The sequence below is a fragment of the Nesterenkonia sp. genome (assembly GCF_029265375.1).
GTDB lineage: Bacteria > Actinomycetota > Actinomycetes > Actinomycetales > Micrococcaceae > Nesterenkonia.
On the sequence record NZ_JAJUJJ010000002.1, the window covers coordinates 56750 to 112394 of the forward strand.

The following is a 55645-nucleotide window of genomic DNA, read 5'->3' on the forward strand; positions in this document are numbered from 1 at the left end:
CTTCGATGCCTGGGAGGCTGAACTCCTTGGTATCGACCACACCCAGCTTAGACGTGTACTTCTGGCCGAACGTGACGACGCGCTCCCCCAAAGGACGGCTGCTGTCCTCTGCCAAGAGGGCGATAAGGGGAGTCTCCTCAAGGATCATCTCGAAAGGCCCGTGGAAGAAGTCCCCTCCGTTGATCGCTGCGGAGTTCATCCACTGCATCTCCTGGAAATAACACCAGGCCATCATCTTGGCCATACCGTAGGCCGGCCCCGCGCCGACGACATAGGAAAGCGGCGAGTCCTCCAGAACGTCGGCGATGCGCTCTCCAGCGATAGCCACCTCATCCTTGACGAGACGCAGAGCTTTAGGAAGGGCCGGCAGTGCAGCGCGCAGCGTAGCCGCCCGGTCCTCTGCGCCGAACGCCTCGAGCAGCGCCAGTGCGATCTGCTCGTTATGCACCAGCTTGGGCTCGGTAATGGAGATGGTGTCCGGATAATCCAGGTGAACGTCCCCCACGCGAGACAACCCGCTGTCGCCTTCGCGGGCGATCACCGCGACAGTAGCACCTCGTTCCTTGGCGAACTCTGCCGCGGCAACGGTTTCCGGAGTGTTGCCGGAGTGGGAAGCAGGCACGACCAGGGCTGTCTCGTCAATTCCCTGGGGATCTCGGGAGGTAAATTCGGCGCTGGTCAGGCGTTGTACTGACAACCCACGCGCATAACGGTCAAGGAGATCAAAAGCCGGGTAGGTTCCAAAGTGCGAGCCGCCGCATCCGACGAGGAACACCTTGTCCACACCCTTCTCCACCGCCTGAGCCACAATGGCCCGGGCCTTGTCGTTTTGGTCCAGGGCGTGCTGAACACACGCCTCAAAGTCGTCAGGGACGGGAATGATTTCGCTCATGAGCGCTATGAATCCTTTGAAACAGGGAAAGATGAACAGTTGGGAGCGTTCCCAACGCATATAGCCTTACCTACTTTGGGAACGGTGTCAACTGTTGGAACGAGCTGATTGAGCAAGTTCTTGCACCCCCTTGGGACAACCGAAGATTCGCCTTACGAACGTCAAGAAGGCACTTCTCCAGCGGACTGGACCGCGGGGTGAGCGACTCGCGACCGCACGGCGCGCAGGGAAAGACCCCATGGTCCACATCAAAGGCATGGACAATAAAGGGCGAGAATTGAGACCGTTACCAGGGTGAAGCCTGCCCGGACACAGTCAAGATAGTGCCCCAAATGTAATGGCGCCACATCATAGTGCGGGACCCCTCCGCCTGCGCGATTCCTTATGCAACCGCAGCGGAACGCCGTGCACGCTGCACCACCGGGTCGGGAACCGGCGCCGCATCGATCAGCTTCTGGGTATAAGTCTCCGTGGGAGTACGGAGAACATCTGCAGTCCTGCCACTCTCCACCAGCTGCCCCTTCTGGAGCACCCCCACATGGTCCGCCAGGAGTTCAACTACAGCGAGATCGTGGCTGATGAATAAGCAGGAAAATCCGAGCCTTTCCTGCAGTTCCTGGAAGATCTCCAAAACTGCTGCTTGGACTGATACGTCAAGCGCTGATGTCGGCTCGTCAGCGATGAGCACGGAAGGTTCCAGCGCCAGAGCACGGGCGATACCGATTCGCTGGCGTTGTCCCCCTGAAAGCTCGTGAGGGAAGCGCGACGCCCATTCCGCTGGAAGCTTGACCATCCGCAGCAGCTCGGCCACTCGGTCCCGGCGTTCCCCAGCGCTCATGCCTTTCCTCTGGACCACCATGGGCTCGGCGATCGATTCCCCGATACTCACCCGTGGATTGAGAGAGGAAGCTGGGTCCTGGAACACCATGCCGTATTGGCTTCGCAACTCCTGAGCTTTGCCCCTGGCCCCGACGGCGATGCCGTTGATCCTAATCGAGCCGGACTCCACGGGAGCCAATCCCACCACTGCTTTGCCAATAGTGCTCTTGCCCGACCCAGACTCACCTACCAACCCTAGGATCTGGCCTTGCGGGATGGTCAGGCTAACGTCCTTGACCGCCTGGAACCCGGGACGACCCCAGCGTCCGGGATAGCGCACATGCAGGGCTTGGATGTCGAGGGCCGCGGTGGTCCCGGCATCCTCCTGGTGAGGCACGGGAGTCGGTTCGGGGTCGATGATGGACTCAATGCGCGGGACCGCTGCAAGCAGGGCACGGGTGTATTCATGCTCCGGCGAAGCGAAGAGACTACGCACCTCGGCGCGCTCGACGATTTCGCCATGTCGCATGACTATGACGTCATCGGCCATATCGGCGACGACTCCCATGTCATGCGTGATCAGCACGATGGCCATATCCATCTCAGTCTGGAGACGACGAAGCAGAGCAAGAATCTCTGCCTGCACTGTGACATCGAGCGCCGTAGTAGGTTCATCTGCAATGAGCACCGACGGGTTCTTGGAGATCGCTATGGCAATCATTGCCCTCTGCCGCTGCCCACCGGAAAGCTGATGGGGGAAGCTCTTGATCCGACGCTCCGGTTCCGGGATTCCTACCAGTTTCAAGAGCTCCACGGCCCGCGCTCTCGCCTGCGCGGAGGGGACTTTCTCGTGAGCCTGCAGTGCATCGACGATCTGCCGCCCAATGGTGAAGACCGGATTCAGCGCCGTCATCGGTTCCTGAAAAATCATCGCAACGTCGTTGCCCCGGACTGCTCGCAGGCGCTCCTTGGAGGCACTGACGAGGTCCTCCCCACGCAACAACGCTTCGCCTTCGCGCACCGCGTTGGAGGGCAGCAGGTCTAACACCGCCATAGAGGTGACTGACTTGCCAGAGCCAGACTCTCCCACAATCGCCAAGGTCTTCCCGGGCTCGACAGCAAAGGACACTTCACGAGTAACCCAGGTGGTGTCGTCATCCTTGTTGAATCCGACACTAAGGTTGCGCACTTCGAGAACCGGTGGAACTGTCTGGGTCTGCATTTTCACTTATCCTCCTCAAGAAATCCCGCCTCGCGGGCCGCTCGGCGCAAGTTCTCGGTGCCATAGACACAGACATCTTGACTGCTAGCGAGGGAGCGCCATGTGTGTGTTCTGGTTGCCATAGTTGGCAAGGTCACAGGGAAGTGTTCGTATACCAGCAATCCTGAGTAATCGATGTCCCGAAGAGCGGCGAAGACTGAACGCCAGGGCACCTGGCCGGTTCCAGGGACCCCTCGATTACTCTCCACCACGTGTACGTGCTTAAGTCGCTCTCCCACCAGGCGAATAGCCTCGGCGGGGTCTGTCTCTTCGATGTTCATATGAAAGGTGTCCAACTGGACTGCAATATGGGTCGAGCCCACCGCATCAGACAGCTGGACGGCGTCCTCGGCAGAGTTGAGGAAATACCCTGAGTAGCGGCTCACCGGCTCGAGGGTAAGGGTGATGCCGTACTCCTCAGCCAAGGGGGCCACCTGCTGGAGTGCCTGCACAGATCTCTCCCACTCTTCGGTGGTTCGCCCCCGACCGGCAAAGACTCCGTTAGCGGAGTGGATTCCTCCGGCGATAGTCGAAGCCCCGAGTCTCGATGCAAGACGAATGCACCTTTCGAGATGCGCTATCCCGCGACTTCTGATTTCAGGGTCGTCGCTGATGGTCGAAGCGTCAGCCGCCAGGGCAGTGCCAAGGACCACCTGCAGGCCAGTCCGATCTGCGGCCTCAAGCACCTCTTGCTCCGGAAAGTTTCCGGGGTCGGCCACATGAACTTCCACAGCATGGAGACCGCACCGGGCCACCTCATCGAACACCAACCCAGGATCCTCTGCGATGTCATGGACGAACATCTGGCTGTGCGCTCCGAGCCTTATCCCGTTCATTCCTGTCATCCCTAGGCCACCGTAGCCTTGGGAGCCTGTCGGACAGCCCCTCGCTTGCGTGAACGCCGTGGGTCCAAAGACTTCTCCAGTGCATCGGCCAGGACAGAGAAACACAGGACGGTGGCAACGACGGCCGCACTGCTGAAGAAGAGCAGACCAGGGGATGTCATCATGATGGCCTGGCCCTCGGCGATCATTCCGCCCCATGACGGGGTAGGGGGCACCACGCCCAGTCCTAGGTAACTCAGTCCCGAGGACAGGAGCATGGAGGTTGCCACCGTCATGGAAAGTTGGACCAGGACAGGCGGCAAGGCTCCAGGCAGGATGACCAGGAAGAGCACACGCAGTGAGGAACTGCCCATCACCCGGCTGGCCTGCACGTACTCCAAGTTGCTGATGGTCAGCACCTCGCCGTAAACGACGCGGGCGAACTGCGGCGCGAACAGAATGCCCATTGTCAGGATGAGAGTCAGCGATCCCGGCCCGAACAGCGTGACCACCAGTAGAGCAAAGACGATCGGAGGGAAGGCCAGGATCACTTCGATACCACGCATTGCGAGCATTCGGGGAAACCCCTTGGTCGTCCCGCCGATGAGCCCGATGACGACACCGAGCACGGCCGCCAGAGCAGCAGCGCCGAAGGATACGAGCAGGTCCACCCGAGCTCCAGTGATCAGACGGGAGAATATGTCCCGTCCAAACTGATCGGTACCGAGCAGATGGTCTGCTTCAGGAGAGATGAGACGCTCATTGCCGTGTGCAACGGGGCTGTGCGGAGCCAACCACGGGGCCAGCAAGGCACCAGCGACGAGAAGCGCTAAGAAGAGCGCTGCAAGGAAATTACCGGGAGACTTCAGCTCGCGGAGGAAAGCGGCCAGTCGGTTCATCAGTCCCTCCCCCTCGGGTCTATGAAGCCGTAGAGAATGTCTACGACAATGTTGAGAAGCACAAACAACGCGGCAATCACTAGAACGGTGCCCTGGACCACTGGATAGTCCCGGGTAGTCACACCATTGATCAGGAGCTCAGAGAGACCCGGCCAGCTGAACACGCGTTCGACGATCACGGTTCCTCCCAGGAGTGCGCCCATCTGCAGACCGGAGACGGTGACTACCGAGGTAAGGGAGTTCCGCAGGACATGCCGGGAGAAGACCCGCGACTCCTTCAGGCCCACGGAACGCCCGGTGCGCACCCAGTCTTGTTCACCGACTGAAAGAACCGCGGTACGCGTCATACGGGCCACGACAGCGGTGAAGGCCAAAGAGAGCGAGATGGTGGGCATGATGAGGGTCTGGATATGGCCCACCGGATCGTCGCTGAAAGGAACGTAACCGCCGGAGGGCAACCACTGCATTTGAACACCGACGAAGTACACCAGCACCACGGCTGCCACATAAGCAGGGATCGCCACGCTAAAGGAGGTCACGACCATCAGCACCCGGTCGATCCAACCGCCCCGCCGTCCCGCTAGGGCTCCAAAGAGCACTCCAAAAAGCACCGAGACTAGAGTGGTAGCGAATACCAACTGCAACGTGCGAGGTAGCCGTTGACCGACTAGTTCTGTAACCGGCGTCCCGCTGCGCAGCGACTCCCCCAAAGAACCGGTGAGAAGTTGTCCCAAGAAACGGGTGTACTGCTCCCAGAGAGGCAGGTGGAGGCCCAACTGCTCGCGCAAGTTTTGGATGGCTTCCTCGGTAGGCGTGGCACCGGTCCCAGTGAGGATGATCCGGGCGGGGTCGCCGGGCACCATGTGCAGCGCCAAAAACACCACTGTGGCGACGACCCAGAGCAGGACCAACCCCACTGCGAGACGCTTGCCGATCATGGCGAGCATGTGAGCTCCTTACTCGTCAGTACGTGTCTGTGGGGCCAGCACACTGTGCCGGCCCCACAGGAATGGACTCTCTGGCTGCTCACTCCTCGGTGAAGTGAGCCTGATCCAGGGTGTACCCAGAGGTGAAGGTCAGGAAGCCGGGGATGTGGGCGAAGCCTTCAAGCTCGGTCGAGTAACCGTAAGCCTGGGAACGCCAGGCCAGGCCGATCACCGGCGCCTCTTCTAGGATGTACTCGCCCAGCTCGTTATAGACCTCTTGCCTCTCCGCAAGGTCACTAGCCCGGCGACCCTTGTCGAGCAGATCGTTGACGGTCTCGTCGTCATAACCATAGGGCGCGTTCTGAGCTCCTGCCGGCGTCAGCATCTGATCCATCCATGCCGGGTCGTTGGTGGTACCCACGGTGCCGTACACGGCGATGTCATATTCACCTTCCGCGCCCAGGTCAAGCCGAGTGGGCCAGTCGGGCAAGTTCATCTCGAGCTCGATCCCGATCTGCTCAAGGTCGTTCTGCACGGAAAGCGCAGTGTTCTGGTGGAAGTCATACTGGGATGAGGAGAGCATTCGGGCCGTGAAGCCATCCGGGTAGCCGGCTTCCGCTAGAAGCTCGCGAGCTCGGTCCAAATCCTGCTCGTACCACTTGTCCAGGTCCGGGTTGTAGAACTCGCTGTCCTCTGGCACGGGCATCCCGTACATTGGTGCACCTTCACCACCTAACGCCGATTCAACTACAGCCTCACGGTCCACCGCGTAAGCCACGGCCTGACGAACCCGAGGGTCGCTGAAGGGACTGTCCGACTCGACGTTGAACTGCAGGTACATGAAGGGACCCATAGTCTCGTCGAGGACCAGCCCATCGTTGGCTTCCACCTGGGCGTAGTTCGTCCAGCCAACGAACGAGATCATGTCGGCGCTGCCCGTCAATAGGGCATTGTCACGGGCAGCCTGGTCTGGGAGCACCTGAAACTCGATCTCATCGAAGTGAGGTTGTTCGTCCTCGTAGTAGTCCTCGAACCGCTGGACAACGAACGCGGATCCCTCCTCATAGCTGACGTATTGGAAGGGCCCCGCCCCCACGTAAGTGGGCCCGTCGTTCCCGATGGTTTCGCTGGGCAGAATCGCCCCTGAAACGTCAGCCAGGTAGGAGAGGAACGCCGCGTCGGGTTCCTCCAGGTGAACAATGACTGTGCGCTCGTCGGGAGTTTCGATAGATTCGATGCCTTGGGCGACCGGATAGAGCTTGGCCACTGTGTCCGGGTCCGCAAGGTGCTCCAAGGTGGCCTTGACGTCCTCACTGGTGAGGTCGGTGCCGTCGTGGAAAGTCAGGCCTTCTCGAAGGTGGAAAGTGTAGGTCTGAAAGTCCTCGTCCTCAAACTCTTCAGCCAGGGCAGGGACAATTTCGCCACTCTCGTCATACATGACGAGCCCCCGGTGGAGGACGCTGTTGAGCATCATCGAGGCGCTGCCCTGGTTCTGAGGGGTAACGAGACTAGGCACGTCGCTATCAAGACCGAAGGTCAAGGTACCGCCACCCTGACCGTCCCCGTCACCACCCTCTGCATTACTACCGCACGCGCTGAGCACGAGTGTCGCTGACAGAGCCAGCACCCCGTAACGCAGGCTGGCCCCATTGCCAGTGGTGGAGTGATTCTGCATAATTCGTCTCCTCATCAACGGTGCAGCATCCAGACATCGCCTCTACGGTTCGTCGACTGGATGCCACGGGATGCCCAGACTTTCTGGGAACGCTCCCAAACCTCGGGTACGAACAGTGTTGCGCATTGTTGGGAACGGTGTCAACAGATTTTTGTGTCGCAACACACATGTAACCCTTTCGTAACGCTGGCATAACACAACCCATCCGCCCCGCTCGCCTCCATGAGGGGCGCGTCTACAATGAGCTATGCCGAAGGGCATGACATCCACAGGAGGGGCTTACACGTGGCGCCACGCAGTCAGTCAGTCACCATAAACGACGTCGCGCGTGAAGCCGGAGTCTCCAAGTCCAGTGCGGCCAGGGTGCTTGCCGGACGTGGGTCCAGCAGCCCCAAGACACAAAAGGCTGTCCATGAAGCGGCTAAACGCCTCGGGTATCGGCCGAATGCGCTTGCCAAAGCAATGGTCTCAGGCTCCAGCAAAACCATCGCCGCAGTCCTCCCAGATGTCGCCAATCCATTCTTCTCGGCTGCGCTCCGGGGACTTACGGACGCGGCCCGTTCCGCTGGCTTCGAGGTGCTGGTCGCTAACACAGACAACGACCCAGACGTCGAGACCCGAAGCATCGAACTGCTCACCGAGAAACGGGTGGATGGGTTTGTCATCGCTCCGGTCTTCCAAGACGAGCCCGACGCAATCTCCCGACTCGTGAACGATGAAATCCCCGTAGTCCTCTTGGACCGCCGCATGCCCACTCTGGCGGACGTCCCGCTGGTCTCACTGGATCACGTAGGCGCCTCCGAACTGGCCACCGAATCGCTCATCGAGCTGGGGCACAAACGTATCGCCATCGTCACCGAAGCAGTCTACGACTCTCAAGGCGTCAGCGGGTTTCCACCAGGGATTGACACCGGGGCACTCCGGCCATCTGCACAACGCCTCCTGGGCTACCGCAACGCGCTGGGCAAACACGGTCTCCCTCTAGAACATGACCTTGTGGTTCACGCCGAATACACGTGGCGATCCGCGCAAAAGGCCGTTCGTCGACTCATTGAGTCCGGCCAAGACTTCTCCGCCCTGTTCTGCACCGATGCGGTATTGACCGCCGGCGCTTACAAGGCCATCGTTGAGGCGGGGGTTCCCATTCCGGAGACCTTTTCCTTCATCGGCTTCGACGACCAAGAGTGGACCACCCTGGTCAGCCCTGCAATCAGTGTGCTGGACCAGCCTCGCCATGCGCTGGGGGCCACCACCGCTACTCGCCTCCTGGCCCAAATTCGCCACATTACAGCGAACCAGCAGGACGTCCGCCTGCCGGCGAACCTCATCCCGCGTGGCACGACGGCACCCCCACGCTAGGACGTATTCCGTGAGGTGGCACGTATTTGGAGTCTGCCAGCCGGCCTCCTACGCGGGCTGAAACTGGCGCTGCCGCACTGCAGGACAACCCCTATGTAAGCGGGAGCCTGACCATCCGGCCACCGCGCCGCCCCAAGCGGCTCAGCCGGCTTCGATAGGCTGGACGCACTATGAGGCCTTCCAAACGCGATGAGATCCTCGCCGCGGCCAAACGTGTGGTCCAGCGCGAGGGCGTCACCACGCTGACCTATGAATCCGTGGCGGCCGAGGCTGGGCTCACCAAGGGCGGGCTGCTCTATCACTTCCCCTCCCGCGAGGACCTGCTACTGGCCCTGCACACCCATGTGGCCGCCGAATGGGAGCAGGCCATGGAAGCCGAGGCCGGGGCCCCTGCGGAGGAGATCACCGAGGACCAGCGCTTTGCCGCCTACACCCGGCTCTCGCAGAACCCCGAGCGGGCCGAGCTGATCCTGCAGCTGGAGGCCAGTGAGAACCCAGAAGCCAATGAGGTCTGGGAGCGGGTCTACCGCGCATGGGCGCCGGAACCGCCTTCGGCTGAGGACCTCTCCGACGGCGCGCAGCTCCAGGCCTTCATCGCGCGTCTGGCTGCCGACGGCCTGTGGTTTTACGAGGCACTGAGTTCCCAGCCGCTGGACCCCGCGGTGCGCGAGCAGACCATCGAAGCCATCATTCGCCTCGCCTCCCCTGCTGAAGGCGCTCCCGAGACGCCCGACGACGGCGCCTGAACTGCCCGCTTCACGTTCGGCCTCACGCGGCGCTGCCCGCGGGAGCTACTTGATCCGTGACCGAATGAAGGCGTTGACCACGTAGCGCTGTAGGAAGATGTAGATGGCTAAGACCGGCAAACAGGCCAGTCCGGCGGCCGCCATCACGGCTCCCCAGTCGTTGCCCTCCGCCGAGAGGAAGCCGCGGATGCCGACCTGAATGAGCGCATCCGACTGGCGCAGAACCAGCATGGGCCAGAGGGAGTCGTTCCAGGCGGAGATGAACATCATGCTGGCCAGTGCAGCCAGTGCCGGCTTCATATTGGGCAGCACCACCTGCCACAGGGTCAGGAAGCTGTTCCGCCCGTCCACTTTCGCGGCGTCGATGAGTTCTCGGGGAAAGGCGCGCATATGCTGCAGAAGCATCAGCACCCCGAACGCCGAGGCGAGGTTCGGGATGACCACTCCCGCAATGGTGTTCAGCAGTCCGAGGTTGGCAATGAGAACGTAGTTCGGGATCATCGTCACCTGGAAGGGCACCAACCAGGATCCGATGAAAAGGAACATCGCGAGACGTTTGCCCGGAAAGTCCCAGATCGCAAACCCGTATGCCGCAAGAACGGCGATCAGCAGCTGGAAGAAGGTCATCACCGAAGCCATGAGGAAGGTGTTGACCAGCATGGCAACGATCGGGATTGCTTCCAGGACATAGGTGTAGTTCTCTAGGCTCAGCGGCCAGGGAATGAGGTTCTGGCTCAACGCGTCCTCGGGGCGCCTCAGCGAGGTGGCGAAGAGCCAGTACACCGGGAAGACGCAGAAGAGTGCGACGACGGCCAGTACGCTGTGGCCTGCCAGGCCTCGCCAGCGGGAGCGGCTCCCCACAGGCAGCTGACTCTCCGGAGCGCCTTTCGCCACAGTGATCTGCGGTACCGGAGCGGGCGTGGTGTTGTCCGTGCCGGGCGTCCACTCAGCACGGGACTGTTCGGCGTGGGTCTCAGACGCTGGAGCTTCGAGGATGAACGGCATGATGGTCCTTTAGTTGTCGTAGAAGGCGAATCTGTCGGTGAGCTCTACGAACAGCACCCCGATCACGCCGAAGACGATGAAGAAGAGCACGCCGGCTGCTGCTGACAACCCCGCGTCAAAGTTCTGGAAGCCTAACTGGTACAGCACGTAGTAGACGTTCGTGGTGGAGTTCGACGGTCCGCCTCGGGTGAGGATGTCGATGATCGGGAAGGTCCACCGCCGGAGCCGCGTGTGATCTCTGGAACAGTCATGCACCGGTTTCTACCACAGGCGGGCAAACGGGATGCTACGCCGCCGCCTCAGCGGTTGCCGGGATACGCCTGGGACTCTGTGCCCGGGGTGTAGCGCCGCAGGAAGGTCACCACCGCCACCGTGGCCAGCACCATCGCTGCCGCTACGGCGATGAGCATCGCCAGATAAGCGGACTCGAACGCCTGCGCGGCTGCCTCCGCGACGACGTCGTCGCCGCTGGAGAGCACCGCTGCCGGCGCCTGCCCCAGATACTGCTCGGCTGAAGCCGGTAGGGCCAGCGTGCGGGTATACACCAAGGTCAGCAGGGAGCCGCACACCGCGACGCCCACCAGACCGCCGAACTCGTAGGCGGCCTCCTCGAGCGAGGCCGCCATCCCGGCTCGCCGCGGCGGCACATTGCCCATGATCGCCGAGGAGGCCACGGACATTGAGGCCCCGAGGCCGGCACCCAGCACCAGCAGGCCCACCACCAGCATCATCAGCGAGTCCTGCATGGCCCCAGCCAGAACCACCAGCGAACCCACGGCCGCGGCACCGATACCCCCACCGATGAGCACCAGCAGCCCGGTGCGGTGCAGAATGGCCCCGCCAAAGACCGCGAACGGCAGGGAGCTCCCGGCCAGGGCGGTGACCAGAAGGCCGGCCTGCAGCGGCGTGAACCCCTCCAGCAGCTGGAACCGCTGGGTCACCGCGAGCTGCACTCCGGCGATCGCGAAGACCGAGGCGCCAGCGGCGATCACTCCGCCGCTGAAACCTCGGTTGCGGAAGATGGCGAAGTCCACCAGCGGCTCACCCTCCCGCATCAGCCGCAGCTGGCGGCGGGTAAAAAGCGTAAGGACGACGACGGCGACCACGGTCGCTGCCATCGCAAGTGACCAGTTCACCGGCGCCTCGGCATAGGTCTTGATGGCCAGCACAGCGGCGGAGAGCCCCACCAGGGCCTGCAGCGAGGACAGCCCGTCCCAGCGCCGGCCCGGATTGGTGCGGTTGGCCGGACCGACCAGCAGGATCAGGACCGAGGCGATCACCACGATGGGGACATTGATGAGGAAGACGGATCCCCACCAGAACCACTCCAGCAGCGTGCCGGAGACCACCGGTCCCAAGGCCATACCGACGGTGGCGGTCGCGGCCCATACCGCGATGGCCAGATTGCGCTCCCGCTCGGAGGCGAAGCTGATGCGGATCAGCGCCAGGGTCGCCGGCATCATGGCGGCCGCACCCACACCCTTGAGCAGCCGGGCGAGGATCAGCACCCCGGGATCAGGGGCGAACGCCGCAATCAGCGAGGCCGTGCCGAAGACCACCAGACCGATTTGGAAGATCCGCTTATGCCCGAACCGGTCCCCCAGCGCGCCGGATCCCAGCAGAAGCCCGGCCATGGTCAGCGGATACCCGTTGATGATCCACAGCTGCTGCGAGGAGGATGCCCCCAGCTCGCTGCTGAGCACCGGCAGCGCGGTGTAGAGGATGGTGTTGTCCAGGGCGATCAGCAGCAGCGCGGAGGAGACGATGCCCAGCACCGTCCAACGCTGCCAGCGCCGCAGGGCAGGGTCCGGCACCGTGGTGGCGGAGAGCTGTCCCAGCCGTAGCGAGGCGGTGTCCACGCTCTCGCCCTCGGCATGCAGGCGTCGGTTGATGATCACCCAGAAACTGTACCAAGTGTATGGTAACTGTGTCCTGCGGTACTACAGCAGGGCGTCCAGCTCTTCCAGGGCGGGGGTGATCCGGGCGCGCCATCGCCATTGGGCCTTGGCGTCGGCCCGGGAGGGTCCGCCGTTGATCACTGCGATGGGCTTGCCGGCCCGGTGCATGCGCAGCGCGATCGAGTATCCGCTCATCACCGCCATGGAGGAGCCCACCACCAACAGTGCGGATGCTTCGGCCTCCAGGGCCTCCACGGCGGCTTTCCGCTCGGCAGGCACATTCTCACCGAAGTAGACGACGTCGGGCTTGAGCTCCTCGGATCCGCAGCTGAGACAGCTGACCATGCGGAATCGCTGCACCCAGGACTCGTCCAGCGTCACATCGCCGTCGGGGTTGACGTTCTCGGCTGCGGCGGCCGCCGCTTCGGCATAGCCGGGGTTGGCCTCCTCCAGCCGCACGTCCATGTGGCTGCGATCCTCTCGGCCGCCGCACTGCAGGCAGATCACCGTGGAGAGGTTGCCGTGGAGCTCCACAGTGCTGGTCCCGGCGGCGGGGAAACCCCGCTCGCCTCTCGGCCGGTTCTCACCGGCCATCACACCTGAAGAGCTGGTCCCGGCGGCGGGGAGGCTCCGCTCGCCGGCAGTCTGCAGCGCCTCTCGGTGCAGGCCGTCCACGTTCTGCGTGACCAGGCCGCCCAATGTCCCGCGGAGGTGCCAGTGCGCCAGCAGCTCGTGCGCTCGATTCGGCGCGGCCTCCCCCAGCCTGCGCCATCCTACGAAGCTGCGCGCCCAGTACCGGCGCCGGGCTGCGGGATCGTAGCGGAACTCCTGGTACGTCATCGGACGATGGCGGCGCAGGGAACCCTGGGGCCCCCGATAGTCAGGGATCCCCGAGTCGGTGGAGACGCCGGCACCCGTGACGCAGAGCACCGATCCGGCGCGCAACAGAGCAGCAATGCCGTCGCGGGCAACGGCTGCAGCTTGAGGAGCAGCGGAGTCCTCTACGCTTCGGGCGATGGACCGCAGGGCGGCTTGGTGGGCGCGTTCAGCCTGGTGCGAGAAAAGTGAGGAGCTCACACGAGCAGATCAGCGGTAGTCGTCGTCCCCGGCGCGCGCATCGTCATCGTCCCAGTCACCGTCGTCCCCGGCGTCCGGGTTCTCGCCGCGTGCGGCAGCAAGCTCACGCTCCAGGGCGGACAGATCAGTGTTCGGCGTGTAGTACTTGATCTCCCGCGCCTGCTTCGTCGCTTTCGCCTTCTGACGGCCACGCCCCATGAGCGGGACCCCCTTAACGTCGTCTCGAAACAGCCCGCCGACTGCTTTGAGGGCGAGCTTGACTGTTGGATGAAGTGGTTCGTGCTCACTAGGTTAACATGAGTGCCACTATCGCGTCGCACCGACAGGGGAGGATCTCCGCACTATGACCGGGTCTGAGCAGGCGCCGCGCACGGAAGAAACTCACCTGTCACGCCGGGCCCGCCGGGCCGCACGCGGCGATGATTCCCGCCGGCTGAACGCCTGGCCGTACCTGATTGCCTCCGTGCTGGTGGTGCTGATCACCCTGGGGGCGCTCTGGTGGTTTCTGTGGCGGCCCGTCGAGGAAGAGGTGGCCTGGGAATGGGTGGACGATCCCGTCGACGGCGTCCACGCCCGGGACGTTCCGCCCGAGGACTGGGAGGCCGGTTGGTGCCTGACCCGCTTTGAGGACGACCAGACACCGGCCGACGTCGTCGACTGCGAGCAGAGCTACCAGGCACAGGTGATGCTGCGCCGCAATATCAGCGACGGCCCCTACCCCGGCGACCAGGTGGTCATCGACACCGCCCACCGGTGGTGCCACGAGGAGCTTCCGCTGGACACTGAAGCGGTGGCCCAGGCCGACTACGGGCTGGAGGTCCGGCTCTGGCATCCCACCGAGTCCACCTGGCGCGACGACTATGACCGGATGGTCTCCTGCTTCCTGACCCGCGCCGATGGCGAGGAGATGAGCGGCAGCTTCCTGGCGGCCGAGGACGACGCCGAATCCTCCGCGGAGGAGGAAGACATCGGCGTCGTCGACGGCGAGAGCCCCGAGGCGGAGGACCCGCAGGATGAGGGCACTGCGGAGGAGGGCCCGGACGAGGAGGATCCCCAGCAGGAGGACCCGGAGGAGACTGACTCAGAGGAGCAGTAGCCCTCCGCTGAGCAGCTCAGCGCTCAGCATCCAGGTGCCCTCCACCACATGGGAGACCATTGCGGTCATCCAGTCCACCAGTCGCAGCAGCACCACAGCGGCGGCGATCCCGACCACCGCCAGGAACCCTACGAGCACCAGGGCGATTATCAGCGCCCGCCACCCGTCCCACACGGGCGGCATCGACGCGTGGTAGGTCATCTCAGCTATCCACCTCCTGTTCGGCAGTGATGTTCTTCTTGGACACGGTGAGTCCGTGGACTGTGTCGTCGCTGATGGCGATCTCGTCGCGGTCGACCAGCACGGTGTCGCCGTCGTCGATCTCGCCTGCCAGCAGCGCCTTGGCCAACTGATCCCCGATCTCCCGCTGGACCAGGCGGCGCAGCGGCCGGGCGCCATAGGCCGGGTCATAGCCGGTGAAGCCCAGCCACTCCTTGGCGGCATCGGTGACCTCCAGCACCAGGCGGCGGGAAGCCAGTCGGTCGGAGAGCGCAGCTATCTGCAGGTCCACGATCGAGGTCAGCTGCTCCATGGACAGCGGGTCGAAGATGACGATGTCGTCCAGCCGGTTGAGGAACTCGGGCTTGAAGCTGACGTTGACGGTGTCCATGACCTGCTTGCGCTTGGCCTCCTCCTCCAGGGACTGGTCCACCAGGAACTGGCTTCCCAGATTGGAGGTGAGGATCAGCACCACATTGCGGAAGTCCACGGTGCGGCCCTGGCCGTCGGTGAGGCGGCCGTCGTCGAGGACCTGCAGCAGGATGTCGAAGACCTCCGGGTGGGCCTTCTCCACCTCGTCGAGCAGCACCACCGAGTAGGGACGGCGGCGGACCGCTTCGGTGAGCTGGCCGCCCTCGTCGTAGCCGACGTATCCCGGGGGCGCTCCGACCAGGCGGGCCACCGAGTGCTTCTCCGAGTATTCGGACATATCGATGCGCACCATGGAGCGCTCGTCGTCGAAGAGGAACTCGGCCAGCGCCTTCGCCAGCTCGGTTTTGCCCACGCCGGTCGGGCCCAGGAACAGGAAGCTTCCGGTGGGCCGGTCCGGGTCGGCCACCCCGGTGCGGGCGCGCCGGATGGCGTCGGAGACCGAGGCGACGGCGCGGTGCTGGCCGATCAGCCGCGAGCCGATGAGCTCCTCCATGCGCAGCAGCTTCTCGGTTTCGCCCGCCAGCAGGCGTCCGGTGGGGATGCCGGTCCAGGCGGAGATCACCTCGGCGATGGCGTCTGAGTCCACGCGCTCAGGAACCATCCGGTCCCCGGCGTCGGCGGACCGCTCGGCCTCCTCGGCGGCGACGAGCTTCTTCTCCAGCTCGGGCAGCTCGCCGTAGCGCAGCCGGGCGGCCTCGCCGAAGTCACCTTCGCGCTCGGCACGTTCGGCGGCGGACTTCAGCTCGTCGCGGCGGGCACGCAGCTCACCGGCGCGGACGTGGGCGCCGCGCTCGGCCTCCCACCGGGCCTGCAGCTCGCGGAGCTTCTCCTCCTTATTGGCCAGCTCCTCGCGCAGGGCTTCCAGGCGCTCCCGGGAGGCGGCGTCGGTCTCCTCGTTCAGCCACTGCTCCTCGACCTTGAGGCGTTCTACCTCGCGGCGCAGCTCGTCGATCTCCACGGGGTCGGAGTCCAGCTCCATCTTCAGCCGGGAGGCGGCCTCGTCGACGAGGTCGATGGCCTTGTCCGGCAGCTGGCGTCCGGTGATGTAGCGGTGGGAGAGGCTGGCGGCGGAGACCAGTGCGGCGTCGGAGATCTCCACACCGTGGTGGGCCTCGTACTTCTCCTTGATGCCGCGCAGGATCGCCACTGTGTCCTCCACCGAGGGCTCGCCGACGTAGACCTGCTGGAAGCGGCGCTCCAGGGCGGCGTCGGACTCGATGTTCTCCCGGTACTCGTCCAAGGTGGTGGCGCCGATCAGCCGCAGCTCGCCGCGGGCCAGCATGGGCTTGAGCATGTTTCCGGCATCCATGGAGCCGTCTGAGCTGCCTCCGGCGCCGACGACGGTGTGGATCTCATCGATGAAGCTGATGATCTGCCCGTCGGCGCTCTTGATCTCATCCAGCACGGCCTTCAGCCGCTCTTCGAACTCACCGCGATACTTGGATCCGGCGACCATGGCGCCGAGGTCCAAAGCGATCAGCCGCTTGTTCTTCAGCGCCTCGGGCACGTCCCCGGCTTCGATGCGCTGGGCCAGACCTTCGACGACGGCGGTCTTGCCGACTCCGGGCTCACCGATGAGCACGGGGTTGTTCTTGGTGCGGCGGGAGAGGACCTGGACGACTCTGCGGATCTCTGCATCACGGCCGATGACGGGGTCCAGCTTGCCCTCTTTGGCCAGGGCGGTGAGGTCGGTGCCGAACTTCTCCAGGGCATCGAAGGTGCCTTCCGGATCCGGGGTGGTGACCTTTCGGTCCCCGCGCAGGCTGGGCAGTTCGGCCTTCAGCGCCTCCGTGGTGGCCCCGGCCTCGGTCAGCGCCCGGCCGGCGGGGCCGCCGTCGGCGGCTATACCCAGCAGCAGGTGCTCGGTGGAGACGTAGTCGTCGCCCATCTCCTCGGCGGCCGCCTGGGCGGTCTTGATCACGTTCAGCCCGGCTTGGGAGAACTGCGGGGCAGAGACGGAGTCCCCGCTGGTGGCCGGCAGCGATTTGATGGCGGCAGAAGCGCGCGTGGAGACGGCGTCGGGGTCAGCGCCGGTGGACTTCAGCAGGGCGACGGCGATGGATTCGCGCTGGTCCATGAGCGCCTTGAGCAGGTGGGCAGGCTCCACCTGCGGATTGCCCGCCGTGTTGGCATTCATGGCCGCCGCAGAGACGGCCTCCTGTGACTTGGTGGTGAGCTTGACGTCCATGGGCTGTGCGCCCCCTTTCTTGGTGGTGCGGAACGCCTCGATAAAGTTGAGTCCGCTCTACTCAACTTTATCGCCATCGCCGTTATTCCGGGTAATCGCGCTCGCCCACTCGGCGACGGTAGCTCTTCAGCACCATCGCGCAGGGCAGCGCCGCTAGGCTTGGAGGTGCTGGTCGATGCGCAGATGGAGGACCCCGATGAGCCCTCACACCTCAGATGCCGAGCCTGCGCGCAGCTATGCGGAAGCGGTGCGCCGCGGGGTGCCGCTTCGGAACAGCGACGGGCTGCTCGAATACCCCACCGTGCGCAGCCGGCCGGCGCCGGACTTCAGACTGGGCCTGTTCCACCGGACTCTGCTCATTGGAAGCGTGGTGGTTTCTTTGGGCCACACGCTCTGGATGGTGACGCGAATACCCTCGATGCCGCAGCAGGTGCCGATGCACTTCGCCGCCGACGGGTCGGTCAATCGATACGGCTCTCCCTGGGAGATCGCCGCACTGGGAGCTTTTATGGCGGCGGTGATCATCGGGTGTGCCGTGCTGACCCGATACCCCCGGATCTACAATCTGGGACGCCATGTCACCGAGCTGAATATCCAGGCGCACTACAAGAACAATGTCCAGCTCATGGTCTGGGTGGTAGTCAGTCTGGCCGTCCTGCACATCCACATCCAGGGCACAGTTGCCGGGGACTGGCCCCTCAGCCCGGGCCTGTGGATCGGCATGGCCTTGCTGCTCGGCTCGGTCACGTTCTTTACGCTGCGATCATTCCGGCTCTCAGCGCACCCGCCGGGTGAGCGGAGCGGGACGTGATGAATCGGCTCCCCGCCATAGAGGGCGCCGAACCGCTCCTGCTCGATGTGGCCGATGTGCAGCTGGGCGGCTATGCCTGGTGGAGTCAGCGCAGCGCTCCGGCGGTGCTGCTTCTGCACGGGTGGGGCGAGGATGCCTCCACCATGGCGCCGGTGGCTGGCCAGGTTCGTTCCCGCCTGTGGCACGCAGTGAGCATCTCCCTGCGCGGATGGCCCGGTTCCACCGGAGTCGACGACTATGGGCTGAGCGCGGCGCAGGACATCGCAGGTGCGCTTGATTGGATCCGGGCTCAGCCGCGCGTCTCATCGGCCGCACTGCTGGGGTTCTCCATGGGCGGACTCATGGCGAGCTTGGCCGCCGCAGAGCAGGCGCCGGGGGCCCTTGCGGGAGTGACAGTGGTCAGCGCACCCAGTGACCTCACAGCGTTCTACCGCGACACCGCCTACGACGGCGTCCGGCGATATCTGGATGCCACGCTGCAGCCTCAGCAGTGGCGGGACTCCTCTCCGCTGACCCATGCCAGTCGTCTTGTCCACCCGATGCTGGTGGTCACTGGCACCCGGGATTCGATGACCCCACCTGCGCAGGGTGGACAGCTGGCAGAAGCGGCCCCGAATGCCCAGCACATGGAAGTCGACGGGATGGACCACCGTCCCTCCGAGGCGCAATGGGAGCGGATTCTGAGCGTGTCGGCACAGCTCTTCGGTCTGTGAAGCGACTCGAGGGACTCTCCGGGAACGGGCACTCGCGCTGATTCAGGATCTATCCAAGCCAAGGGCCTGTCCTGCAGGACAGTCAGCAGAGGCTCTACGCTGCATCTAGCAGGACCTCTACGCTACAAATAGCAGTCCTTCTGCACTACAACCAGCAGGAAGGCTGCGGCGTCTCTTCCCCTTCACCACCCACGCAGCGGCCACCGATCGGAGCGGCAAGGCCGGGCATAGATCTCAGGGCAGGTCGCTGCCCGGTCTGTGTGGAGGATCCGCATAGGCTGTGTCATTGTGCGACGTCTTCCCCCGTTCGGTCGCACGGTCTGTGCAGCCGTCCTCACCGGCGCGCTGCTGCTGGGACCGGCCACCGTCACCTCCCCCAGTGCCGCCCTGCCTGCTGCCCCGCAGATCTGGGCCCCCGCAGTCAATGAACCCGCCGAAGCCGTGCGCCGGGCGATCGCCGAGTATCCTTGGCCGCAGCAGGAGGACCGGCCACAGCGGCGAAACGCAGCGAGTCCCCGCAGCGACGGCGACTCAGCAGGCCGCCTCGCCCAGAACCAGGCAGACCAGCGAACCCAGGAGAACGCCGCGGAGGGAAGGAGCCGGATGCCGCACGATGGCCGCGCCGGACGGGACCGGATGCACCTCAACCCTGCGGGCCCGGTGGACTGCTCTGCTCAGCCCTGCGTGGCCCTGACCTTCGACGACGGCCCAGTGCAGCAGACCCGCCAGATCCTCGAAGCACTGGACAGTGTCAGCGCACGCGCCAGCTTCTTCATGCTCGGCTCCATGGTCGCCCAGAACCCGGACATCACCGTCGAGGTGGCCGCCGCCGGGCACCAGATCGGCAGTCACGGATGGTCCCACACCGCGTTCGACGAGCTCACCCCCGCCGAGCTTGCCGAGGAGTTGGACCGCACTGCTGAAGCCATCCAGGGCGCCACCGGCACGGCCCCGACTCTGGTGCGCCCGCCGTTCGGGACCACCAATCCGCAGATCAATGCCGCCCTCGGGGCACCGGTGATCCTCTGGGACACCGACAGCGGGGACTGGCGCCACCAGGACGCCGAACAGACCCTGACCACGGTGGCCGAACGCGTCGCCCCCGGCTCGATCGTCCTGCTGCACGACCTGCAGCCCTCCACCGCGGAGGCCGTCCCGCAGCTGCTGGACCGCCTGCTGGCTGACGGCTACGCCCTGGTGACCGTCGCAGAGATTCTCGGCCATTCCGGCCAGCCCGGCCAGGTATACCAGTCCGGCCTTGCCCCGCGGGGTGAAGATCGGCCTCAAGGCTGACGACGCCGACGGGCTCCTCCGGAAGAATAACTCCCATGATTGAGACACTTCCGCTGCTGGCCGACTCCGCTCCCCTGCTCAGCGCCGGGCAGGAAGGACTGACAGACCCGGCCGAGCTCCTGTACCCCGAAGACACCTGGATCGGTCGGCTCCGGCTCTGGGTGGACGGCCTGCCGGCCGCTGTGCAGTGGCTGGGCCTGATGGCGATCTCCGCCATCCCGTTCATCGAGTCCTACGGCGGAGGATTCGTCGGCGTCGTCGTCGGCATGCCGCTGTGGGCCGCCGTGATCTCTGCGGCCATCGGCAACGCGGTCTCCGTGGCAGTAGTGGTCTACGGGGCCCATTGGATCCGCGAGCAGGTGCTGAAGCGCCGCGAGCCGAAGGAGCTCAGCGACCGGCAGCGAAGCCGGAGGGAGAAAGCTCAAAGGCTGTTCGACAAGTTCGGAGTCCCGGGGGTCTCCCTGCTGGGACCGGTGGCGCTGCCGAGCCAGTTCACCGCACCGCTGATGGTCTCCTTCGGCGCCAGCCGGCACCGAGTGATGGTGTGGATGGCGGTCTCCATCGTGCTGTGGGGGCTGGGTATGGCGCTGCTGGCAGTCGGCTTCCTGCACCTCATTGCCGGGTCGATGTAGACGAAAGCCCCTGCTCCGGTTCAGCGCTGATGCTCATCCCGCGGGTAGCGCTGCAGCTCGCGGCTTCCCTGGGTGAGGTTCTTCAGTTCGGCGTCGTTGTCGAAGTTCGAGCCGATAGCACCAGCCACCGTGCCCATCGACGCTGAGAGCCACGCTATGGAGGCATAGTTGCTGAAGTCGGCTTCCTCGCCGATGGTGTCGGTCATGAACTGCGGGTCGATGAGCATCAGGCCGATGACCAGGATGGCCAGAAAAAGCGCGCCGTAGATCGCTGTGACGCTGAGCAGCAGCGTCGCGACTGTGGAGGTGTTGTAGATGAACGCCTCCCGCTTGCCGCCGACCGCCCTGGGGCGGTCCCAGAGTCCGTTGGACACCAGCAGCCAGAGAACGACGACGGCGACGGCGGCGACTGAGACAGCTGCCAGGCGCCAGGGCGGTAAGAACGTGGCCATCTCCCAGATGGTGGAGAAGAAGACCCCGAAAGCCGCACTCCCGGTTGCCGCGGCGAACAGACCGGAGAGCTTGGGCAGGGTCCGCAGCGGCTCATTGGCCGCCACCATTCCCAGCGTGGTCCACACCCGGCCGGGGAAGTAGCGGCTGGGCGTGGTGTAGACGGTTTCGTGGCCCTCCTGATCCTGCACCCGGGAGGTGAGTCCCCCTTTGGTGCGGGCCTCGCCCACCGAGTGGTAGACCAGTGCGTCCACGCAGCGGCGCAGCTCCCGGCGCAGGCAGTGCCGCACCCGGAACGGCCCCAGGGTGGGAAGGGAGATGATCGCCAGCTTGTCGACGAAGTGCAGCTCCGCCTGCTTCGGCCTCCGTCCGGCCATCCGCGGGATTTCGGTGATCACGATGGTGATATCGGCCTCATCCTCGCGGGCCCAGCTCTGAACCTCCTCCAGGTCCAGGGTTGCGTCCTCGCGCAGCGGGATCAGCGCCTGCTTGTGGATCACCTCGGCGCTGCGACCCCACCATTCCCCCTCGCCCCTGACCAATCTGCGGACCCACATGGAGGTCCGGCCCGGGTCTGAGTAGATGGCGATGGTCCAGTCGACGGCGTCGTCGCTGTCCTTGCTGTCCTGGGCCCGCACCGAGTCAGTGGGCAGGGACTCTCTCCGGTCGGACATGCCGGCGAGCGTACGCGCGCACACTCACCGGAGCCTCCAGATTTGCTGGATGCGAACCTATCATCAGCCTTAAGCGTGGCTGGACAGCTGATCCAGCACCAGCGGCTTCACCCGGGTGCCGTAGAGCTCGATGGCCTCCATCATGTGCTCGTGAGCCAGGGATCCATTGCCGTACTTCAATCCGAAGCGCGAGATGCCCAGGGCCTTCTGGGTGCGCACGATCTTCTCCGCCAAGGTCTCCGGAGATCCGACGTAGAGCGCACCATGGGCGATCTCCTGGTCGAACTGGTCCCGGCTGGGATAACTGGTGCCCCAGCCGCGCTCCTGACCGATCCGGTGCATGGACTCCGCCCAGGAGGGGTAGAAGATCTCACGGGCACGCTCGTCAGTCTCAGCCACGAAGCCGTGGGAGTGGCTGGCCACCCGCAGATCCTCAGGCTGGCCGAACTGCGCCAGCGCCCGCCGGTACAGATCGACCAGCGGCGCAAACCGGGCGGGTGAGCCGCCGATGATCGCCAGCTCCAGTCCCACACCGTGGCGTGCAGCCCGGACCACAGAGTTCGGCGTGCCGCCCACAGCGATCCAGGTGGGCAGCCCGCGCTCGTGGTCGGTCTTGGGGAAGATCTCCTGCGCGTTCAGCCCGGCCCGGGTCTCCCCCGACCAGGTCACCGGACCCTCAGAGCGCAGCTTGACGAACAGGTCGACCTTCTCCTCAAAGAGCTGCTCATAGTCGGAGAGGTCGTAGCCGAACAGCGGGTAGGACTCGATGAAGCTGCCGCGGCCTAAGGAGACTTCCGCGCGCCCGGAGGTCAGCCCGTCGATGGTGGCGAACCGCTGGTAGACCCGCACCGGATCGTCGGAGGAGAGCACGGTCACTGCGGAGATGAGCTTGATCCGCTCGGTGGCCGCCCCAATGGCGGCCAGTACGACGTCGGGCGCGGAGATCGCATAGTCGGGCCGGTGGTGCTCGCCGACGCCGATGACGTCGACTCCGACCTGGTCTGCCAGCACCGCTTCGGCGAGCACATTGCGCAGCACTTCCGGCTGGGAGAGTCGGCGAGCGCCGTCGGGCGTCTCATTCACATCGCCGAAGGTGTGCAGCCCAAGTTCGAACTGGTCGCTGTGGCGCTCAGTGCTGATTGTCATCGAATGTCGCTCTTCCTGTGGGGTGGCAGCCGGGTCACCTGGCTCAACCACGAGCCCCGGCCAAACATTCCTTCAAATTTTAAATACTAAGATGGGGCGGCGCGAACGGCCAGCGCAGTGGCACTGCGATCTGGCCGGCTCAGTCGCAGGGAGGTGCCGGCGAGGCCCCGTTCAGTGCATCCGCGCCGCGGCGCGCTTGACCGCGGCCGTCAGCCGATCCAGGGCAGGGGTGGTGGTGCTCCAGTGTTGCCAGTGCAGCTGGACCTCCTCGGCCCCGATCTCCGGGATGACCACCAGATCGGGATGCTCCCCCTCCAGGACGCCGGAGGGCATCATGGACTCCGGGATCATTCCCCATCCCAGGCCGCAGCCGACCGCCGAGTTGTACGCCTGCACCGAGGGCAGCAGATGGGTGATGGCCGGGGTGCGCACCCCCAGCCGCTCCAGAGCAGTGCGCTGCGTGGCGTCCCGGATGCTGTAGTCGATCTGCGGGACCTGCACCCAGTCCACCTCCCCGGCGTCGTCGCGGTGCCGGTCCAGCAGCTCGGAGCTGGCCACCGGCCAGTAGCGAATAGTCCCCAGCGGTTCGGCCCGGCACCCGGAGACCGGAGTGGGGTGCTCAGTGACCGCGGCGGCCACCTTCCCGCTGCGCAGCAGCTGGTGGGTGTGCTGCTGATCCTCTGCGTGGACGTGGATCTCCACGTCGTCCCACGTGGCGGCTTCCTGCAGCACCCGGATGAACCAGCTCGCCAGAGAGTCCGCATTGACCGCCACCGCCAGGGTGATGACCGAGGAGTAGTCGGCTTCGAAGCCGAGGCTGCGGCGGGCCTCATCCTCCAGCAGGATGGTCTGCCGGGCGATGCGCAGCAGCTTCTCCCCGGATTCAGTGGGCACCACCGGCACAGTGCGGGTCAGCAGCACCTGACCGACCTCCCGCTCCAAGCTCTTGATCCGCTGAGAGAGCGCCGAGCCGGAGATCTGCAGCAGGTCGGCGGCGGCGTCGAATGTGCCCTCATCCACGGCGAGCACGAAGGCGCGAAGGTGGTCGGTGTTCATCGGCGGCGACCTTTCCCATGGTTGAGCAGCGTGGACGCCTCCAGACTAGCCAATTATCTGAAAGATAGCTTCAGATAGTGAAGAATAATGAGCTGGAACGGATGCGGTGTACGGCCGAGAATGGTGGACATGCTGACTGTGCTGCTCACCGGCTTCCTCACCTGTATGGCGATCATCGTCGCCATCGGACCCCAGAGCGCCTTTGTGCTGCGCCAGGGACTGCGGCGGGACCGCGTGATGCTGACCATCGGCATGTGCCTGCTCGGCGATGTCATCCTCATCAGCCTGGGAACCGCCGGTGTGGGTGCGGTGCTGGAGCACGCCCCGTGGCTTTTAGATGTGCTGCGCTGGGTCGGCGTGGTCTATCTGCTGTGGTTCGCGGCGCGTTCATTCCGCTCGGCCTGGGCCGCTGGCCGGGCCACCCGGAGCCAGGCCTCGGCTGCCGCCGAGACGGTGCACGTGGCGATGACCTCTGAGCTGCCGCAGGTGAATCCCGACGGCGGCCAGCGCACCACTACCCAGCAGAAGGTGCAGGTCACCAGCGTCTCCAAGATCTCCACAGTGGCCGGCACTGCTCTGACCCTCAGCCTGGTGAACCCGCACTCCTGGGTGGACTGCGTAGTGGTGCTGGGCACCATGGCCAACAGCTTCGGAGACCAGCGGTGGATCTTCGCCGCCGGCACTCTCCTAGCCTGCGTGCTGTGGCACGGAACGCTCGCCGGTGGTGCCAGCGCTCTGGCCGGGTTCCTCAACCGTCCCCGCACCTGGCAGATCATCGATGCCGCGGTCGGGGTGATCATGGTGTTCGTCGCCGGGATGCTCGCCTTCTCCGGCTTCTAGCCGCCTGCTGTTTGCCCCGGCGCGGCGGCCGGCCGAGCAGCCTGGGCGCGGCGGATCCTCTCTCAGCCGAGTTCGCGCAGAATGGTGCCCGCGGCGTGATAGCCGGCCATACCGTGAGCCCCGCCTCCCGGTGGAGCGGAGGCGGAGCAGATGTAGACGCCGTCGACCCCGGTGGAATACGGGCGCAGCGCGCTCACGGGACCGGAGAAGGTCTGCCGCAGCGTGGCCACACCTCCGCTGACGCTGCCGCCGATCAGATTCGGGTTCCACTGCTGAAGCTCGGCCGGGCTCCACACTTTGCGGTCGAGCACGGCGTCGCTGAACTGAGGAGCTTGGCGGGTGATCTCCTGCTCCACCATCCGCGCCGCGCGTGCCGCGCCGTGGGCGTCCAGCCCGCGGGGTACGTGTGCATAAGCCCAGCAGACAGTTCGCTCATCGGGAGTGCGCGTGGGGTCGGCGGCGCTGGGCTGGGCCAGCAGCACATAGGGTCTGCCCGGCAGCACTCCGCGGTTGGCGGCGGCCTCGCTGGCGGCGATCTGCGCCCCGCTGCCGCCCAGGTGCACCGTGCCGGCCTGAGCCATCTCCGGCCACTTCCAGGGGATGGGGCCGTCGATGAGGTAGTCGACCTTCACCACTCCGGGGCCGTAGTCCCAGCGGCGCAGGGACCGGCGTGCCGAGGGCGGCAGCGGCAGACCCTCGAGCCTGAGCAGCTGGTCCGGTGAGAGGTCCAGCACCACCACCTCGGCGATCACCTCCGCCGAGCGCTTTCGCGGGCCGCGGCTGTCGGTCACCGTGCCGTCGATGCGCCAGCCGCGGCGGGCCAGGTTTCTCCGGGCGCCCAGGCGTCCCGGCGGCAGCGGCACGTCGTGGACGCCGTGGACGCTGAATCCGGTTTCGATCCGGCCGCCGTGGGCGGTCAATGAGGTGGTCAGAGCGTCCACAAGCCCTTGGGAGCCTCCCCGCACGGCCGGCCATCCCACGGCGTGGGCGGCGGCGGCAAAGGTGAGTCCGACCGCCGAAGTCAGCGGAGCACTCAGCGGAGCGGTGGAGTGGGCGGCCAGTCCTGCCAGCAGGGCGCGGGCACGTTCAGTGCGCATACTGCGCATGAAGCTGGTCGCCGGCATCGCGCCGGTGGTTCCCAGCTGCATGAACGCGGCGGTGCGGCCCAGTGCCGCGCGCGCTGGGCCGGGCAGCGGCAGGGTGTCCAGCAGTCCGGTCCCGGATCTCGGCTGGGACTGGTTCAGATCAGTGAAAGGGCGGGTCGGTGCTCCCAGCACCGCTCGTCGCACCTCATCCCAGCTGCCGGCCAGGGCGCCGGCGGTCCAGCGCCACAGGTCGCCGTCGGGTCCTAGCTCGGCGGCGGTCTCCTCCAGCGAGCTGTGCAGCAGCACCGGTGGGCCGGCGTGGTCGCCGTGGGCAGCAGGAATCGGAGCATGAGCCCAGTCCACTGCGCCGGGCTCCAGCAGCTGTTCATAGGCCGGGGAGGCGGCGGAGAGCGGGTGGATGCTTGCGCCCAGGTCGCTGATCAGCCCAGACCCGAACAGCTCCGCGGAACGCGCAGCCCCTCCGGGGTTATCTCCGGCCTCATAGACGGTGACGTCCCAGCCGGACTGGGCCAGCCGACAGGCCGCAGTCAGCCCATTGGGTCCGGACCCGATGACGGCGGCGCGATACATGGTGCCATCCTATCGGCGTGGTCTCATTCCGGGGCCGGAGTCTGCCGGAGCCGGTCCACCAGGGCGGCGATATTGCGGATGAACACCACCAGCCAGGCGAACAGGATGGCCGCGCCGATCAGCTCCATCGAGGTCAGGTTCCAGTAGCCGACCGGCTTCCACAGCAGGAAGGAGGCGATCAGAGCTGCTGCGGCGATGTAGCTGAACACGAAGAAGCTGCGCGGAAAGCCGGCCAGCAGATAGGGGGTTCCCAGCAGCAGGAACAGGAAGCACAGTGCGAAGGCGGCCGTTGCGACCACATGCCCATCGTGGTGCAGGCTCATCGGGACCGCCCCCACCGCGGCCAGCGAGAGTCCCATACCTATCATTCCGATCCGCACCAGCATCACTCGGGGGGTGCGGAAGTGCCCGCTGAGCGCATGGGAGACCCGGATTCTCAGCGGAATGCGTCCACGGCTGGTGCGCCGAGCCTCGGCCCGGCGCTGAAGCCTGCGGGCCACCATGCGGCGCTGATGGTCGGCCCAGATCTCCAGGTCGCGGATGAGGAAGGCAGTCAGGGTGGTGATGATCACCCCGGAGACGATCAGCGTGGTGTTGAAGGTCCAGAAGCTGGTCAGCCCCGCCTGGCCGGTGCCGAGCTCGGAGAACATCACGTGCCACCAGAACGGGTTCTCTGCGAAGAGCATTGAGACCAGAACCCCGGAGGCCATGAAGATCGCCAGGAGGGTGGAGAGGGTGAACGCGGTGATGCGAGCCCCGGAGTTGAAGCTGAAGTAGGAGGCCACACCTCCGACGACGCCGGTGAGGACGCTGGCGGCGATGTGGTCGACCGTCAGACCGATGAAGGCTTCCTGGAAGACGCGGAAGAGGCCCAGAGCGGCCATCACGGCGATGGAGGAGTGGACCACCAGCAGGGCAAGTGAGTCCACCAGTTGACGTAGCCGGGGCCGCTCCCCGAGCCAGATATTGGCCATGCGGGCGTTGAGGGAGTAGCCCAGCAGGAAAGAGATCCCGGCGGTGATGCCGCCGACGATGGAGGCGTAGAACTGGATGGAGGCATCCCCTGCCAGCGGCGGCCGCTGACCGGCGAAGACGATCAGACCTATGACCACGCCGATCAGGCCCCCGCCCAGCGCGTTCCAGATGGCCCGGGACTCGATGAGCACCTGCAGCGTGGCCTGCGTCTGCACCTGGTGCGGGGTGGGGGCTCCCGGATGGGCGGCCTGCTCGGTCGCGGCCTGGGCTGCGAGACTGCGTGCTCTGCCGGAGGCGCGGAAGGGGCTCACGGGTCCAGATGTACCAGATCGCCCATGACTATCCAACGCGCGGGGACTACACTGGACGCTATGAGCTCTCAGCCGCAGCGCCTGGACGCTGGCCCTCACGTGGTGGCCTACTCGATCACTGTTCAGGCACCCGCTGAGGAGATCTACACGCTGCTGGCTGATCCGCACCGTCACCACGAGATCGACGGCTCCGGCACTGTGGGCACGCAGGCGTTCGGTCCGCATCAGCTGCAGCAGGGGGACACGTTCTCGGTGCGGATGAAGAAGTTCGGCATCCGTTATCGTCTGCCGCTGAAGGTCACTCGGGCTGAGCCTCCTGCCTCCGGCCGCACCGGAGTGGTGGAGTGGCGCCAGCCGACCGGCCACCGGTGGCGGTGGGAGTTTCAGTCTGCCGATGGGGGAGCCACCACCGTCACCGAGGCGTTCGACGCCTCCCAGCAGAACCGGGCCGTCCGGGCGGTGCTGCGCAGAGTGGGAGTGCAGCGCGAGAATGCGCGCAGCATCCAGGGCTCTCTGGCGCGAGTCAAGGAGCGCTTCGAGAACTCCGAGTGATCACACCTTAGGACCAGCGCCCTGCACGGAACTATCGCACGGCTTGCGGCAGCCGGTGGCTCTCTCAGTGGAAGCTGTTGACTCACTGCAGGGCGGTGTTTTCCTGGTGCACATTTTCTGTGAAGCATCCTCCAGGTCAGCGCGATTGAGGATAGACTGAGTGGCCTGGGCAACTGACACTGTCTTCACGTTCGAAGAAAGTGTAAAGTGCGCTCAACGTTGCACTGAGCGCCTGCGCTGCCGTTCCAGTGCTGGCTCGACACCTTTCAGGCAGGAGTAGCTGCATGTTCAACGCAGAAATAAGTCGTGCCCTGATCGCTGCGGCCGATCTGATCAACACCGCAGAGGGACTCAAGAGCGCGAAGCACACGCCTGACACTCTGAACGGAGTCGACGGGCTGAAGACTTTCCTGGGTGAGCGCGAGCCCGAACTGGAGTGGCCCAGCTCCGCGGCCAACCGCAAGCAGTTGGAGAAGGTGCGGGACCTGCGCTCGTCCCTGCGCGATATTTGGACCAGCGCGCCGATCACCGAGCCTCAGGAGCTGGAGAAGGTCAATGAGCTGCTCCAGGGAGTGGGGACCCGACTGGTGCGCGGCGAAGAGGACGGCGAGTCAGTCTTCCGAGAGGAGCCGATTCCGGTCTCCTCGCAGATCAGTGACGTGATGACGGCGACCATCGCCGCAGCTCTGGCCCATCTGGTGGTGGCGGAGGAGACCGGACGGCTGCGCATCTGCCGGGGCGATGACTGCGAGACCGCGATCGTGGATCTGACCCGCAACCGGTCCAAGCTGTTCTGCGACTTCGGCAACTGCGCCAACCGCGCCCATGTGCGGGCCTACCGAGCCCGCCAGGCCGCGCTGAAGAACGGCGGAGCCTCCAGCAATGGTCGCACGGCAGCGCGCTCGCTGTCGAAGCCCTCGGCCGCGGAGAAGGCTGAGGAGCTGAGCCGGCCCACGTCGGCCTCCGCGGTGGCGGCTAAGGAGTTCCGCGACCGGATGCGCAATGAGCTGATGCAGAAGCGCAGCAAGAAAGCCAAGAAGGGCTGAGCCTCTCCTGCGGCGGGCGCGGCCTCTGCGCCCGCCCGCTGCAGGTGCACCCCCGTCTGGCTGTTCGGTGCTGTTCGGTGTCAGCTCAGCAGCAGCGACAGAAGCTCAGTCGGCCGCGGGGGAGTCGCCGCTGCGCTGGCCGTACCGCGGTGAGTCGCCGTCGTCGTTGTTGTTCTTCCGCTCCCGCTGCCGCTGCTTGGCGCGCCGCTCGGCCACCTGTTGGCGGTAGAGCTCCTCGGAGTTCCGGTTCACCCCGGATCCGGCGGAGAGATGCTCGGGGTTCTCCCGGGAGGCCAGCTGCAGCATGGAGACGATCAGCAGACAGGCGATGAACGCGATGCCGAAGGCCACCAGCGCCAGATTGATGGGGTTGTCCAGTCCTGAGGATTCATGGGTCACGCGCGGATTGTCTGAGCCGCCCGAGGAGACGATCAGGGTGACGAATCCGGCGATGACGCCCAGCGCGAAGGAGAAGATCAGCGGAGCCTTCACCGTCTCCAGCAGGGAGCGGCGCTCCTTGGGGTCCTCGGCCACTTCAGTGAGTCCTTTGCGCGGGTGCGGGGGCAGTGCTGCGCCGCCGGGCGCGGCACCCAGCCATTCTACGCCCTGTAGAAGGGGCTGTGCACTCTAGTCCGCCGGGGGTGAACCGAAGGCTCAGGCCTCTGCCTTGGCCTCGTGGCTCAGTCCGGCCGCACTGATCAGCAGCAGCACCGCCATGATGACCACACCCATGCCGGAGATGCCGAGAATGCCGTGGGGGTCCAGCCCCGCTCCGGCGAACAGGCCCGCTCCGGTCAGCATCCCGACCGGCCCGAGGATCAGATGGTCGCGGGCGGGCACAAAGCTGCCGCGCACTTTCAGCGCGCCGATCAGCTCGGCTGCGCCCACGGCCAAGAAGCCGATGCCGGCGATGACGGCCAGGGCGGCCGCGCTGTGGGCGAAGACCGCGGCGATCCCTGAGACGATCCACACCACTGCTCCGATGGAGACGGCTGCGCGCAGGGCGGCCGGCACCGGGTCAGCTTTGACGTACTCCCACAGGGCCGCTGCGCCGAGCACGAAGAAGGCCGCCAGCGCCAATCGCGCCAGGGTCATGGTCTCGCCGGTGCTGAACACTGTGAACAGAGCGAAGGCTGCGGTGATCACCGCGCGGGTCCACGCAGGGCGGGTCAGCCGGGCCGCGGTGCGGGGGTCGGTTCGGGTGATGGGCACGGCCGAAAGTCTACTACCGGCCTCTGGGCCGCTCAGCGGGTCTCCCCCAGGACCATCCATCGTCCGCTGGCGGTGCGGACCCCCAAGGTCAGCGCACGGGCTCCCATGAACACTCCGGCGAAGGCGAACCACAGCCACCCGATGGTGGCCGCCCCGCCGGCCCCGGAGGCCGCCGAGTGCACCCACCACAGCGCCGGCAGGTAGATCGCCAGGTTCACCACGCCGGCCAGTGCCAGGTACCGGACATCCCCGGCACCCATGAGCACCCCGTCGAGCACAAAGACGTATCCGGCCAACGGCTGGGCCGCGGCGAGGACGAACAGCGCCACGGTGATGGCCCCAGCCACCGAGCTGTCCGGGGTGAACAGCGACGGCGCCCAGGGGGCCGCGGCGGCGGTGAGCACACCGACGACGGCGCCGAACCCTACGGACCAGCCGATCATCACCCGCACCATGCGGCGGGCCTGCTCCTCACGCGAGGCGCCCAGCTCCCGGCCGATGAGGGCCTGGGCGGCGATGGCGAGCGCATCCAGCACAAACGCCAGCGTGGAGAAGAAGGTGAACGCCACCTGGTGGGCGGCCAGGGTCTCCGGCCCCAGGTCGGTGGCCACCAGGACGGTGGCCACGATCGCTGCCCGGAGAGTCACGGTGCGCAGCATCATCCAGCTGCCCACCCCGGCGGCGCGGCGCAGAGCCGCCGGCTCAGGGCCCAGCGGGACCCCGGCGGCACGCATCCGGGGAATGAGCATCCACAGGTACACCAGCGCCATCCCCCACTGGGCGATGGAGGTGCCGATGGCGGCTCCTGCCACGCCGAGCCCCGCCGGGTGCACCAGCAGTAGGTTCAGCACCGCGTTTCCGCCGAAGCCGGCGACGGCGACCACCAATGGGGTCTTGGTGTCCTGGAATCCGCGCAGCACTCCGACGGCGGCGAAGACCAGCAGCATGGCGGGCAGCCCGGGCAGCGACCACAGCAGGTAGCTCATCGCATGCGGATGGATATCGCCTGCGCTGCCCATGGCCCGCAGCAGCGCCTCTCCCCCAGCGGCCCCGGCGCAGGCCAGCACCACTCCCAGGATGATGGCCAACCAAAGACCGTCGCGTCCGGCGGCCAGCGCGTGGGCTCGGCGCCCGGCGCCCACATAGCGCGCCACTGCGGGCGTGGTGGAGTAGGCCAGGAAGATCATCAGCCCCACCACGGTGTGCATCACCGTCACGCCGAGGGCGGCTCCGGCCAGTTCGGACACGCCGAGCCACCCGATGATGGCGGTGTCGGCCATCAGGAACAGCGGTTCGGCCACCAGTGCGCCCAGTGCCGGCAGCGCCAGAGCCAGAATCTGCCGGCCCAGCGGCCGTCCGGCGTCGGGAGTCTCCCGGTTCACCACGGCAGGGCCGCCACGAGGGGCAGCAGGCTCAGCCCGGCGTCGAGCTCGGGGTAGTCCTCAAGGATGCCCTCGGCCCACGGCTGCACGAAGTACGCCATGACCAGGGAGATGAAGTTGTTGAAGGCGTGGATCAGCCAGGCATAGAACAGGTTCCGCCCCGAGAGGATGTAGCCCACCGTGATCAGCGCGCCCATGGTCACATAGGGCACCACGGCCACCGCGGTGAGGTCCTCGGCCAGTCCGATCAGTGCAGGGATGAAGTGCAGCAGCGGGAAGGTGACCACAGAGATCGCCCCGCAGACCCAGATGTTCAGGTGGCGGGAGAGCTTGCCGATGAGCAGGTGCCGGAAGAAGTACTCCTCCACATAGGGGCCCAGCACCGCGATGACCAGCACCGCGCCGAGGAAGGGGACGGCCCCGAGCATCGCGTCAATGGCAGCCTGATTCTCCGAGGTCTCCGGGTCGGCGCCGAGGATACCGACGACGACCAGGATGTTCACACCCAGCATCACGGCCCAGCCCACTGGGACCAGCAGCAGCTTCAGCCACCACAGATACCCAAAGCGCCGGATGGAGCGCCACAGGGCGGACCCGGACAGCGCCAGGGCGATGACGGCCAGAACTGCGTAGCTGATGCCGTTGATCAGGAACATGCCGAACTGGGCGGTGTCCTCATCGGCGGAGTTCAGCATGTCCCCGACTGCCGGCACCAGACCGATTAGGCCCACCAGGCCGGTGAGGAACCCGATGACGTAGAACAGGGTGGCGCCTAGGTCCCACCAGGTGAAGCGGCCGGGTTCGGAGTCCTGTTGGCGCCGCCGCGGCGGCTGAGGCTGCCAGCCGTAGTGCTGCGGGCTGTGGGGGCCCTGTGCGCCATAGGGCTGGGGGCCGTAGTGCTGAGACCCGTAGGCGCCCTGGGCTCCATGGGCCCCCGGCGGGCCGTAGGGCGAGTGCGGACCGGGAGCCTCAGGGTGTCCGTACCCAGCAGGGCCTCCGTACGGCTGGTGGGGATACGGCTGCGTGCCGGTGCCCTGCGGGGGCTGCCCGGCGGCGGGATAGGGTCCCGGTGCGGCCCAGGGGGACGGCTGCTGCTCCGGGCCCCGGCCACGGTGCTGCTGATCGCCGGCGTCTGGGGAGGGTTCCCCGTAGGGGTTCTGCGGTGAGCTCATCAGGCTCAACTGTAACCAGGTGCCCTGGAGAATTCCTCAGCCTCAGGGAGTAGACAGCTCGGCAGTCTCGGACCCCTCAGAGGATTCCGAAGCATCCGAGTATGGGCTGGGAGTCAGCAGGGTCGCATTCCGCAGGTCCCGGATGCGCCGGGCCTTCTCGGCGACCATATGGTCCTCATCGCTGATGGGCTCCCAGCGGGTGATGCGCCGGGCCGATCCCCTGCCGTCGGGAGCCACCATCACCGGCAGCCCGTAGGCGACCACCTGGGGGTTTCGCTCCCAGCGGTCCCCAGCGCGGACCCGCACCAGCACATGCATGGACTTCGTACCGGTGAGCACCAGCCGGGCATCGACCTCCACCAGGTCCCCGATGGTGATGGGCCGGTAGAATCGCACTCCCCCGGTGAGCACGCTGGCGACGTCGTAGCCGCAGTAGCGCTCCGCGCAGATCTCGGCTGCCAGGTCGATCCATTTCATCACCGCACCGCCGCGGATCTTCCCGTCGGGGTAGCGCTCATCGGTCTCGGCCAGGAAACGCAGGGTCAGCGCCTCAGAGGTGGCGAAGCCAGAGGGCAGAGACTGGATCTGCTCCTCCACCTTCCGCCGGTAGACCATCCGCTGGGCGGCGTCGACGTCGCGGCGGCGCTCCAGTTCGGTGCTCGGCTCGAAGGGCGGCACCGGGGCCGGCTCGCCGTCGGCACCTAGGGCGACGTAGATCATGAAGCATTCGGTGCAGGTCTTCCAGCCCGGCTGCTCGCCCGGCCCGCCGGTGCGGATGAGCACCCTGGTCTGCACGTGCACACTGGTGCGGCCGGTGTGCACCACACGCGCCTGCACCGTCACCGGAGTGTCACGGGGCACAGCGACGCTGAAGTGCATATTGCCCACATAGGTGGTCACGCAGGAGGCCCGGGTCCAGGAGGCAGCACAGGCATAGGCGGTCTTGTCGATCCAGTCCACCACCACGCCGGCGGCCACAGTGGTCTCCCGGGAGGTGCCGGTGACCTCCCGGAAGGTCAGCTCAATGCTGGATCTTCGGGGCACAAGCACGACGTTAGCACCGACGGCGGCTGAGCAGCGCCGATGCGATCGTGTAGCCGAAATCACCACACCCGAATGTTCCCCATGAGTAGGTTTAGGCGCAGGCCCCGCTCTAGGATGGGGTCCGTGCTGCGGCGGGTGGGACCAGTGCGCCCTGCCCGCGGCACGCGCGCGAACAGTCAACTGCCCTCGACCCCGCTCTGCGTGAGGTAGATATGCACCCCTTCGAGAACCCTTTCCGCCACAGCGCCGAAGCTAAGCGGCACGCCCTGCGGCACTTCCGTGCGGTGCTCTTCGACATGGACGGTGTGGTCACCGACACCGCAAGCGTGCACTCCCAGGCGTGGAAAGAGCTCTTCGATGCGGCCCTGAGCGAGGTGGCCGGCTCCCCCCAGCCGGAGTTCACCCAGGAGGACTACCTCACCTACGTGGACGGCCGCCCGCGCGAGGAGGGGGTCCGCTCACTTCTGGCCGCACGCGGCCTCCACGTGGAGGAGGGCACCCCGGAGGACGGACCCGAGGCGCTGACCGTGCACGGTCTGGCCGCGAGGAAGCAGGGCTACTTCGAGAAGGTGCTCAACCGCGACGGCGTCGAGGTCTTTGAGACCACCGTCCAGCTGATCCACACCCTGCGGGAGGACGGGATCCCCACCGCGCTGGTGACCTCGTCGCGCAACGGCCGCGAGGTGCTGCGCCGGGCGGACCTGCTGGAAGCCTTCGACATCATCGTCGACGGCACCGATGCGGTGCAGCTGGGGCTGCCGGGCAAGCCGAACCCAGATATGTTCCTGCACGCCTCCGCGCAGCTGCGCGTGGAGCCGGAGGACGCCATCGTCATTGAGGACGCCGTCTCCGGCGTGCAGGCAGGGCGCGCCGGCAACTTCGGCATGGTGGTGGGCCTGAACCGGGGCGATGACCCGCGCCGGCTGAAGGAGGGCGGAGCCGACGTGGTGGTCAAGGACCTCTCGGCGGCTCGCCTGCAGACCCGCACCACTCGCCCCTATGACCCCAACTGGGTGCTCTCCTACGACTCGTTCGAGCCCCGCGAAGAGCCCACCCGCGAGGTGCTGTGCCATATGGCCAACGGCTACTGGGGCACCCGCGCCTCCTATCCGGGCACCAATGCTGATGCCACGCACTACCCGGGGAACTATCTGGCCGGGGTCTTCAACCGTCTCAAGACCGACATTATGGGCAAGACGGTGGAGACCGAGCATATGGTCAACATCCCGGACTGGACGTTCCTGCAGATCACTCCCGAGGCCGGCAATCCGCTGGTGCCCAGCTCACCGGAGCTGCTGGAGTACCACCAGGAGTTGGATATGCGGCGCGGCCTAGTGACCCGAATCGCCCGGTTCCAGGACCTGCACGGCCGGCGCACCAAGGTGACCATCCGGCAGTTCCAGTCGCTGGCCGGGGTGCATCTGGCGGCCATGGAGGCCAAGATCGAGGCCGAAAACTGGTCGGGCAACGTCAACGTCCGCTCGATGATCGAAGGCCGCGTGGCCAACCGCAATGTGGCCGCCGACCGCGAGCTGGCCGGCAACCACCTGGAGCCGGTGGACTCCCGTGAGATCGACGGCGAAACGGTGCTGCTGGAGACCCAGACCAACCAGTCCAAGGTGCAGATCGCCGTGGCGACCCGCACCCGGGTGGGCACTCCGGGCCATCCGATGCGCCGGCCGGTGATGGAGTCCGACCTGGTGGCCGGCCATGACATCTCCCTGCACCTGGAGGCCGGCAACCCGGTGAAGGTGGAGAAGATCGCCGCCGCCTCCAGCTCCCACGACCACGCCGTCTCCACCGTGTGGCACAACGCGGTCAAGCGAGTCCAGCGGGCTTCGACCTTCCGTGAGATGCTCACCTACCACGAGGAGATGTGGGGTGCGCTCTGGCACCGGTTCGCCGTCTCCATCGGTCCGGGCCACTCCCGCCAGCAGCTGGCGCTGAACCTGCACACCTTCCACGTGCTGCAGACCGCCTTCGGCGCCCGCCGGGACCTGGATGCCTCGCTGCCGGCCCGCGGACTCTCCGGCGAGGGCTACCGGGGTCACGTGTTCTGGGACGAGATGTTCATGTACCCGATGCTCACCCTGCGCCGGCCGGAGCTGAGCCGCGGCATCCTGATGTACCGCTACCGTCGGCTCTCTGAGGCCCGCGCCGCTGCCCGGGCCGAGGGGTATGCCGGAGCCATGTTCCCCTGGCAGTCCGGCTCCGACGGCCGTGAGGAGACCCCCACCGAGCTGTGGAATCCGCGCAGCCAGGAGTGGATGCCGGACAACTCGCACCGCCAGCGGCACGTCGGGCTGGCCATCGCCTATTCGGTGCTGCAGTACTTCGAAGCCACCCAGGACTACACGTTCCTCTCCGACTACGGCGGGGAGATGCTGGTGGAGATCAGCCGGTTCTTCGTCTCCCTCACCGAGTACGACGCCGCCGCCGACCGCTATGACATCTCCGGGGTGATGGGGCCGGATGAGTACCACGACGGCTATCCGGACACTCCCGGCTCGGGGCTGAAGAACAACGCCTACACCAATGTGCTGACCTCGTGGATGCTGCGCCACACCGCCCGTCTGGTGCGCGAGCTGGACTCCCGGGACGATCCGCTCTCCGAATGGCTGGACATCTTCGAGGATGAGCTGGACCACTGGGAGCATATTGCCCGCCGTCTGCGGGTGCCCTTCCACTCCGACGGGGTGATCAGCCAGTTCGAAGGCTACGAGGACCTCCTGGAGTTCGACTGGGAGGGCTACCGCGCCAAATACGGCAATATCGGCCGCCTGGACCTGATCCTGCAGGCCGAGGGCGATGCCACCAACAGGTACAAGCTCTCCAAGCAGGCCGATGTGCTCATGCTGTGCTACCTGTTCTCCTCCAGTGAGCTCATCGAGACCCTGCAGCATATGGGCTACGAGCTGACCATGGAGGACTTCGAGCGCACTATCGAGTACTACCTGCAGCGCTCCTCGCACGGCTCGACGCTCTCGCGCCTGGTGCACGGCTGGGTGGCGGCACGGTTCGACCGCGCCGGCTCCTGGAACCTGTTCAAGGAGGCGCTGGAGGCAGACCTCTCAGACACCCAGGGCGGCACCACCCGGGAGGGCATCCACCTGGGCGCAATGGCCGGCACAGTGGATATGGCGCTGCGCTGCTACGGCGGCATCGAGACCCGAGCCGACGCGCTGTGGCTGCATCCGCTGCTGCCCGATGAGCTGCCGGAGGTCACGTTCCGGATGCGTTACCGCAACCAGCCGATCCTGGTGCACATCAACCACGATCACGTCACCCTGAACCTCTCCGAGGGTTCAGCCGAGCCGATCGACGTCAATGTGGAGGGCAAGCACAAGCTCATGGAGCCCGGCGAGGTGTGGACGGTGAAGCTGGAGCATCACGCCCGCGCCAATGAACGGCGCAGCCTCTCCCAGGTCTGAGCGGGGCCGGCCGCGGGCGGGTGTGACCTCAGACTCGCTGCCGACCGGGCCAGAGCCGCCGCCCCTGTAGGGGTGCGATTTCGCCCAGCGGAGCATGGCGCACTCCGGCTCCTCGGCGGTGCTCCGAGCTGCCGACGAGTCCTCGTGGGCCCAGATCGTGGAGGGCTCGGTGCTGCCGTTCACCGTGGACGTGCCGCGGGCAGAGACCTTCGCCGGGTCCATTCGCGCCAGTCAGCTCTTCGACGTCGGCCTGTTCACCATGACATGCCAGCGGCACGCCGCCGCCCGCAGCCGAGCGGAGATCCGCGCCACTGCCAGAGAGGAAGTGGTCCTGACGCTGCAGCGCACCGGGCGCATGCGCCTGCGTCAGCACGGCCGGCAGACCACACTGCAGCCGGGTGAGTTCCTCCTGTTCACCTCTGCAGATCCGGTGCAGCTGGAGGGTTCTGACGACTACTCAGCCCTGGGCGTGAGGATCCCGGTTTCCCGGTTCCGCACTGCAGGGACCCAGCTGCAGGAGATCACTGCCCGCAGCTTCTCCGCCGACCAGGGGTTGGGGCGCAGCGGTCTGGACACTGGTGGACCAGCTCCAGCACGACGGCGGCCGGACCGCGGCAGCCAGTGCGGCTTTGGTCTCCCATCATCTGGTGGGGCTGGCTGAGCAGATGCTTCGAGAGGTCGCATTCGCCGAGGGTGGCCGTGAGCTGGGCCCGGCGGCGGTGACGCTGGAGCGCTGCCGAGAGTACATAGAGGACCACCTGTCAGACCCGGGACTCTCACCTGTGCGGGTGGCGGAGGCGAACTTCATCTCCACCCGGTATCTGCATCTGCTCTTCGAGCAGGCGGAGACCACTGTGGCCGCCTATATCCGCACCCGCCGGTTGGACCGGATCCAGGAGGCGCTGGCCGATCCTCAGCTGGCCCATGTACCGGTGGAGGCGCTGGCGCGCCGGTTCGGCTTCGAAAACACCTCCTACTTTGGGCAGGTGTTCAAACGCGACACCGGGCTGACCCCGGCCCGCTACCGGGCCGAAGCGCTGGCCTGAGCCTCAGCGGGCCGGACCTCCACCTGCAGCCGGTCACTCAGCTCATCAGGGCTGATCCCGTGCAGCTGACGCACCCGCACCGGGCCGGCGTCCTGTCCGCTGGGGATCAGGAAGACCCCGTGATCGGTGTAGACCCGGGTGACGCACCCCAGACCAGTGACCGGGTAGCTGCATTCGGGCACGATCTTGGGGCTGCCGTCCTTGGCGAAGAGGCTCATCATGACGAAGACCCCCTTGGCCCCGATAGCCAGGTCCATGGCTCCTCCGACGGCGGGTATGGCGTCGGGGGCACCGGTGGACCAGTTGGCCAGGTCCCCTGCGGCCGAGACTTGAAAGGCTCCCAGGACGCAGACGTCCAGGTGGCCACCGCGCATCATGGCGAACGAGTCGGCACGGTGGAAGTAGCTGGCTCCGGGCTGCTCGGTGACCGGGATCTTGCCGGCGTTGATCAGATCGGGATCGATCTGGTCCTCTGCCGCTTTGCGCCCCATACCCAGCATGCCGTTCTCGGTGTGCAGGGTGACGTTCTGCTCAGCGGTGAGATGGTCGGCCACCGTGGTGGGCTGACCGATGCCCAGATTGACATAGGAACCGGGGGCGATAGCGGCCGCCACCAGGCGGGCCAGGTCATCGCGGCTGAGGCGTTCGGGCTGGTAGGGAATGCTCATCAGGGTTGGCGTTGCCGAAGAGCACCTCGCCGACCGCCTCTCCGGCAGTCTCCATAGTGAGGTTCGGGGCGGCCTCCACTGAGGCGCTGATGACCAGTGCTGCCAGGTCGTCGGGACGTTCGCCGGCCAGGGCGCCGCCGACTTTGCCGAACCGGGTCCGGGTGCCGCCGTAGACGTAGACATCTTCCACAGATGAGTCCTTCCTCCCGGCCGGGGGCCCCGCGGAGCATCCCGGGAGCCTCATGTGTTCGCTATGCAAACGGTTGTTCGCATCCGAAAGGAGTCTAGCGTGCTGCGACGCCACTGGAAAAGGGCCAGGGTGAGGGGTCAGCGGGTGAGGCTCTCGGCGTCGCGCCCCAGGGAGCGGATCATCGCCTCCACCTGCTGTGCGCACCTCTGCAGGGCAGGCCGCACCCGGTCTGCGGTCTGCTCCGGTGATTCCGCCCCGGCCGATATGGAGGTGTTCAGCGCCAGTACGGTGCGCCCTGCCGCGCTGCGCACCGGCACCGCTGCCGAGCGAAGGCCGACCTCCAGCTCCTGGTCCACCAGCGCGAAACCGTCTTGGCCGACCTGTTGGATCAGTCCGATAAGCGTCTCCGGGTCAGTGACGGTGTGCGCGGTCAGCGCAGGGCGTGCCATGGCATGGATCCGCCGGGACAGCTGGTCTGGGGGCAGATCCGCCAGCAGCACCCGCCCCATGGATGTGGCGAAGGCTGGAAGGCGGCTGCCCAGCCCCAGGTCGATGCGCATAATCCGCCGGGTGTGCACCCGGCTGACGTACATCACGTCATCTCCGGTCAGCACGGCCGCGGAGCAGGATTCGTTCAGCTTGGCGGAGAGTTCACGCAGCTGCGGCTGCAGCAGCTCGTGCCAGCTTCGGCCGGACCAGTAGCCGTGGCCCAGGCTGAGCACCTGCGGGGTCAGTTCAAAGGTGCGCCCGTCGGTGTAGGCGTAGCCCAGCTCCACCAGGGTCAGCAGCATCCGCCGTGCGGTGGCGCGGTTCAGGTGGGCGCGGCGGGCCACATCGGAGAGCGTCAGCCGCGGGTCATCCGAGGTGAACGCCTCCAGCACGGCCAGACCTGTGGCCAGGGAGCGGACAAACTCGTTGCGGCTCGGTGTCGCGCTGGGATGCCCGTCCTGCGGGCTGGAGCTCTGAGGGTCCTGCTCTGCGCCATCCTGCTCGCCGGCCGGCGCAGGGTCACTGGGGTGATGGTTCATCAGGCTCCTGTTCTGCGGGTCACCGGGGGCTGTGCGCGGGCGGACGGAGCAGATAGAAGCCCTCGGCGGTGAGTCCGGCCACCGTCCACCCTGCGGCCATCAGCGGGTGCATGGCCTCTCGCAGCGCGGTGCGCCACTGCGCGGCAGTCTTCGGAGCGGCGGACCGCAGGGCCTCCACGTCCTCCGGGATCTGCAGCAGCACGTCTGTCCCTGCGGCTTCGGCGGCGGCCAGAGCATCGTCGCTCACCGGCCGGGGCTGGTGGTCCTCGCCGACGTGCAGCAGCACAGCTTCTTCGCCGGTGGCGGCGGCCGGCTCAGGCACCTCGGGATACTGGCGGTCCAGATGCCAGCGGATCAGCGCGCGGTCGCTGCCTTGGCCGGCGTTGATCCCGTCTCGCATCTGCCCGTAGAACTCAGGCAGGTACTCGGCCAGCTGCGCGCCGAGTCGGGTCAGGTTGAACCGCGCGTTGCGGGCGATCAGCGGGTCGAAGGTCCACTCCATGGTGTGCACCCCGTGGTGGAGGCACCAGGCACGCTGGTGGAGCTTCATCGCCGCGCCGATTCCGCGGCGCATCGCGGCCGGGGCCACCCCGGCGATGTGGGAGTGCATCAGTCCTGCGGACGGCGGCCCGAAGAACCCGATGGTGACTCCGACCAGGTCGCCGCGGTCCCAGGCTCCGGCCACATAGGATCCGGCATGCTCCATGGCGGTCAGCAGGCCCGGCTGCATCACGGACTCGCCATCGCCGTCGGGATTCCAGATGGCATCCAGTAGATCTGCGGCCGCGGTGTGCTCCTCCAGGGTGGTCAGCTGCCGGACCTGGACTTGGGAGGCCTCGGCGGCCCGGCGGGCCTGCTGCTCGGCCTGCTGGATGATCTCAGGGCGGAGGGCCCCGGCGGCGGGTGGTCGGTGTGCTGCCGGCGTCGGGCTCCCCGGGGAGGAGGTGGCGACGGAGTGCGGTGAGGCGGAGTGTGTCACGGCAGGTCCTCAAGCAGCGGTGAGGTCGTAGGTTCTTGTCTCAGTGGTGTGGGCATCCAGGCGTTCTTCGACGACGTCGTATCCCAGTCCGGGTGCGGTGGGCACCTCGATGACGCCGCGGTCCATCACCACTTCCGGCTCGATGATGTCTTCGGCCCAGTAGCGGGCTGAGGGCGCGGTGTCGCCGGGCAGGGTGAAGCCGGCCAGAGACGCGATGGCCACATTGTGCGCCCGTCCGATGCCGGTCTCCAGCATCCCGCCGCACCAGGCGTCCAGTCCGTGCTGGCGGCACAGCGCCTCAATGTCCTGGGATTCGGCGATGCCGCCGACGCGGCCGATCTTGATGTTGATGATCTTCCCGGAGCCCAGTTCGATGGCTTTGCGCGCGTCCTCGGCGGAGTGGATCGACTCGTCCAGGCAGATGGGGGTGCGGATCTGGGCCTGCAGGTGCCGGTGGTCAACGATGTCGTCATGGGCCAGCGGCTGCTCGATCATCATCAGATCCAGCTCATCCAGGGACCGGAAGAGGTCGACGTCGGCGAGTGTGTAGGCCGAGTTGGCATCGGCCATGATGGGGGTGTCGGGGAACTCGCGGCGCACTGCGCGCAGCATCTGAAGGTCCCGTCCGGGGGCGATCTTGATCTTGATCCGCCGGTAGCCGGCGTCCACTGCGGCACCGACGGCGGAGACCAGCTCGGCGTCGGTGTCTTTGATCCCGATGCTCAGTCCCACCTCTATGTGGCTGCGGGTGCCACCGTAGGCTTCGGCCAGGCTGATGCCTTGGTGCTTGGCCCACAGATCCCAGACCGCACCTTCGAGGGCGGATTTGGCCATCGAGTTGCGTTTGACCGGTGCCAGGATCTGGCGGATGAGCTGGGGGTGGTCGATCTCCACCACCCCGGGGGTGCCGGCTGCGGCGCCGTGGCTGCGCAGCATGGGGATGAGGTACTCCTCGAGGACCACCTGGCAGGTGGCGGTGGCCTCCTCGGAGTACAGGGGCGCGCCCATGGCCACGCATTCGCCGTATCCGGTGCGCTCGGAGGAGTGGGCTTCCACGATGAGCAGGTCCCGGTGGGTCTGGGTGCCGAAGCTGGTGGTGAAGGGCGTGAGCATCTCCATCTGCACGCGCCGCACTGTGAGGGACTCGATCCGCATAGCTGCCACTGTAGTCGCTGGCCGGCGGGAGCACTGGGCAGGAGGTCAGTGGACCGGCCTGAGGCTGCGGGGCCCGGGTGCGGCGGTGACGGCGGGCCCGCTCACTGAAGGTCTGGGTTGATCTGGATGAGGGCGCGCCCGAGGATCTTGCGCTGATCCAGCAGCTGGTAGGCCTGGGCGATCTGGTCGAAGCTGAACCGTTGGGTGATCAGCCGGTCCAGGTCTATCCGGCCCTCTGCTGCCCAGCGGATCACCTCCGGCATTGCGGCGGAGGCGGGGGCGCCGAAGGAGCCGAGGATACGCAGCTTGCGGCGGACGACTTTGGTGATGTCCACGTCCATGGTCTGGCCGGCTGGGGCGATGCCAGCGAGCACCGCCCGGCCGCCGTCGTCGAGCAGATCCACCGCCAGCTTCACAGTGGGCACCGAACCCAAGGCCTCGAAGGCTGCATCCACACCGTGGCCCAGCAGTGCGGTGACAGCTTCCACCGGGTCGGTGTGCGAGGAGTTGATCACATCGGTGGCGCCCAGCTGGCTGGCCAGGGCGAGCTTGTCGTCGTCGATATCGACGGCGATGACCCGTTCAGCACCGGCGGCGCGGGCCAGATGGATGATGCTCAGGCCCACTCCCCCGGCGGCGATCACAGCCACCGACTCACCGGGCTGGAGATCCGCCACGATGCGCACTGCGCCGTAGCCGGTGAACAGGCTGCAGCCCAGCACGGCGGCCTCCTGAAGGGGCACCTGCTCAGGGAGCGGGAAGACCGCGCCGGCCGGCACCACACACTGGGCGGCGTGCCCGGCCATGGAGTACATGGCGATCGGCTCGTCCCCGCGGGCCAGCCGGGTGGTGCCGTCGTAGAGCTGTCCGCGCAGCCGGTTGCGCTGGAAGAAGACCTCGCAGAGGTCCTCGAGTCCCAGCTGGCAGTGCCGGCAGCTGCCGCAGGGCATGATGAAGCTGCAGGCCACCCGGTCCCCGGGTGCCACATGGTTCACGCCGGCGCCGACCTGGCGCACCACTCCGGAGACCTCATGACCGAGCACCGCCGGCTTCGGGAAGGCCACTTCATCCTTGATCACATGCAGGTCCGTGTGGCAGACCCCGCAGGCGGCGACCTCCACCAGGACCTCGCCGTCCTGCGGATCGCTGAGCGTCAGGGTCTGGCGGTGCGGGGACTGGCGGGCCTGCTCCAGCACGAAGGCGGGAATCTCAGGCATCGGCGACCTCCTCGTCAGGTGATGCGCATCACAGTGCTGCTCACCTCACCTTAGAGCTGCGCCTGGGCGCCGACAAGACGGCCGCTGAGCCACTATGACCCTGCGGGTTCTCCGCTGCGCAGTCACTACAGGTGGGCGTCGATGAGTCCGGCCAGCAGGGCGGTCCGCGGGGCGATGTACTCCACCAGGGTGTGCTCATGCTCTGCGTGGGGTCCGCCTCCGCAGGCCCCCATCCCGTCCAGGGTTGGGACACCGAGAGCCGCGGTGAAATTGCCGTCGGAGGCGCCGCCGACCTCGGCGCCGTGCAGCTCCCCGATGCCCAGTTCGGCAGCGATCTGCTGGGCCTGGGCGAAGAGCGGTTCTGCGGCAGAGCGCTCCATAGGTGGCCTGTTGATCCCGCCGGTGACCTCCACCTCGGCCCCCTCCAGGGGGGCGGCCAGCGCACGGATTTCCCGGTCGACCCGCTGCTGCTCGGCCACGGTGGCTGCGCGGGCATCTACGGCCACCTGGGCTCGGTCGGGGACCGTGTTGGTGGTGGCGCCGGCGCTGATCACGGTCGGCACCACCGTGGTGCCCAGCTCCGGAGAGCCGAGGCCCTCGATCTGGGGCAGCAGCAGACCCAGTGCCAGGCCGGCATTGATGCCCTTCTCCGGTTCCAGGCCGGCATGAGCGGCGCGCCCGTGGACGATCACCTCGTACATGGAGGTGCCCTTGCGGGCGACCTTCAGGGAGGTCTCTAGGGCGCCTTCCATCACAAAGACGGCGTGGGCCTGGGCGGCCTCGTCCTCCATCAGCTTCCGAGAGGTCACCGAGCCGAGCTCCTCATCGCCGGTGACCACAATGCTCAAACCCTCCAGGCTGTGGCCGGCCTGCTGCAGCAGCGAGGCGGCGTGCAGCGACATGGCCACTCCGGTGAGCATGTCAAAGACCCCAGGACCGCGCAGCACGCCGTCCTGGTTGCTGAACGGCTTGCGCGCCAGGGTGCCGATCGGCCAGACCGTGTCCTGGTGGTTGATCAGCATCACTTTCGGCGATTGCGCACCGAAGCGCAGCCGCAGGTGGGTCACCCCGTCGATGACGATGCTCTCCGGTGCGGCACCCAGGCGCTCGGCGGCAAGTGCGGCCACCTCGGCGGCTCCGCGGGCCACGGCCTGCAGGTCCTCGGAGGGCGATTCCACCTCCACCAAGCGCTGGATGTCGCCGATGATCTGAGGCAGCCGTGCCTCGGCGGCGGCGAGCAGGTCGGTGCGGTCCAGAGGGGAAGAAGTCATGACGGCCAGCCTACCGGCCGTCCCACCGCCTCAGCCCACCGCCCAACCCTCCGCATAGCGTGTCGGAAGGGCCCAAACTCATGCCCAGAACCTGCGTGTTTGGGCCCTTCTGGCACGTTCTTTGCTTCGACCGGCGCAGGTGTTTCGCTCATGCGCCGAAGAGGAAGCGCAACGCAAAGTAGAAGACGCTGGGGCCCAGTAGGCAACCGAGACCTGTGTAGAAGGTGGCGGTCATCGCTCCGTAGGGCACCAGTCGCTTGTCGGTGGCGGCCAATCCTCCGGCCACCCCGGAGGTGGTGCCCATCAGCCCGCCGTATGCCATAGCTGACTTCGGATTGTTCAATCCAATCACCGAAGCGATCATGGGGGTGCCCACCATGACGACCACCGATTTCACCAGGCCAGCGGCGACGGAAAGAGCGATCACCTCCGAACTGGCCCCCACGGCGGTTCCTGTCACTGGGCCCACGATGTAGGTGGCGGCCCCTGCTCCCACCGTGGCCATAGACTCCGGGTCCGTGTAGCCGAAGGCAGCGGCCACCAGCGCGCCGGCGACGAAGGAGACGAAGACTCCCAGAATCAGGGAAAGGCCGCCGGCCAACCCGGCCTTTTTGATCTCTTGCAGGTCTACGCCGTATGCGGTGGCCACAATAGCGAAGTCGCGCAGCATAGCTCCGCCCATCAGTCCCAGGCCGCTGAAGATCGCGATATCGGCCAGCCCCGCTTCTCCGCCGGTCTGCACACCTCCGATGTAGGCCAATACCAGCCCCAGCATGATGGCGATGGCCGAGCCCTGCAGCCTTCCGCGGGTGAGTGTCTTGGAGAGCCAGCCGGAGACCATCATCAGGGCTCCGACAATCACGAAGGCGAACAGCAGGCCGTTGCGCTCGAGCACATCTGCGACGAGTTCCATCTCAGGCCTCCATCTTCTCTTCGTCGGTCATCGGAGGCAGCGGCTCAGCGCGGCCGCCGATACGAGATAGCGCCGGTACCAGAGCGGCTCCGCAGGCCAGGGCAGTGAGACCCGCCAGAATCGCCATCGGTCCGCCGTCCAGTGCCTCGGCTACGTTCTGCGTACTGGCCATGGCGATGACAATCGGGATGTACAGTGCGCTCCAGAACAGCACACCCTGCTCAGTGGACTTGGGGAACAGTCCCTTCTTGCGCAGCCATGCGGTGGCGAGCACTAGCATGATCATGGCGAAGCCCACGCCGCCGACATTGGCGTCGACCCCCACGGCTACGCCGATCAGGTCGCCGATGATCATTCCTACCAGCATGCACAGCGCCAGGGCTGCGACTCCATAGAGCACCATCAGTTCTCTCCTTGCTTGTTGCGCCTTCAGGCGTTGGCGGCTTCAAAGATGTCTGCGTACTGTCGGCGCAGCTCGGCCTTCTGAACTTTGCCCATCACATTGCGGGGCAGAGCCTGAACTATCCGTACGGCGCGGGGCTGCTTGAACCGGGCCAGATCCCCGGAGATGAACTGCAGGATTTCCTCCGGATCCAGCTGTGCCTCCGGCGCGGGGACGACGACGGCGACCACTGCCTCGCCGAGATCCGAGTGGGGAACTCCGATGACGGCTGATTCGAGCACCGCTGGGTGGGCGTCGATCCGCTCCTCTACTTCTTTGGGGTAGACGTTGTATCCCCCGGAGATGACCAGGTCCTTATCGCGCCCGACGATGCACAGGTAGCCGTCCTCGTCGATGCGGCCCAAGTCCCCCGTAATGAAGAAGCCGTCCGGTCGGAACTCCTCGGCGGTCTTTTCCGGCATCCCCCAGTAGCCGGAGAAGACGTTGGGGCCGCGCACCTCCACCAGTCCCACCTCCCCGTCCGCAACCGGGTCGGCGGTTTCACGGTCCACCACCCGGACCTCCACGCCCGGGAAGGGCTTGCCCACCGTGCCTGGTTTGCGCGGCCCTCCGGAGTAGGGGTTGGTGGTGTTCATACCGGTCTCGGTCATGCCGTAGCGTTCCAGAATGGCGTGTCCGGTGCGTTCGTAGAAGGCCTGGTGGTCGCTGGCCAGCAGAGGCGCGGAGCCGGAGACGAATAACCGCATCTGGGCACAGGCTTCCTTGGTGAGCCGCTCATTCTTCAGCAGTCGGGTGTAGAAGGTGGGAACCCCCATCAGCACGGTGGCCTCCGGCAGCAGGTCGATGATGGCCTCGGCGTCGAAGCCGGGGAGGTAGTGCATTGAGGCCCCGGCGGCCAATGTCATATTGGCCGCCACGAACAGTCCGTGGATGTGGAAGATCGGTAATGCGTGGATCAGCCGGTCGGCTTCGGTGTACTGCCAGGTCTCCAGCAGTGCTTCGCAGTTGGAGGCGAGGTTGCGATGGGTGAGCATGGCCCCCTTGGATCGCCCCGTGGTTCCCGAGGTGTACAGGATGGAGGCCAGGTCGTCAGGTTCGGCACTGTGGATCTCGGTGCTCGCCTCAGTGGCACGCAGCAGTGTTCCGTCCGAGTCGGTGCCGAGGGTCTCGACCACTACCGAGCGCTGATCGTGATCGGATGCTGCTGCAGGGGAGCACACCAGCACCTTCGGCTGGGCGTCCTGGATGAAGTAGTCCACCTCCGTTCCGGTGTAGGCGGTGTTCAGCGGCAGGAAGACTCCGCCGATCTGCAAGGTGGCCAGGTACAAAGCGATGGCCTCGGGAGACTTCTCCACCTGCATCGCCACCCGGTCCCCTGGCCGGACTCCGTCCTCACGCAGAGCTGCGGCTATCCGCTGAGCGGTGTGCAGGGTTTCGGCGTACGTGATCCTTCTTGCGTCTGGCAGCAGGAAAAGCTCCTTGTCCGGGTGAGCTTGTGCCTGCGCAAAGAACTGCTGGTAGATGGTGGTGAAGGGTTTGGACATCGGCGGGTTTCCTCTCATAGTGATGTGCTCCTCGGGCGCCGGTGAACAGCTCAGCAGCTGGTAGAGCTGGGGGCCCAGGGCTACTGCACGATGACGGACGAACTCCTCATGGCGGCGCTCCAGGACCTCCGGCTCGTAGCGGTAATTGATCATCGCCGAGTAGGACTGTTCCCAGGCGCGGGGCGAGGGGTCAGCGGGCCAGTTGAGCTGCCAGGCGGAGGCTCCGTTGCCCACATGGAACCGCGCCACCGGGTCCACCGGTCGGCCGTCTGCCCGACGAGTGTGGGCGATGTAGCGGGCCAGCACGGCGAAGAGGTCTTCGCGCAGCGGCTGCAGTGCGGCGCGCAGACGGGCGGGAGGATCCTGCAGCAGCTTCTCCCGCTCTGCGGCATCCTTCGGGTCCTTCAGTGCGCCGTCCAGTGTGGTCAGCCGTTGCCGCAGCTGCTCCCAGTCGGAGTCACCGGCGGCCTGCCGACGCTGGGCCTGGTCCTCGAACCAGCTGCGGAAGCCCGGAATGGGGGAAAGTGTTACAAAGGTCTCTAAGTGCGGCAGCTGCTCACCCACGGAGTCGATGACCTGTTTGATGAGCAGGTTCCCGAAGGAGACACCGGCCAGCCCGTCCAACGCGTTGTTGATGGAGTACAGGGCCGCAGTCGTCGCGCGGGCGGGGTTGACGCTGGTCCCGGCGCGCAGCAGGGGGCTGATGTGGGTGGGGATCCCTTTCAGCAGGGCCGCTTCTACGAAGATCAGCGGCAGCTCACCGGTGGCGGGGTGGAAGAACGCGTAGATGCGTCGATCCTTGGGCTGCAGACGGCGGCGCAGCTCATCCCGGCCGGCCATGGGATGGACCTTTTCGTAGCGGAGCAGGTTCTCCAGCAGTTCGCGTGGAGAGTCCCAGGTAATCTCCTCCATACGCAGGAAGCCGCGGTTGAACCAGGAGGTCAGCAGGTGGTGGAAATCCTGATCCAACGGTTTCAGCTGCGAGTCGGAGCGCATCAGCCGGCGCAGGTCCGCACGCATATCCACGAGGGCGCGGGTGGCGCCTGGGGCATGGTTGATCCGCCGCAGCAGCTGTTGCCGGGCTGGCTCCACCACAGTGAACAGTTCTGCCAGCTCCTGGTGGCCGCGGCTCTCCTCCCAACGGTGGTACGCCTGCTGCAGTGCGGCGGCATCGACCCCGTAGGTGTCCAGGATGTAATGAAAGAACTCTGCCTTCTCGGAATCCTCCAGCTGGCTGTAGGCGCTGAGTGCCCGGCTGGCCACGGCTCGGATGGAGGCCTCGCCGATGTCACTGGTGAGGACCTGGCAGGCCGCGCGCAGCTGCTCAGCGGGCGGCGCCTCCGGCTGCGGTTCTGATTCACCGCGGCGGCCGCTGAGAACTCGAAAGAGATCACCCAGCAGCCAGCCCTCGCCACGTGCCATCAGACCTCCTCGATCAATGCATCCAATCAGTACTGTGATGTATATAACAGCCAGCATAAGGTATAGATGTGATTCGCGCCACAGGAGCAGACGCGGCAGAGATCGGACCCCCTCTGCCGGCGACTGGCGCGGTCGATAAGCTCACAGGGAAGAGGTGGAGGTGGATATGGCGCGAGTGCCGGAGTCCCAGCGCGTGCGGGACGCGTTGGAGAATGCGATTGTGGACGGCCGCTACCGCCCCGGTGAGCGGTTGGACCCCAGCCAACTGGAGCAGCAGTTCGGCTGCTCCCGCACTCCAATCCGGGAGGCGCTGCAGGCGCTGGAACGTTCGGGCCTGGTCTCGATCCGGCCCAAGCAGGGGACGTATGTCACCGAGCTGAGTCTGGCGGAGCTGGCCGACAGGTTCGAGGTGATGGCGGAGCTGGAAGGGATGGCGGCCCGCTTGTGCGCGCGCCGGATCGACCGCGGGCAGCTGGAGGAGCTGCACCATGCTCTCCAGGAGTGCCAGCTCTATGAGCAGAAGGGCGATTCGGACGGTTATTACTACGCCAATGCGTGGTTCCACGGGGTGATCTATGACGCCTGCGGTAACGAGTATCTGCGGCAGCAGGCGCATAGTCTGCGAAGGGTCCTGCAGCCCTACCGCCGTCTGCAGCTGAGGGTGCCGGACAGGATGCGGCGGTCCTTGGCCGAGCACCGAGTGATCGCTGAAGCTATTGAGACGGGGGAGACTGAGGCTGCGGAGAATGCCGGCCGCGACCACGTGCTGGTCCAAGTCAAGGAGTTCAGCCAGCTGGTGCGGACCTGGCGCGAGGTCACAGCCGGCAATCGGTGACCCTGCTCCCCAGCGCAGCCGACGCACAGGCCATAGACTTTGGGCAGGGCGCCGCGGCGCCGGAGAGGAGACAGGTCTGCCGGATCGCAGCCCGGAGTTCATCGAGGCTATCTCCCGGGGGCTCAGCGTCATCCGGGCCTTCTCCCCGGAATATCCTTCACTGACGCTGTCCCAGGTGGCGCAGGCCGCGGGTCTGGCCAGGCCCACGGCGCGGCGGATCCTGATGACGCTGCAGGATTTGGGGTATGCCCGCGCTGAGGACGGGTACTTCGCGCTGACTCCGAAGGTGCTGGAGCTGGGCACTGCCTATGTGAGTTCCCTGGGGCTGTGGGATGTGGCCCGGCCACATCTGCGGGACCTGGTCTCGGTGACCGGAGAGTCTTCCTCCATGTCCCAGCTGGACGGGCCGGACATCGTCTATGTGGCGCGGGTGGCCGTGCCCAAGCTCATCGCGCTGCGGGTGGACATCGGGACCCGGTTCCCGGCACCGCCCACCTCCCAGGGCAAAGCCCTGCTGGCCTGGCAGGACCGTGACCAGGTGGCGGCGCGGCTGACCGAGACCTCCCGCTCCTCCGTGGTGCCGGTGGGCCGCTGGGAGCAGGAGGCTTTCTTCGCGGAGCTGGACCAGGTGCGGGAGCAGGGCTGGGCGCTGGCCGATGAGGAACTGGCTCTGGGCATTCGTTCCATTGCTGTGCCGGTGCGCGACGACTCCGGCCAGGTGCGGGCTGCGATGAACACCACCGTGCACGCTGCCGAGACCTCGGTGGAGACTCTGGTGGGTGAGCACCTGCCGCGCCTGCAGCGGGCTGCCGCAGCCGTGCAGGACGACTGGGCGCGGTGGCAGGCACTGCCCTCGGACTCTATGGAAGCGGCTGACCGCGACGGCGGCCTCCCGAAGGCTCAGAGGGCCACAGAGGGATAGTCCTTGCCCCGCCAGGGGCTGAGCTTATCCGCCATCTCTCGCTGGAAGGACAGCGGACCCGACCGCTGGGTGTACTCCTCATCTTAGAGAGCGATGAACAATGTCAGGTTCAGGAAGAAGTGGGCACCGTGCTCGAAGAGCCACACATAGTTGTGCGTGGCCAGAGCTTCGCGCTCCTCCTCGGTGAAGGACAGCCAGGTGGTCTCCTGCGCCGGATTGAGCCAGCGGCCCACCTGCTGCTCCCAGGCCTCGATGGTTCCGCGCGGGTCCTCCTTATACCGGCCCACCCAGTCCGGATCGCGGTCGATGGTGTAGAGGAATTTGTTGACGTAGTACTTGCTCATCGGCGGCTCGCTCTTCTCAGGCCCCCACGGGGGATTCGGACGGGGCCCCGGCTCCGGTCTCCGGATGGCGGAACGGGTCCCAGACGGGATCATTGGCGTAGATCGGTCCCAGGCTGGCCCTGGAGACCTCAGCGGCCGACGCCGCGGCGTCGGTCTGCTTCTGGTTCTTGTGCGGGTACCAGGTGATGTACATCTCGCGGGTGTGGAACAGATCCAGCTGATCCACGTAGTCGGCGTGGACCCCTTCGCCGGCGATCCCCATCATCAGCAGCAGGTCCATGAACCCGTGGGTGGCGTTGCCTGCTCCTGACATGGATTCGTGAGTGACATTGGCCAGGATGGCCTCAGCGTTGCCGGTGGAGAGCCACTCAATCGCGTCGGCGTCGAAGAGCGGATCCGGACCGTGCTCGCCGAACTGGCGGGGACCGCCCAGCTCCAGGGAGAGATGGCCGGTGCCGATGGCGGCAACCTTCCGGTCGGTCGGATACGCGTCGATGATCCGGCGGATGGCCCGGCCCAGATCGTAGAACCGCTTCGGGGAGGGCAGCGGGGGAACAAAAATATTGGTGTAGATGGGCGCCACCGGCAGATCGGCCTCAGGACGCACGGTGATGATCGGGCAGATGATGGAATGATCGATCTTCAGCTCGTGACTGACCGCAAAGTCAAAGTCGGCTGCCATCAGCTCCGAGTGCATATACCGGGAGAAGTCGACGTCGCCGTCGAGCGTGTACTTCGGGATGCCGAATTCGCGCTCCTCGTTGTAGAAGGTGGCGTCGTAGCGCTCGGCCTGTCCGATGAGGAACTGCGGGTAGTTGTCCAGCCAGAGCTGGTGGAAGTGGTCGGCGCCGACCATCACCAGGATCTCCGGCTCCGCAGCAGTGAGGGTCTCCCGGTAGGCCTCCACTTTGCGCTGCCACTGATCTGCGAAGGGCGGCCGCTCCTGCTCAGGCGAGGTGGTGGCCTTGTAGTAGAAGGGGTGGTGGGTGCTGGCGAGCACTGCGGTGAGGTCAGCCATAGTCAGTCCTCCTGGGTGCTGGTGGGGTGGACGTATTCCGCATTGCGGTCCACATGCATGTAGATCTCCTGGGCCACAGGGTTCCGGCGCTCTTCGGCGATCTGCCCCAGAAGTCATCCATCACCAGGAGGCTCCACTATGAGCGCACCCACTGCAGATCCCGTCGTCAGCGCCAGCCGTCAGGGCGCGCCCATCCTGTTCACGAACGCCACCGTGCTGACCATGGACGCTGAGCGCAGCGTGCTCACCGGAGCCGATGTGCTGGTGGTCGGCGACCGCATCGAAGCAGTCGGTCGCGACGTGCAGGCCCCGGAGCACGGCCAGGTCATCGATGCCTCCGGCGGTATCCTCACCCCCGGCTTCGTGGACACCCATCGGCATATGTGGCAGACCGCCATGCGCGGCTACGGCGCCGACTGGACCCTGACTCAGTACTTCGTGTGGAACTACCTGGAGCACGGCAAGAAGTTCCGGCCCGAGGACATTTACGCCGGCAACCTGCTCTCAGCCGTGGAGGCCATCGACGCCGGGGTGACCACGTCGGTGGACTGGTCCCACGGCCTGTCCACGGTGGAGCATGCTGATGCCGCCGTCGATGCTCTGCAGGAGGTCGACGGCAGGTTCGTCTTCGCCTACGGCAACATCCACGCCGGCCCCTGGGAGTGGGCCGCGTCCGGGGAGTTCCGCGATTTTGTGGATGCCGGATTCCGCGCTCCAACGGGCAGCTGGGTGATGAGATGCTCGGTTTCCAGATGGCCTTCGATGTCACCGGGGACCCGGAGTTCCCGGAGAAGGGCGCCTTTGAGGTGGCCCGGGAGCTGGACGTGCCGGTCACCACTCACGCCGGGGTGTGGGGAGCAACCAACGACGACGGCATCCGCCTGATGCACTCGCACGGGTTCATGAATGAGAAGAACGTCTACGTCCATGCGGCGACCCTCTCCGAGGATTCTTACCAGCGGATCGCGGCCACCGGCGGTGCGGCCTCGGTCTCGGCGGAGTCCGAGTCCAGCTGCGGGCAGGGCTACCCCTCCTCCTGGGCGCTGCGCCGCCACGGCATCCCGGTCTCGCTCTCGGTGGACACCTCGGTGTGGTGGAGCGCTGATGCCTTCGCCGCAATGCGGGCCACGCTGAGCTCGGACCGGGCCCGCGAACACTTCGAGCACCACGCCACCGGCGACACCTGCACCAACCTGGGGCTGCGCGCTGATGAGGTGGTTCAGTGGGCTACCCGCGGCGGCGCCCAAGCCCTGGGTATGGAGGACCTGATCGGCTCAGTGGAGGCTGGCAAGAAGGCCGACCTGGTGCTGATCAAGAACGACTCCTCCCCGGCGATGTTCCCGATCCTCAATCCCCATGGGCATGTGGTGTTCCAGGCTCAGCGCGGTGATGTGCACACAGTGCTCGTGGACGGGCGTATCGTCAAGCATGATCATCAGCTGGTCGACGTCGACCTGGACCGGGTGCGCTCCACCGTGGAGGCCACGGTGGAGCATATCCGCGCCGAGCTGGGCGAGGCCGAATGGGAGGCCGGGATGTGCCCAGAGATCCCGGAGACCAAGATCCTGGACAACCCCTACACCTACACCGAGTACCGCTCTGAGACCACGCACACTGCTCAGGGCGGGGGTCGCCCGCACTGAGCCGGCGACCAGCCGGAGCTACTCGGACCAGTCGACGGAGAGGTACTGGACCTCGGTGAACTCCTCGACGCCCCAGTGTCCGCCCTCGCGGCCGATGCCGGCCTGCTTCACGCCGCCGAAGGGCGCGCTGGGATCGGAGACGATGCCGCGGTTGACCCCGACCATGCCGACCTCCAGCCGTTCGCCGATCTTCATGGCGTCCTGGAGCCTGCCGGCGTAGACGTAGGAGGACAGGCCCACTTCGGCGTCGTTGGCCAGGCGGATCATCTCCTCCTGGTCCTCCCACACCACCACCGGTGCCACCGGCCCGAAGATCTCCTCCTTCAGGATCGGCGCATCGGCGGGCACATCACGCAGCAGCGTCGGGGCCACGAACGCCTCCGTGGCGACTGAATCCGGCACCTGTGCCTGGTGGGAGATTGTCGCACCGGCCTCCACCGCGGAGTCAATGAGTTCGCGGACCTCGCCGGCGGCCTTGTCATGGATCATCGGACCGATCTGAGCGCCCTCGGCCGGATCGCCGACCTTCAACTCGCTGATCTTGGCACCGAAGGCCTCAATGAACTTCTCGGCGACGTCGGCGTGGACGTAGAACCGGTTCGCCGCAGTGCAGGCCTGCCCGGAGTTGCGGAACTTGGCGATCATCGCCCCGGCGACGGCCGCCTCGACATCCGCATCAGCGGTCACGATGAACGGGGCATTGCCGCCCAGCTCCATGGAGGCGTTGACCACCCGCTGGGCGCACTGTCCCAGCAGGGTGCGACCCACCGGAGTGGAGCCGGTGAAGGAGAGCTTCTTGACCCGGTCATCGGCCAGCAGCGCGGAGACCACATCCCGGGTGCCGGTGGTGGTGACCATCTGCACCGCGCCCTCCGGCAGGCCGGCCTTGACCAGGATCTCCGCAATAGCCACGGCGGTCAGCGGGGTCTCCCGGGCCGGCTTCAGCAGCACAGTGCAGCCAGCGGCCAGCGCCGGGCCGATCTTGCGGGTGGCCATGGCGGCCGGGAAGTTCCACGGAGTGATGAGCAGGGCGACTCCCACCGGATGGCGGGTCACCACATTGCGCACTCCCCCCGCCGGGGCCTGGGTGTACTCCCCACCAAGCCGCACGGCCTCCTCGGCGTACCAGCGGAAGAACTCCGCGGCGTAGCGCACCTCGGCCTCCGCATCGGCCAGGGACTTGCCGTTCTCAGCGCTGATGAGGTCCCGCAGCCGTTCCACGTCGTCGATCATGAGCTCATAGGCGCGGGTGAGCACCTCGGCACGCTTGCGCGGGGGCACATGACGCCACTCCCCGAAGGCCTGGTGGGCCGTC

The 55645-nt window shown here is 66.2% G+C and carries 53 protein-coding genes (2 of these 53 cut by a window edge); 17 read left to right on the forward strand and 36 right to left on the reverse strand.

Annotation, left to right across the window (positions count from 1 at the left end; all coding sequences use genetic code 11):
* The 6 genes from Q1K09_RS01125 to Q1K09_RS01150 all read right to left on the reverse strand — a co-directional run.
* Positions 1-892 carry the 5' portion of an SIS domain-containing protein gene (locus Q1K09_RS01125; protein WP_300342496.1) on the reverse strand. Its footprint begins 128 nt before the window's first position, so only the first 892 of its 1020 coding nucleotides appear in the window; its start codon is at positions 890-892; its stop codon lies off the left edge, out of view.
* Positions 893-1274: 382 nt separating this feature from the next.
* Positions 1275-2933 carry an ABC transporter ATP-binding protein gene (locus tag Q1K09_RS01130; protein ID WP_300342656.1) on the reverse strand — a complete coding sequence of 553 codons (1659 nt, stop codon included), beginning with the start codon at positions 2931-2933 and terminating at the stop codon, positions 1275-1277.
* A gap of 2 nt (positions 2934-2935) precedes the next feature.
* Positions 2936-3817: a sugar phosphate isomerase/epimerase family protein gene (locus tag Q1K09_RS01135; RefSeq protein WP_300342498.1), complete on the reverse strand. Its 882-nt coding sequence runs from the start codon at positions 3815-3817 to the stop codon at positions 2936-2938.
* Between the two features lie 2 nt (positions 3818-3819).
* Positions 3820-4695, reverse strand: a complete 876-nt coding sequence (locus tag Q1K09_RS01140) for an ABC transporter permease (protein WP_300342499.1) — start codon at positions 4693-4695, stop codon at positions 3820-3822.
* On the reverse strand, positions 4695-5642 hold the full coding sequence (locus Q1K09_RS01145; protein ID WP_300342501.1) for an ABC transporter permease: 948 nt from the start codon (positions 5640-5642) through the stop codon (positions 4695-4697). The genes Q1K09_RS01140 and Q1K09_RS01145 overlap by 1 nt, the downstream gene beginning before the upstream one ends.
* 79 nt (positions 5643-5721) lie before the next feature.
* Positions 5722-7296 (reverse strand): ABC transporter substrate-binding protein, encoded by a 1575-nt coding sequence (locus tag Q1K09_RS01150; protein WP_300342503.1) that lies wholly within the window; start codon positions 7294-7296, stop codon positions 5722-5724.
* Positions 7297-7536: 240 nt separating this feature from the next.
* On the opposite strand from Q1K09_RS01150, the gene Q1K09_RS01155 reads away from it, so the two are divergent.
* Both Q1K09_RS01155 and Q1K09_RS01160 read left to right on the forward strand, forming a co-directional pair.
* On the forward strand, positions 7537-8655 hold the full coding sequence (locus tag Q1K09_RS01155; protein WP_300342504.1) for a LacI family DNA-binding transcriptional regulator: 1119 nt from the start codon (positions 7537-7539) through the stop codon (positions 8653-8655).
* Between the two features lie 170 nt (positions 8656-8825).
* Positions 8826-9401, forward strand: coding sequence for a TetR/AcrR family transcriptional regulator (locus Q1K09_RS01160; RefSeq protein ID WP_300342506.1), 576 nt, complete (start codon positions 8826-8828; stop codon positions 9399-9401).
* Positions 9402-9446: 45 nt separating this feature from the next.
* On the opposite strand, the gene Q1K09_RS01165 is transcribed toward Q1K09_RS01160, so the two are convergent.
* From Q1K09_RS01165 to Q1K09_RS01185, 5 genes are read right to left on the reverse strand one after another with little or no spacing between them, the layout of a single operon-like run.
* A complete protein-coding gene (locus Q1K09_RS01165) occupies positions 9447-10406 on the reverse strand; it encodes a carbohydrate ABC transporter permease (RefSeq protein ID WP_300342508.1) in 960 nt (319 codons plus the stop codon).
* A gap of 9 nt (positions 10407-10415) precedes the next feature.
* A complete protein-coding gene (locus tag Q1K09_RS01170; protein WP_300342510.1) occupies positions 10416-10661 on the reverse strand; it encodes a hypothetical protein in 246 nt (81 codons plus the stop codon).
* 44 nt (positions 10662-10705) lie between these two features.
* On the reverse strand, positions 10706-12304 hold the full coding sequence (locus Q1K09_RS01175) for an MFS transporter (RefSeq protein ID WP_300342512.1): 1599 nt from the start codon (positions 12302-12304) through the stop codon (positions 10706-10708).
* A gap of 42 nt (positions 12305-12346) precedes the next feature.
* Positions 12347-13381: a Sir2 family NAD-dependent protein deacetylase gene (locus tag Q1K09_RS01180; RefSeq protein WP_300342514.1), complete on the reverse strand. Its 1035-nt coding sequence runs from the start codon at positions 13379-13381 to the stop codon at positions 12347-12349.
* 9 nt (positions 13382-13390) lie between these two features.
* Entirely contained in the window at positions 13391-13579 is a 189-nt protein-coding gene (locus Q1K09_RS01185; protein ID WP_300342516.1) for a DUF3073 domain-containing protein, read from the reverse strand.
* A 145-nt stretch (positions 13580-13724) separates the two neighbouring features.
* On the opposite strand from Q1K09_RS01185, the gene Q1K09_RS01190 reads away from it, so the two are divergent.
* Entirely contained in the window at positions 13725-14477 is a 753-nt protein-coding gene (locus Q1K09_RS01190) for a hypothetical protein (RefSeq protein ID WP_300342517.1), read from the forward strand.
* Here Q1K09_RS01190 and Q1K09_RS01195 read toward each other — a convergent pair.
* Together Q1K09_RS01195 and clpB are read right to left on the reverse strand one after the other, a co-directional pair.
* Positions 14463-14678, reverse strand: a complete 216-nt coding sequence (locus tag Q1K09_RS01195; RefSeq protein WP_300342519.1) for a hypothetical protein — start codon at positions 14676-14678, stop codon at positions 14463-14465. The genes Q1K09_RS01190 and Q1K09_RS01195 overlap by 15 nt on opposite strands.
* 1 nt (position 14679) lies before the next feature.
* Positions 14680-17316 (reverse strand): ATP-dependent chaperone ClpB, encoded by a 2637-nt coding sequence (gene clpB / locus Q1K09_RS01200; RefSeq protein WP_300342521.1) that lies wholly within the window; start codon positions 17314-17316, stop codon positions 14680-14682.
* Positions 17317-17512: 196 nt separating this feature from the next.
* On the opposite strand from clpB, the gene Q1K09_RS01205 reads away from it, so the two are divergent.
* From Q1K09_RS01205 to Q1K09_RS01220, 4 genes are all read left to right on the forward strand, one after another.
* Positions 17513-18127 (forward strand): DUF1648 domain-containing protein, encoded by a 615-nt coding sequence (locus Q1K09_RS01205; protein ID WP_300342523.1) that lies wholly within the window; start codon positions 17513-17515, stop codon positions 18125-18127.
* On the forward strand, positions 18127-18840 hold the full coding sequence (locus Q1K09_RS01210) for an alpha/beta fold hydrolase (protein ID WP_300342524.1): 714 nt from the start codon (positions 18127-18129) through the stop codon (positions 18838-18840). The genes Q1K09_RS01205 and Q1K09_RS01210 overlap by 1 nt, the downstream gene beginning before the upstream one ends.
* Before the next feature lie 288 nt (positions 18841-19128).
* Entirely contained in the window at positions 19129-20133 is a 1005-nt protein-coding gene (locus Q1K09_RS01215; RefSeq protein WP_300342526.1) for a polysaccharide deacetylase family protein, read from the forward strand.
* Positions 20134-20168: 35 nt separating this feature from the next.
* Positions 20169-20765 carry a small multi-drug export protein gene (locus tag Q1K09_RS01220; protein WP_300342527.1) on the forward strand — a complete coding sequence of 199 codons (597 nt, stop codon included), beginning with the start codon at positions 20169-20171 and terminating at the stop codon, positions 20763-20765.
* Positions 20766-20785: 20 nt separating this feature from the next.
* On the opposite strand, the gene Q1K09_RS01225 is transcribed toward Q1K09_RS01220, so the two are convergent.
* The 3 genes from Q1K09_RS01225 to Q1K09_RS01235 form a co-directional block, all read right to left on the reverse strand.
* Entirely contained in the window at positions 20786-21889 is a 1104-nt protein-coding gene (locus Q1K09_RS01225; protein ID WP_300342529.1) for a hypothetical protein, read from the reverse strand.
* 69 nt (positions 21890-21958) lie between these two features.
* Positions 21959-23035, reverse strand: coding sequence for an LLM class flavin-dependent oxidoreductase (locus Q1K09_RS01230; protein ID WP_300342531.1), 1077 nt, complete (start codon positions 23033-23035; stop codon positions 21959-21961).
* A gap of 171 nt (positions 23036-23206) precedes the next feature.
* On the reverse strand, positions 23207-24091 hold the full coding sequence (locus Q1K09_RS01235) for an ArgP/LysG family DNA-binding transcriptional regulator (RefSeq protein ID WP_300342533.1): 885 nt from the start codon (positions 24089-24091) through the stop codon (positions 23207-23209).
* Between the two features lie 129 nt (positions 24092-24220).
* Here Q1K09_RS01235 and Q1K09_RS01240 point away from each other — a divergent pair, with 129 nt between their 5' ends.
* The gene (locus tag Q1K09_RS01240; RefSeq protein WP_300342535.1) at positions 24221-24931 is read left to right on the forward strand and encodes a LysE family transporter; all 711 of its coding nucleotides are present in this window, start codon (positions 24221-24223) and stop codon (positions 24929-24931) included.
* Between the two features lie 62 nt (positions 24932-24993).
* Here the strand turns inward: Q1K09_RS01240 and Q1K09_RS01245 are convergent, their stop codons facing one another.
* On the reverse strand, positions 24994-26607 hold the full coding sequence (locus Q1K09_RS01245) for an NAD(P)/FAD-dependent oxidoreductase (protein ID WP_300342537.1): 1614 nt from the start codon (positions 26605-26607) through the stop codon (positions 24994-24996).
* A 23-nt stretch (positions 26608-26630) separates the two neighbouring features.
* Positions 26631-27893: a hypothetical protein gene (locus Q1K09_RS01250; protein ID WP_300342539.1), complete on the reverse strand. Its 1263-nt coding sequence runs from the start codon at positions 27891-27893 to the stop codon at positions 26631-26633.
* 60 nt (positions 27894-27953) lie between these two features.
* On the opposite strand from Q1K09_RS01250, the gene Q1K09_RS01255 reads away from it, so the two are divergent.
* Together Q1K09_RS01255 and Q1K09_RS01260 are read left to right on the forward strand one after the other, a co-directional pair.
* Entirely contained in the window at positions 27954-28445 is a 492-nt protein-coding gene (locus tag Q1K09_RS01255) for an SRPBCC family protein (RefSeq protein WP_300342540.1), read from the forward strand.
* A 284-nt stretch (positions 28446-28729) separates the two neighbouring features.
* Complete coding sequence (locus Q1K09_RS01260; RefSeq protein WP_300342542.1) at positions 28730-29491, forward strand: CGNR zinc finger domain-containing protein; 762 nt, start codon at positions 28730-28732, stop codon at positions 29489-29491.
* Positions 29492-29596: 105 nt separating this feature from the next.
* Here Q1K09_RS01260 and Q1K09_RS01265 read toward each other — a convergent pair whose 3' ends face one another.
* The 5 genes from Q1K09_RS01265 to Q1K09_RS01285 form a co-directional block, all read right to left on the reverse strand.
* The gene (locus tag Q1K09_RS01265) at positions 29597-30025 is read right to left on the reverse strand and encodes a hypothetical protein (protein WP_300342544.1); all 429 of its coding nucleotides are present in this window, start codon (positions 30023-30025) and stop codon (positions 29597-29599) included.
* A 120-nt stretch (positions 30026-30145) separates the two neighbouring features.
* The gene (locus Q1K09_RS01270) at positions 30146-30703 is read right to left on the reverse strand and encodes a hypothetical protein (protein WP_300342545.1); all 558 of its coding nucleotides are present in this window, start codon (positions 30701-30703) and stop codon (positions 30146-30148) included.
* 32 nt (positions 30704-30735) lie between these two features.
* Entirely contained in the window at positions 30736-32085 is a 1350-nt protein-coding gene (locus tag Q1K09_RS01275; RefSeq protein ID WP_300342547.1) for an MATE family efflux transporter, read from the reverse strand.
* Positions 32082-33257, reverse strand: coding sequence for a CPBP family glutamic-type intramembrane protease (locus Q1K09_RS01280; RefSeq protein ID WP_300342548.1), 1176 nt, complete (start codon positions 33255-33257; stop codon positions 32082-32084). Before Q1K09_RS01280 ends, Q1K09_RS01275 begins: the two co-directional genes overlap by 4 nt.
* Positions 33258-33299: 42 nt before the next feature.
* Complete coding sequence (locus Q1K09_RS01285) at positions 33300-34301, reverse strand: hotdog domain-containing protein (RefSeq protein WP_300342550.1); 1002 nt, start codon at positions 34299-34301, stop codon at positions 33300-33302.
* A 212-nt stretch (positions 34302-34513) separates the two neighbouring features.
* On the opposite strand from Q1K09_RS01285, the gene Q1K09_RS01290 reads away from it, so the two are divergent.
* The 3 genes from Q1K09_RS01290 to Q1K09_RS01300 all read left to right on the forward strand — a co-directional run bounded on the left by Q1K09_RS01290 (position 34514) and on the right by Q1K09_RS01300 (position 38778).
* Complete coding sequence (locus Q1K09_RS01290) at positions 34514-37732, forward strand: beta-phosphoglucomutase family hydrolase (RefSeq protein ID WP_300342552.1); 3219 nt, start codon at positions 34514-34516, stop codon at positions 37730-37732.
* 94 nt (positions 37733-37826) lie between these two features.
* The gene (locus Q1K09_RS01295; RefSeq protein WP_300342553.1) at positions 37827-38393 is read left to right on the forward strand and encodes a hypothetical protein; all 567 of its coding nucleotides are present in this window, start codon (positions 37827-37829) and stop codon (positions 38391-38393) included.
* Positions 38380-38778: a helix-turn-helix domain-containing protein gene (locus tag Q1K09_RS01300; protein WP_300342555.1), complete on the forward strand. Its 399-nt coding sequence runs from the start codon at positions 38380-38382 to the stop codon at positions 38776-38778. The genes Q1K09_RS01295 and Q1K09_RS01300 overlap by 14 nt, the downstream gene beginning before the upstream one ends.
* On the opposite strand, the gene Q1K09_RS01305 is transcribed toward Q1K09_RS01300, so the two are convergent.
* The 10 genes from Q1K09_RS01305 to Q1K09_RS01350 all read right to left on the reverse strand — a co-directional run bounded on the left by Q1K09_RS01305 (position 38754) and on the right by Q1K09_RS01350 (position 49568).
* On the reverse strand, positions 38754-39446 hold the full coding sequence (locus Q1K09_RS01305) for a 3-oxoacid CoA-transferase subunit B (protein ID WP_300342557.1): 693 nt from the start codon (positions 39444-39446) through the stop codon (positions 38754-38756). The genes Q1K09_RS01300 and Q1K09_RS01305 overlap by 25 nt on opposite strands.
* On the reverse strand, positions 39406-39636 hold the full coding sequence (locus Q1K09_RS01310; RefSeq protein ID WP_300342559.1) for a hypothetical protein: 231 nt from the start codon (positions 39634-39636) through the stop codon (positions 39406-39408). The genes Q1K09_RS01305 and Q1K09_RS01310 overlap by 41 nt, the downstream gene beginning before the upstream one ends.
* Positions 39637-39773: 137 nt before the next feature.
* Positions 39774-40664, reverse strand: a complete 891-nt coding sequence (locus Q1K09_RS01315; protein WP_300342561.1) for an IclR family transcriptional regulator C-terminal domain-containing protein — start codon at positions 40662-40664, stop codon at positions 39774-39776.
* A gap of 19 nt (positions 40665-40683) precedes the next feature.
* Positions 40684-41643 carry a hypothetical protein gene (locus Q1K09_RS01320; protein WP_300342563.1) on the reverse strand — a complete coding sequence of 320 codons (960 nt, stop codon included), beginning with the start codon at positions 41641-41643 and terminating at the stop codon, positions 40684-40686.
* 9 nt (positions 41644-41652) lie between these two features.
* A complete protein-coding gene (menC, locus tag Q1K09_RS01325) occupies positions 41653-42798 on the reverse strand; it encodes an o-succinylbenzoate synthase (protein ID WP_300342565.1) in 1146 nt (381 codons plus the stop codon).
* A 101-nt stretch (positions 42799-42899) separates the two neighbouring features.
* Positions 42900-44015 carry a zinc-binding dehydrogenase gene (locus Q1K09_RS01330; protein WP_300342567.1) on the reverse strand — a complete coding sequence of 372 codons (1116 nt, stop codon included), beginning with the start codon at positions 44013-44015 and terminating at the stop codon, positions 42900-42902.
* 125 nt (positions 44016-44140) lie between these two features.
* Complete coding sequence (locus Q1K09_RS01335) at positions 44141-45286, reverse strand: M20 family metallopeptidase (RefSeq protein ID WP_300342568.1); 1146 nt, start codon at positions 45284-45286, stop codon at positions 44141-44143.
* A gap of 148 nt (positions 45287-45434) precedes the next feature.
* Complete coding sequence (gene madM, locus Q1K09_RS01340; protein ID WP_300342570.1) at positions 45435-46199, reverse strand: malonate transporter subunit MadM; 765 nt, start codon at positions 46197-46199, stop codon at positions 45435-45437.
* A gap of 1 nt (position 46200) precedes the next feature.
* Complete coding sequence (madL, locus tag Q1K09_RS01345; RefSeq protein WP_300342572.1) at positions 46201-46602, reverse strand: malonate transporter subunit MadL; 402 nt, start codon at positions 46600-46602, stop codon at positions 46201-46203.
* 26 nt (positions 46603-46628) lie between these two features.
* Entirely contained in the window at positions 46629-49568 is a 2940-nt protein-coding gene (locus tag Q1K09_RS01350; protein ID WP_300342574.1) for an AMP-binding protein, read from the reverse strand.
* Between the two features lie 166 nt (positions 49569-49734).
* On the opposite strand from Q1K09_RS01350, the gene Q1K09_RS01355 reads away from it, so the two are divergent.
* Together Q1K09_RS01355 and Q1K09_RS01360 are read left to right on the forward strand one after the other, a co-directional pair.
* The gene (locus Q1K09_RS01355; RefSeq protein ID WP_300342575.1) at positions 49735-50403 is read left to right on the forward strand and encodes a GntR family transcriptional regulator; all 669 of its coding nucleotides are present in this window, start codon (positions 49735-49737) and stop codon (positions 50401-50403) included.
* A complete protein-coding gene (locus Q1K09_RS01360) occupies positions 50315-51325 on the forward strand; it encodes an IclR family transcriptional regulator C-terminal domain-containing protein (RefSeq protein WP_300342576.1) in 1011 nt (336 codons plus the stop codon). Before Q1K09_RS01355 ends, Q1K09_RS01360 begins: the two co-directional genes overlap by 89 nt.
* A gap of 83 nt (positions 51326-51408) precedes the next feature.
* On the opposite strand, the gene Q1K09_RS01365 is transcribed toward Q1K09_RS01360, so the two are convergent.
* Positions 51409-51669 (reverse strand): hypothetical protein, encoded by a 261-nt coding sequence (locus Q1K09_RS01365; RefSeq protein ID WP_300342577.1) that lies wholly within the window; start codon positions 51667-51669, stop codon positions 51409-51411.
* A gap of 16 nt (positions 51670-51685) precedes the next feature.
* Positions 51686-52687, reverse strand: coding sequence for a hypothetical protein (locus tag Q1K09_RS01370; RefSeq protein WP_300342579.1), 1002 nt, complete (start codon positions 52685-52687; stop codon positions 51686-51688).
* A 138-nt stretch (positions 52688-52825) separates the two neighbouring features.
* Here Q1K09_RS01370 and Q1K09_RS01375 point away from each other — a divergent pair, with 138 nt between their 5' ends.
* Positions 52826-53572, forward strand: a complete 747-nt coding sequence (locus tag Q1K09_RS01375; RefSeq protein WP_300342581.1) for an amidohydrolase family protein — start codon at positions 52826-52828, stop codon at positions 53570-53572.
* Complete coding sequence (locus Q1K09_RS01380; RefSeq protein WP_300342658.1) at positions 53512-54330, forward strand: amidohydrolase family protein; 819 nt, start codon at positions 53512-53514, stop codon at positions 54328-54330. The genes Q1K09_RS01375 and Q1K09_RS01380 overlap by 61 nt, the downstream gene beginning before the upstream one ends.
* A gap of 18 nt (positions 54331-54348) precedes the next feature.
* On the opposite strand, the gene Q1K09_RS01385 is transcribed toward Q1K09_RS01380, so the two are convergent.
* Positions 54349-55645: the 3' portion of an NAD-dependent succinate-semialdehyde dehydrogenase gene (locus tag Q1K09_RS01385; RefSeq protein ID WP_300342583.1), read on the reverse strand. 98 nt of this gene lie beyond the right edge of the window; the window shows 1297 of its 1395 coding nt (coding positions 99-1395); the start codon falls outside the window, past its right edge — the gene reads right to left on this strand; its stop codon occupies positions 54349-54351.

What these genes read in the sequence shown, in the direction of transcription:
- Q1K09_RS01210 (WP_300342524.1), top strand. Translation starts at nt 18,127, where the DNA reads ATGAATCGGCTCCCCGCCATAGAGGGCGCCGAACCGCTCCTGCTCGAT.
- Q1K09_RS01165 (WP_300342508.1), bottom strand. Translation starts at nt 10,406, where the DNA reads ATGCCGTTCATCCTCGAAGCTCCAGCGTCTGAGACCCACGCCGAACAG.
- clpB (WP_300342521.1), bottom strand. Translation starts at nt 17,316, where the DNA reads ATGGACGTCAAGCTCACCACCAAGTCACAGGAGGCCGTCTCTGCGGCG.
- Q1K09_RS01240 (WP_300342535.1), top strand. Translation starts at nt 24,221, where the DNA reads ATGCTGACTGTGCTGCTCACCGGCTTCCTCACCTGTATGGCGATCATC.
- Q1K09_RS01290 (WP_300342552.1), top strand. Translation starts at nt 34,514, where the DNA reads ATGCACCCCTTCGAGAACCCTTTCCGCCACAGCGCCGAAGCTAAGCGG.
- Q1K09_RS01220 (WP_300342527.1), top strand. Translation starts at nt 20,169, where the DNA reads ATGATTGAGACACTTCCGCTGCTGGCCGACTCCGCTCCCCTGCTCAGC.
- Q1K09_RS01145 (WP_300342501.1), bottom strand. Translation starts at nt 5,642, where the DNA reads ATGCTCGCCATGATCGGCAAGCGTCTCGCAGTGGGGTTGGTCCTGCTC.
- Q1K09_RS01225 (WP_300342529.1), bottom strand. Translation starts at nt 21,889, where the DNA reads ATGTCCGACCGGAGAGAGTCCCTGCCCACTGACTCGGTGCGGGCCCAG.
- Q1K09_RS01260 (WP_300342542.1), top strand. Translation starts at nt 28,730, where the DNA reads ATGTTCAACGCAGAAATAAGTCGTGCCCTGATCGCTGCGGCCGATCTG.
- madL (WP_300342572.1), bottom strand. Translation starts at nt 46,602, where the DNA reads ATGGTGCTCTATGGAGTCGCAGCCCTGGCGCTGTGCATGCTGGTAGGA.
- Q1K09_RS01150 (WP_300342503.1), bottom strand. Translation starts at nt 7,296, where the DNA reads ATGCAGAATCACTCCACCACTGGCAATGGGGCCAGCCTGCGTTACGGG.
- menC (WP_300342565.1), bottom strand. Translation starts at nt 42,798, where the DNA reads ATGCGGATCGAGTCCCTCACAGTGCGGCGCGTGCAGATGGAGATGCTC.
- Q1K09_RS01160 (WP_300342506.1), top strand. Translation starts at nt 8,826, where the DNA reads ATGAGGCCTTCCAAACGCGATGAGATCCTCGCCGCGGCCAAACGTGTG.
- Q1K09_RS01370 (WP_300342579.1), bottom strand. Translation starts at nt 52,687, where the DNA reads ATGGCTGACCTCACCGCAGTGCTCGCCAGCACCCACCACCCCTTCTAC.
- Q1K09_RS01185 (WP_300342516.1), bottom strand. Translation starts at nt 13,579, where the DNA reads ATGGGGCGTGGCCGTCAGAAGGCGAAAGCGACGAAGCAGGCGCGGGAG.
- Q1K09_RS01305 (WP_300342557.1), bottom strand. Translation starts at nt 39,446, where the DNA reads ATGAGCATTCCCTACCAGCCCGAACGCCTCAGCCGCGATGACCTGGCC.
- Q1K09_RS01360 (WP_300342576.1), top strand. Translation starts at nt 50,315, where the DNA reads ATGCCGGCCGCGACCACGTGCTGGTCCAAGTCAAGGAGTTCAGCCAGC.
- Q1K09_RS01135 (WP_300342498.1), bottom strand. Translation starts at nt 3,817, where the DNA reads ATGACAGGAATGAACGGGATAAGGCTCGGAGCGCACAGCCAGATGTTC.
- Q1K09_RS01280 (WP_300342548.1), bottom strand. Translation starts at nt 33,257, where the DNA reads ATGAGCTCACCGCAGAACCCCTACGGGGAACCCTCCCCAGACGCCGGC.
- Q1K09_RS01365 (WP_300342577.1), bottom strand. Translation starts at nt 51,669, where the DNA reads ATGAGCAAGTACTACGTCAACAAATTCCTCTACACCATCGACCGCGAT.
- Q1K09_RS01155 (WP_300342504.1), top strand. Translation starts at nt 7,537, where the DNA reads ATGAGCTATGCCGAAGGGCATGACATCCACAGGAGGGGCTTACACGTG.
- Q1K09_RS01295 (WP_300342553.1), top strand. Translation starts at nt 37,827, where the DNA reads ATGGCGCACTCCGGCTCCTCGGCGGTGCTCCGAGCTGCCGACGAGTCC.
- Q1K09_RS01245 (WP_300342537.1), bottom strand. Translation starts at nt 26,607, where the DNA reads ATGTATCGCGCCGCCGTCATCGGGTCCGGACCCAATGGGCTGACTGCG.
- Q1K09_RS01375 (WP_300342581.1), top strand. Translation starts at nt 52,826, where the DNA reads ATGAGCGCACCCACTGCAGATCCCGTCGTCAGCGCCAGCCGTCAGGGC.
- Q1K09_RS01140 (WP_300342499.1), bottom strand. Translation starts at nt 4,695, where the DNA reads ATGAACCGACTGGCCGCTTTCCTCCGCGAGCTGAAGTCTCCCGGTAAT.
- Q1K09_RS01235 (WP_300342533.1), bottom strand. Translation starts at nt 24,091, where the DNA reads ATGAACACCGACCACCTTCGCGCCTTCGTGCTCGCCGTGGATGAGGGC.
- Q1K09_RS01130 (WP_300342656.1), bottom strand. Translation starts at nt 2,933, where the DNA reads ATGCAGACCCAGACAGTTCCACCGGTTCTCGAAGTGCGCAACCTTAGT.
- Q1K09_RS01195 (WP_300342519.1), bottom strand. Translation starts at nt 14,678, where the DNA reads ATGACCTACCACGCGTCGATGCCGCCCGTGTGGGACGGGTGGCGGGCG.
- Q1K09_RS01205 (WP_300342523.1), top strand. Translation starts at nt 17,513, where the DNA reads ATGAGCCCTCACACCTCAGATGCCGAGCCTGCGCGCAGCTATGCGGAA.
- Q1K09_RS01355 (WP_300342575.1), top strand. Translation starts at nt 49,735, where the DNA reads ATGGCGCGAGTGCCGGAGTCCCAGCGCGTGCGGGACGCGTTGGAGAAT.
- Q1K09_RS01255 (WP_300342540.1), top strand. Translation starts at nt 27,954, where the DNA reads ATGAGCTCTCAGCCGCAGCGCCTGGACGCTGGCCCTCACGTGGTGGCC.
- Q1K09_RS01335 (WP_300342568.1), bottom strand. Translation starts at nt 45,286, where the DNA reads ATGACTTCTTCCCCTCTGGACCGCACCGACCTGCTCGCCGCCGCCGAG.
- Q1K09_RS01190 (WP_300342517.1), top strand. Translation starts at nt 13,725, where the DNA reads ATGACCGGGTCTGAGCAGGCGCCGCGCACGGAAGAAACTCACCTGTCA.
- Q1K09_RS01230 (WP_300342531.1), bottom strand. Translation starts at nt 23,035, where the DNA reads ATGACAATCAGCACTGAGCGCCACAGCGACCAGTTCGAACTTGGGCTG.
- Q1K09_RS01315 (WP_300342561.1), bottom strand. Translation starts at nt 40,664, where the DNA reads ATGAACCATCACCCCAGTGACCCTGCGCCGGCCGGCGAGCAGGATGGC.
- Q1K09_RS01330 (WP_300342567.1), bottom strand. Translation starts at nt 44,015, where the DNA reads ATGCCTGAGATTCCCGCCTTCGTGCTGGAGCAGGCCCGCCAGTCCCCG.
- madM (WP_300342570.1), bottom strand. Translation starts at nt 46,199, where the DNA reads ATGGAACTCGTCGCAGATGTGCTCGAGCGCAACGGCCTGCTGTTCGCC.
- Q1K09_RS01350 (WP_300342574.1), bottom strand. Translation starts at nt 49,568, where the DNA reads ATGGCACGTGGCGAGGGCTGGCTGCTGGGTGATCTCTTTCGAGTTCTC.